We start from the raw sequence: 57,671 nt of genomic DNA, 5'->3' as shown, positions 1-57,671 counted from the left end.
TAAGGAGAAACAGGATAAGCAATACGTTTTAGCAATCCGCGAGTCTCTAATTGAGCAAGAAAATCGCGAAGATCAGCATATTTCATAATTGGTAGTTAAGATAAAAATTTTGTTGATTATCGCATAGGCTTCAAGAGACAGAAACAATCTTGCAAAACCTAGAGTTAGATAATTAAAATTTTTATAGGGAAAGACAGGCTACAAACCAATTGAGACAGCCTGGATATTCCAACCTTCGATTATAGATTTTTTAGTAAATTAACCAATAAATTCACCGAATCACCAAGAGTGGCTTGTTCATGTTCTGTTAAAGCCTGGAGACTTTGATGCAGTCTATTGTGCAGGAGAAAAGGACTTGCATTAACAAACTCTCTTCCTTTTCCTGTGATATCAATAAAAATAATACGGCGATCTTTTATATCTCTGGTACGGCTTACAAAACATTTTTCTTCAAGCCTGTCGATAACACCAACAAGAGTGCTCATCGATAAATAAACTTTTTTCGACAAAGCAGACAGGGTCATGACTCCATTTTCATAAATTTCATATAAACAAATGATTTGTGGCACCGTAAGGCCATAACATTTATTCAATCGTCTTGAATGATAATCCATATGTTGCATGATGTTACGTAAGGCAAGAATAATCTTTTTGGAGCGCTGCTCTGATTGCAAATCTACCCTCGTGCTTTCTGCCAGAAGGTTTCCTTCTATAGTCGTCATAATGGTCTTTCTAATTCTTTAAGGTTGAAATGGTGTACATTAACCGTTAGTATGAAAATAGTTCGTGTACGAATTATATCTATCGATACGATTTTTATTATTAGGTTCTTATTATATCAATTCCGCGATACAACTGTAGGAGTCATTCAAAATATATACTTCTTTGCCCTTCCAAAATAAAAATCAACAAACAGAAGGATAATGATGCGAAGTCAATTTAATAAATCATTTACTTTATCTAAATCTACTGCGCAGACAGTACCACTCATCGAAGATGAAATCTACTTCCGTAGCAATGGTATACTCACCTTAGGTGTAGAAATTGAACTGCAATTAATTGATGAGTCAAGTTACAATTTATGTTCAAAAGCCAAAGAAATATTGAGTGCTGCGAGCCATCTTCATCGAGTTAAACCCGAGTTTTATTTAAGCACCATAGAAATCAACACCGATAAATGTAGTAGTACACACGATGTTGAAGAAGATCTTTACCAAACGATCGCTGCCTTGCAAACAATGGCTAAAGAACTCGGTATTTTATTTGCCACAACAGGCTCTCATCCTTTTTCGAAATACTCCGATTGGGTAATTTCACCGACTGCACGCTATCAAGACTTAATTGATCGTAACCAGTGGCTTACTCGCCGCATGAGTGTATTTGGCTTACATGTTCATTTGGGCATGTCGAGTGGTGACGAATGCATTCGCTTTAATAATTTTTTTATGTATTTTTTGCCGCACCTACTTGCCCTATCCGCTAGCTCTCCTTTTTGGCAAGGAATTGACACAGGGCTTTCTTCTTGCCGCCCTACCACCTATGAATCACTTCCTACTGCAGGCCATCCCTATCATGTTCGCAAATGGCAGGACTTTGAGCATCTTTATAAGACGCTTAAGTTATGTGGCTCTATCAAGTCTCTTAAAGATTTATGGTGGGATTTAAGACCTAGTCCGGCCTATGGGACTTTAGAAATTCGAGTTTGCGATGGTACTGCGACCCTGTCTGAAACGCTTGCTCTTGTTGCGTTTATTCATGCCCTTGCGCATTGGTTTAGTGATAATGGTAGTTGGCTTGAATCGGTTTCTTGCCCTCCTTCCTGGCTCTCTCGTGAAAACAAATGGCGGGCCATTCGCTATGGATTAGATACCGATTTAGTGGTAAATACCGATGGCAAAACGAAGCCCATGCGTGAGGATATCAAAGAATGGATTGATAAATTAGCCCCTTATATTGATAGGTTAAATTACCAAACTTATTTCGCTACACTTGAAGCCATTATGAAAGCAGGAACAAGTTCTGAACGCCAAAGAAAAGTTTTTGAACATACAAATAATTTTACCGATGTAGTCAAACATAATGTCAGCGAATTCTTATTGCAAGTACCACTTTATAGACGAGAGTTGGTTGTGAAATAACGCTTCCAAAGCCCTCTCGACTTGGCGACTTACTAAAAATTTATGGTTGTTAGGGCTTTGAAGCTGAAGGGCAAATACATCCTATTTTCTGACGGTCATGATACTTTTTGATAGAAATTGAGTATCCATTTTGCTTATCGAGACATCCAATCCTCAGGAAATGCGCATTGTATCTTATGGTTAAATACAATACAATGTGACTTTTAATTTATCCTCATTAATATGCCTTCTCTACAAATTCCATTAACCTTGTTGCCAGAGCTTAGCTTACTAAAAATTTATGCTCAAAATGCTTCTGATAAAAAAGATTTATTAAAAAACTTTATATTTCTCCTTGAAAATTTGAATAATCTCTATGAACTTATGCAGTTTATTGACTTATGTTTCCAGCAAATTTCAGAAACGAACAATGTAGAGGTCATTAAAAATACCTCCTTGATTATTAATTTTATTAACAATAATGCTCATTTGTTTTCAACGCTGGGTATTGAATTAAATAAAAATAGATTAGCCCCTCTAAAGACAAGATTACAATCTAGAAATTATTTACTGAGTAAAGTACTAGCCAATTGTATGAGTTCTTCTTTTTCTCAAGAAACAGATAAAGTTTTTTCGGAGAATGCCCCGACAACTATTTTTATCATAAAGCCAGACTCTATATCTCCTTGCGTTTTAAATTACTCTGTTGGAGGAAACGAAAATACAAAATTGATTGAAATAAAGGAAATAAAAATTTATTTAAATGTAGAGTTAATTAATGGGTTTTCTTTACCTATGCAACGTAATGAACACGCTATTGGATGGATTCAAATTACTACCCTTGATAATGAAAAATTATTAATTGCCAATCCCCAAAGAACATTTTTTCAATCACTTTTAGTGGCATCTTGGGGCCTATACAAGAAAATAAATACTTTTGATTATTCAATACAAAATAAAGAACATAATTGGCAAGACTTATCCACGATGGATATGACCTTAGAGCAATATGAGTCTCTTTATAAACCAATTAGAAATGATCTATTAAAATATTTTGATCATTATTTACAGGAAATGCTCATAGAAGGTAAAGGGAAGAAATTATGTTTATTGGAAATTGGTTGTGGTTCTGCCCAAATGCTTCATTTAGCAGTTGAAAAAGCGAAAGAGTATGAGTTTGAGGTGCTTGCTATTGGATTTGATACCAATACAGTAGCTATTGCTGCATGTCAAAAACAATATAGTGAGCCTTATTATCATTTTTCTATCTCAGATATGATAAATGTCAAAACTGATCTTACTAATTTGTGCCAACAGAAGGGAATCAACCTAAATGATTACATCGTTATAGGCCTTGCTTGTGGCGCAGTAACTCATTTTGTTATGGAGGGATCTAAGCAGGCATTACCTACATTGCAACAAATGTGGGAATTCAATCTCTTTCTTGGTGGTGGCTTAAGAACACTCTCTATAAACGCAAGGATTGCTAAATCCATTGGTTATAATGCTATCATTTTTTCGCCCGCAGAAAATATTATTCTGATGCAAGGCAAAGACAGCTCACAACTCTTAGGTATTAAGAAAAAAGAGTTAGCAAAAAACCCTAATTTTTTAGATTTGAGCTATGCTGCTAGCCCTGTTGAAATCTTAAAATTGAACCCCGAGCTATTAAGCCAAGTAGAAGTAATGGACTTAAGTTATTGTACTTTTAGTCTAACTTTAAATGATATTTTTAATCCTCAAGTAACCAGAAGGATTAAACATGATCTAGCAAACCTTTTTGCAGCTATGCCTAAATTAGAACTGATAGAATTTTATTGCCCGGTCTACCTGCATAAGTCTAATAAAGATAGTCGTAATCAAGTTTTTGATTATTTATCAATCTATGAAGAAATAGATAAGCTCTTAAAAGCAATGTGTTTGGGATCACAAAAAAGATATCGTAATTTTGCCGGGGATACAGGTTATTTTAAAATATATACTGGGCCAGAAAAAGAAGTTCCTCCTCTGTCGACCTCTGCCCGTAGCCGACTCAACAAAGCCACCTTTTTTATGCAGCAAAATCAAAATGACGAAGTAGATTCAGAATACACAGACAGTGAAGAAGAGTCTAACATGTTAGAAGTGTAAATATTGCCACTAAAAGGCTTCATCTAGTTTTTCACGATAAGAACAAGGAGGTTGGGCTAAACCCAACCTGCAAGGAACTTTAACTTTTAATTATTCTTGACGTTTCATTGCCTCAAAAAACTCAGCGTTGGTTTTATGATTTTTCATGCGCTCAAGCAAGAACTCGATAGCATCGCATTCGTCCATAGACTGCAAAATTTTACGCAGAATCCATGTGCGATGTAACTCTTCAGGTGTTAATAAAAGATCTTCACGGCGAGTACCAGAGCGATTGATATTAATAGCAGGGAATACCCGACGCTCAGCAATATTACGGCTTAAGTGGATTTCCATGTTACCGGTTCCCTTAAACTCTTCGTAAATTACCTCATCCATTTTAGAACCAGTATCAACCAATGCAGTAGCAATAATGGTTAAACTACCACCCTCTTCAATATTACGCGCAGCACCATATAAACGCTTTGGTCTTTGCAGGGCGTTGGCATCCACACCACCGGTAAGTACCTTTCCTGAAGATGGAACAACCGTATTATAGGCACGAGCTAAGCGAGTAATAGAATCAAGCAGGACGACAACGTCACGTTTATGTTCAACGAGTCGTTTTGCCTTTTCAATAACCATTTCGGCTACTTGGACGTGGCGATTAGCTGGTTCATCAAAGGTACTAGCAACCACTTCCCCTTTCACTGAGCGCTGCATTTCCGTGACTTCCTCAGGACGCTCATCAATCAATAAAACGATGAGGTAACACTCTGGGTAGTTTTTCTCAATTGAATGCGCAATGTTCTGCAACATCAATGTTTTACCTGCTTTGGGCGGAGAAACAATAAGACCACGCTGACCTCGACCAAAGGGCGCGCACAAATCAACAACTCGAGCCGTTAAATCTTCCGTACTACCATTACCTTGCTCCATTACCAAGCGCTCTGTAGCAAATAACGGTGTTAGGTTTTCAAATAAAATTTTGCGTTTAGCACTTTCAGGCGAGTCATAATTAATTTGGTCGACCTTCAATAAAGCGAAATAGCGCTCATTGTCTTTAGGAGGCCTTATTTTACCAGTTATGGTATCCCCTGTACGTAACCCAAATCGTCTTATCTGACTTGGCGAAACATAGATATCATCAGGGCCAGCTTGGTAGGAGCCGTCTTCTGAGCGTAAAAAACCAAAACCGTCAGTCAATACTTCTAAGACTCCGCCGCCAAGGATGTCTTCACCTTTATGGGAGTGCGCTTTAAGAATAGCAAACAGAATATCTTGCTTGCGCATACGGGAGGTGTTTTCAGCCCCCATTTCCTGTGCGATGTTAACGAGATCGGCAATGGGTAATTGCTTAAGTTCACTAAGATTCATACTTCTCACTTGATGTGTTGGTTAAACGAAATGGATTTTTCCGAGATAATTTATTGGAAGGACAGTCAGGAAAGCTGCTGCCTAGGGGCAATCTCTAAGTTTGCCAGTATCAATATCCAATTTTAGCACAACTGCGCAACAGTTATTAATAGAAAATACAGTTGTAAACAAAATTGAGCTAGTTGAAGTGGCAGCCTGAGAATGGCCACACTTGAGAGACCAGATTAACATAGTCTCTCAAAGAGATCCACTATTTTTCTCCCCTCATCAAAAAATGAATGGGGGAGAATTGCATAAAATTAGGCATTACTTTCAACAAAAGCACTTAATTGTGACTTCGTCAGTAAACCCATTTTAACTGCCTCGACTTGGCCGTTCTTAAATAGAATAAGGGTTGGTATGCTCATTACTCCATATTTAGAAGGCGTTTCAGGGTTCTCATCAATGTTAATTTTTGCAAAAGTAATATTATCACTATGACCAGCAGCCACTTCTTCAAAAATGGGTGTCAACGCGCGACAAGGACCGCACCATTCGGCCCAAAAATCTACCAATACTGGTTTACCAGAATTCAAAACATCTTGTTCAAAACTGGCATCCGTTATCGTTTTAATATTAGCGCTCATGAGTCACCTTTGATGGTTAATAAAATTAATCTGACAATCATTATAGATCACCGCTTACAGCTTGCAACACGCTTAATGCAGCAATTGCTGCTGTTTCGGTTCGCAAAATTCTGGGGCCTAGACTTAAGGGGTTGAAATTATTGAATAAAATCTGCTTGATTTCTTGCTCACTAAAGCCCCCCTCTGGGCCAATTAGCAACGCAACCTCTGTTTTATCAAAATGATAATCTCGCCAATTTTTAGACATTTCTGGATGTAGCACCAACTTTAGTGCCTTCAAATCATGCTTTAAATAATCGTTTAAAGTTTGCATGGCTTTTATTTCCGGAACTTGATTGCGGCCTGACTGCTCACAAGCAGCTACCGCAATGGCTTGCCACTGTGCGCGCTTTTTTTCCATGCGTTCCTCATCCACTCTGACCACAGAGCGCTCGGTCATAATCGGGGTGATGCTGGCGACCCCTAGTTCAACTGCTTTTTGAATGACAATTTCCATACGCTCACCTTTAGAAACAGCCTGAGCCAAATGAATGATACAGGGCGACTCTCGATTAACCAATTGCTCTGATAAAATGGCCACCACTACTTTTTTCTTATGCGCAGAAACGATAGCCGCTTCAAACTCACGATTATCACCACAAAACAGAGTAATTTTCCCACCAGCTTGCATACGCAAGACCACACCCACATGTTGTCCAGCAGCAACAGAGAGCTCAAGCTCTTGACCTACGGCATAATTACCTGGCTGATAAATACGAACCTCTCTCACATCAAACTCGCAAACAGATCGTTAATAACCATTTGTTACCTAAAATAACGCCAGGACTTAGTATACGACATCTGTTTTTAAAGTTAATTAAACTCAAGCGCTATGATAGAATTTTATTTTATTTTTTTATGAAGAGGACAACATGGGCACTACGCGTATAGAAACAGATAGCATGGGGGAAATTGCTGTTGCAGCAGATAAATACTGGGGCGCACAAACCGAACGTTCGCTTCATCATTTTAATATTGGCCCTGATATCATGCCCCGTGAAGTCACTCATGCCTTTGGAATCTTAAAAAAAGCGGCCGCATTAACCAATTTAGAGTTAGGAAAACTCCCTAAAGATAAAGCCGATTTGATAATAAAGGCTGCTGAAGAAGTTCATAATGGCATATTAGATGAACATTTTCCTTTGCATGTGTGGCAAACAGGCAGTGGTACACAATCCAATATGAATGCGAATGAAGTTATTTCTAACCGCGCTATTGAAATGGCTGGTGGTACCCAGGGAAGTAAAACGCCAATCCACCCCAATGATCACGTGAATATGTCGCAATCATCCAATGATACATTCCCAACTGCAATGCACATTGCTGCAGCGATTGCCTTCAATAAAAAACTATTACCTGCTGTACGTAACTTGCGTAATGTTTTGGCTGCAAAGGCTGAAGAATTTAAAGATATTGTAAAAATCGGTCGCACCCATCTGCAAGACGCCGTACCTTTAACTTTAGGTCAAGAATTTTCAGGGTATGTTGCTCAACTGGATGCCTGTATTCATCGTTTTGAAGCGGTTTTACCTGAGTTATATGAGTTGGCATTAGGAGGCACGGCTGTCGGAACAGGGTTAAATACGCATCCTAAATTTGCTGTTGCTGCTGCAAAACACATTGCCACTATCACCAAACTTCCATTTGTTTCTGCTCCTAATAAATTTGCAGCATTAGCTTCCCATGAACCCCTAGTCATGGCACATAGTACCTTAAAAGCATTGGCTTGTGCGCTGATGAAAATAGCCAATGATGTGCGCTGGTTAGGCTCAGGTCCACGATGTGGCATTGGTGAGTTGATTTTACCTGAGAATGAGCCTGGTTCTTCGATTATGCCAGGCAAGGTTAACCCCACTCAGTGTGAAGCGATGACCATGGTCTGTGCTCAAGTCATTGGGAATGACACTACTGTCGCCATTGCCGCAAGCCAAGGTAATTTTGAATTGAACGTGTTTAAGCCAGTGATTATTTTTAACGTGTTGCACTCACTGAACTTACTTGCCGACACCTGCCATTCTTTCCAGATCTTTTGCGCTGAAGGCTTGGAAGCAAACCGTACTCAAATTGATTACTACTTACAACATTCACTCATGTTAGTTACAGCCCTTAATCAACATATTGGTTACGATAAAGCAGCAAAAATTGCTAAGACAGCTCATCATGAAAACACTTCACTGCAAGAGGCTGCCGTTAAACTTGGCTTTTTAACTGCTGAACAATTTAAGCAATATGTGAAACCCGAAGAAATGGTTAATCCAGGCTAAATTAATATCCCACCTTTGATTAGCTATTAGGGAGTCTATTTATATTTCGCCAATTTGGCCAAGAAAATAGGAATGTAAATAGTCCCTAATCGAAGGTGGAGTTTATTTCGTTGTATCCTTTCTCTTGTAAACAACTCTCTAATAAAGGGATATTGTTGCTAAACAGCCACTGAATACCACGATTCAATTCGCGATATAAGGCATATTTTGAATCAATCATGCCTACACCAAACACTTGGTCTTTGTCTGTTTGCAACTGCTTTAACCTGCGGTTGTTCAAGAGTAAATAATGACCCAAAACACCCCCATATTTCTTCTCCAGACTTAACTGACAAAACTCTTTCACATTATTGTGACCTGCGACAAGCAGCAGCGCTTTGTTGGGGAATTGCGAGAATGAAGCAAAGATTTCCTTATCCAGGCTTAGTAAATGATAATCCTCACAAGGATTAAGCTGACTAAGAGACTCTATCAATTGAGCCTCTGCAGTAAACGGTGCTTTAAGTTCAATAAATAGGTGGAGGTGTTTGCTGTAATTTCTAACGACTTCAGTAAGACTTGGTACTTGCGGTACTAATTGACGTAACTCCCGAAACGTTAATTCTCCAATGGCAACATCCTTCCCCCAAAGACGCTTTAACGTTGAGTCATGATTGATTACTAATACCCGATCCAATGTTTGCTGAACATCAAACTCAATCCCCCAACAACCTAAATTTAAAGCTCGTGCAAAAGCGGCATCGGTATTCTCAATGACTATTTTATTTTTATCATGAGCACCCCGGTGAGCTATTAGACTAACCTCCGCCAACATTGACCTACATGGTTTTTTACGCGGCAAAAGAGAAAAATAATAGTCAACAGTTTTTTCTAACAAACGGAGAAATGTCATTTTTAAATAGCTCCATTTTTTTTGTTAGATTTTGTCTGTTTTTATCTTCGTTGCCTAGTTCTTTCGGTGAAAAACACACATCCTTGAATAATGCTTTTTACAAGAAACAAATGGAGCGTCTGCACATGATATTTCCAGCCAAGGATTGACAGCCCGTCTATTCTTGAGTATTTTACCGACCAATGCCGAGGTGGTGGAATTGGTAGACACGCTAGCTTCAGGTGCTAGTGGGGGTGACCCCGTGGAGGTTCGAGTCCTCTTCTCGGTACCAAATATTTTTAAATAACGCTCGATTTACGCGGTTATTTTGCCAAAAGCCTGGCCATAGCAAATACTTTGTCCTGCAGTTAGATTATCAAGCCACTGAACTTTATCACCGTCAGCAAATAATAACACCACTGTCGAGCCTAATTTAAAATACCCCATTTCTTCACCCTGCAGTATTTTAGTATTTTTTTGCTCAAGCTCAGCATAGCTAAAATATTGTTTTTTCCGAGAGCGCCTTAAGTCACCATGCCATTTTGTTCCAATAGCGCCAACAATGGTTGCGCCTACCAATACCATGGCCATGCTTCCCACTGACGTATCAAAAAAGATAACCAACCTTTCATTACGTGCGAACAAATACGGAATAACCCGTGCAGTAGTCGGTTGTACAGAAAATAATTTACCCGGCACATAAATCATTTCCCTTAGTGAAGCATCAATCGGCATATGAATACGATGATAATCTTTGGGTGATAAATAAAGAGTTGCAAAGCGACCATGGGTAAATTGTTGGCTCAATGCCTGTTCACAAGCGAGCAGCTGATGAACCGTATAATAGCGCCCTTTCGCTTGTAAAATTTGTCCCTGCTCTATCGTTCCTAACTCACTTATCACGCCATCTACTGGAGATACGATATCAGCCCCCTCTAAAGGCCGGCATTCAGGCTTTAAATGGCGAATGAAGAATTCATTAAACGAGGGGTAATTTTCAAAATTCTCTTCTCGAGCTTCTTGCATATTAACGCAATATTGTTGAATAAAACGGCGAATCAATAAATTCTTAACAGCGGGAGAACGAACATTGGCAAGGATGCCCGCAAAATGAGTAAGCAGATGCTTTGGTAAAAAAAATTGGGGTAGTGTTTTTATATAATCATTTAGCATAAAGGCAAAATCAATATAAGAATTGTACTAAAAACAGATAGCTTACCATATTTGCAATCTATTTCTTAGTAATCAATTGCTGTTAATTTTCTCATTTGAAAGCTCAAAAATAATTAATTTATAGCATGCATTGTAAGTTCTTGCGATTTTATGGCAAATTAAAAAATAGCTTTGCAGTATAGTTTATTTGGGAATCCATATATTAATTATATTCCTTGACCGCCAGGATGGTAGTCAATTTAGATAAAACGTAACCATTCACCACAACTTTAAAATCTTGGTGAAAAGCCAGCTTTAAGTGTAGGTTGAACTGTGCTGAATAGTTACGACAAAGCGAATACAAGGAGAGTGCACCATGCGCAGTGTATATCATCGCGTACATTACCGTGCCATGCCGTCGCAATCGCGTTTTGGCGTTATCTTTGGCGTGCTGCATAACGAGGCTTGTTATACTGACGAAGAATTGCAATTCCGCACCAGAGTCATCACCGCAAGAAGGAACTCAGGCTTAGATGCGGACCTTCTACAAACAAGCAATACCTGGTTTGCTGACAATCAAGATACAGCCCTTCGGAATGTTAACGAGAACTCCTGGTTTTTTAATCCTGAGTACTTGCCACGACAAGAGATCAGCACAGAAGACTTTCATATTGGCCTTATTGATAATCAGCGTTTACAGTGGTCAGGTTTAGCAACAATGACCCGTATCATTGGGGACTACTTGCTACTGCGTAATAATAATTTGGCCCCAAACCATCTCAATCAACCTATGAATTATGTCTTACTCGATGCCGTGCAAATGCTTAGGCGATTGGCCATGAGTAACAATCCTGAGTATGTAACAACTCAATTAGAATTACTCCATAATTATCTGCGCACTATAGAAATCCATACCTCACCGACGATTGGCAGCGATCGTCTGTTTCTTAGTGATTGCCGACGCTTTATCGAAGACGAGCAAGCGAAGATTACAAATCAAATTCACTCCAGACAACTAAGAACCCATGTCGAGAGAGTGCAACAACAGTTAAATCAAGTTGCAGAGCTAAGACATACCATCTTACATTTTGCACTTAGTGCGGAACCGGTTAATCCTCATCCTTATTTAGACCGTTTTGCTGCAAACCAAGGACCTTTTGAGTCAAACAAAGAGTTTCCCACCCTGGCTGCAAGGGCTTGTGCCACTGTGCGTTCTGATGAACTGACTAAAATTGAAGAAAACTCCTCCAGTCAAAGACTTGCCTCCCTCGAATTATCTGCTACCACCTTGGCAAATTGCCAAGGTTTCAGGTTTGTTCCTAATTTACCAGAACAGGCACAGATTGCTTATAGTAGTAGCTTGGTCGAGCTTCAGGAAATATTGCGTTTCCAAGGGATTGTTGAGCAACTATTACAAGTTTTTGAGCAAGCTGGTGAAGTTTTTACAGTAATTCAATTTCGCGAACAAATGACCGACCTTTTAAAAAACATTGAGCAATTCATCCAGCATTCGCAACAAAATATTCTTATGGTCCTTGAAACCAATGCCGATATTTATCATGAAGCAATCCAGGCGAAACAAGATCTGCATTGGTGGGAAAAATTACTGACAAATCGACAGGAGCAAATTGATGGCTTCATAAAAAACCAAGATAATTTAGCGCGCTTTGACACTACACCCAATAATTTACAGTTAGCAAGCAAGGAATTATTAGCACAAGTTAATCAAATTACTACTCAGCTAAACCAACATACCAGCGAAGACCAACAGTTGGAATTGGTTAGTTCCACACGCGGACTGATAAAACAACTCATGAGCTCCATGCATGCCTGGATTGGACGACAATATGAACTAAAAGGATTGCCTATACCTGAAAAGCAACCTGAAAAATTAACCCTTGTTGCATCAAATAAACCGCACAATGCCATAACAGCAAAAGCTATCCCAGAAAAACTCTGTTTAAATAAAGTCGAATGTGAGGAACCTCAAGAAAGAGTACAAACATCTTCCGCAAGTCAAAATGCACCTTTTTTCCGATTTTGGTCACCTGCACCTGCTATTAATCAACCTCCTTCAATATGTGCCTCCGATACCAATTGCCCTCCTCAGAGGATAAGTTGCGAAGAAACATCTTCCTCATCGCAATCTACCATTTCACCTCATTTAGCACTTGGTTTATTGATACTACTACCCATAGGCATTCTAGCGCTTAAACTACTATATGATAGGTGGCAAACATCCAAAGTTGTTGAGAATAATGATCCAGCTGCCTTTGACCAGTTAAAAACTGCTACTGAAGACTTGCTCTGCATTCTCAATAATCTAATAGCCGAGCTCGATGATCCCTATTTAAAAGACCAGCTGATATTTCTCGATGAGGATTATAAAGCTCTTTTAGAGAAAGCAGGGAGGAATCAATATGATACTGTAGCGATGCAAGAACTCTATGAAGAGCTTGACGCTCTTCATGAGGAATTGACTACTGTAACGAAGATGAAGCTTAATTGACTATTGCAATTGCTGTGATGGTGATTGAACCGGTATCGGTTTCTGGAAGGTTTTGGGCTTTGCATATTCCTTAAGTTGTGATCCATAGTAAGGAAGATGCTCTTCTGTAATATCGCCCACTACACTCAAGTCTGGAGTATCTGATTTTTTTTGTGCAAGATCTTGCTTCATTGCCGCCAGTATTTTTTTTAGCAAGATAGTATTTAAAGAGCTTTCTTCATTACCCCCATCTGTCAAAATTAGAGCCAGTAATTTTTCATTAGCGTACGTTTTTTTAAGGAAACCCTCAACCACAGGTGTTCTGGCTTTAGCGCTAAAAACATTCCAATAATAGGGCTGATAATCATCGAGTGCACGGCGGATTATTGCCTTGATTCTTTTGGGAGTCTGCTTTTCTGCCCAAGCAAACATCACATTACTAAACTGCGCAATTTTAAGTTTAGAAACAGCAATGGTGAATCGTTCATCGTTCTTAACAAACTCTTTGGCTTTTTTTGCATAAAACTCAGCTTTAAAATCATTATGCTCTATAGCATTGCCGACACTTAATAGATTAACGTTTACTTGAGCTTGAGTAGCCTTAAGCATGATGGGTACTAAATTCTTCAGCAAATGGGTATTTAAAGAAGAACTTTCCGTACCGCCTTCACTTAAAATCGTTGCTAACCGATTTGCACAATCATCCGTCGTTGTTTTCAGGTAAGTTTCTACCTCCGGAGCACGATACCGTCTTGCCGTAATATTATAAAAACTAGGCTGGTACCCCTCAATTGTATTAAGAATTATTTCATTGAAGGTTTCTTTTTCAAGTGTATTTACCCAAGTAAATAGCGTATTTAGACAAGAAGTTACAACTTCTTCATCGGTATGCTTGCGTGTTAACAGCGCTGAGTAATCATGAGTCGCACTTTCGTGAAGGGCTACATCCTTAGAAATAAGATGGCGTTGGAAATGCAGGCCGTTATAAAATTGCTGTAGATTTTTAAGGCACTCACCAAAACTACCCTCCCATTTGCTGCCAAGTAGATGAGGCAACACTTCATTCTCAGATTTGTGAATTAATTTTGAAACTGCCTCACAAAAAGCTTGATTATGTTCGACACTTAAATTTTTTCGCTCTACTTCATAATACTCCTTGGTACAGTTATGCAGCTGCCAAACAAAGTTTTCGAGAGCTTGCAATCCTAACTTTAGGTTACTAGCATTATCACAATCGACACTTTTTGACTCTGTAAGGAGCTTTGGAACGCCAATTAACTGGAAAGACTCAGTGAGATTGGTGAACTCCAACTCTTCTTTTGTCGCCAGTGGTAGCGGCTTCACGCGCAAATCATTTGCTAACTGTCTGATTAGTGTATAACCATCGTCAATAATCGCTTTTATGGTGGGGCTATGAGCATCGCGCCAGATTTGGTGATAACGCTGCCTCATTCTTGCCAAATCATAGCGGCCTTCTGGTGGCGTTGTATACGCATCCAATGCGCCATTATTAGACTCTTTAATGTAGCGCTCCCAATATTCTTGCATCTTTTCATTCTGCAAGTCTGCCCATTGAAGTGTTTTGTGGACTGCACTAGGTTTATTTCGTAAAAATCGATTAAAGCCCACAACAGGAGCACCGCTGTCATTTTTAGTGCAACCTGCATAAAGAACGACCGCATTGTAGAGCTCATCATATTCGCGCTGAAACACCCTCATAATATGATCAATAAACGGCTCTTTATTTGTTTTTTCATTAAATAAATCAGGATAAGTTTTTGCTAATTGCTCATGCTTCTCTTTAGGGAGAGAAAGATAATCAAGAGGCATTTCTTCGCCAAAATATTCTTTCAATCGGGCACGTAACATGTCGGGGTCAAAGGTGAGGAGTTCCTTTAGCAAAGCACTAAAAAATTGCTCTTGCCAAGAAATATCCCCTGCCTCGGTTTTCAGCGCCTGATTCGTTGCCAATTTTTGAAACTCGGCATAGGATTGAAAACGCTTCAAAATATTGCCATTACCAGGCAAAGCATTGGTAGGGAAATGTGTTCGCCCTTCCACATTGGGGAAATTATCCAAATGCTTGGAAAGTAATTGCATGCCCTTTTCGGGAAGTTCTTTGGTGATCCCGTCAACGAGGCGCTTGCCCTTCATGATATAGGTATACGGATAAAGAGCCATATCCCAATCAATCAGACCAAAAAGGCTAAAATTTCCAGGATGACGGTCATCACATTTAATACGTAATGCGCTGACTAAAAGTTCAGCCACATTGTATTTCAGCAAAGTTTCCGTTGATGGACAAACCCATTCTTTCTCTTGTGGATCAAGCGGCAGGGTTTGGCCAGAAGTATACAAAGGCTTATAATCAGGAAGATTAACAGAAACAGTTCCTTTAATCCGCCCCTCTTCATCCAGAACCAGCCTGTCTTCAGCACCACGCGCACCTAAAGCAAGACGAACCAATATGCTTGCCGCGACTGAATACTTTGCTAGTATATCAGGATAACTTCCATCCCCAATCCCATCAGGGATTAATTCTTTATAAAATCCAGTTTTAGTTTGACCATCAGTATCTACAAACTCCACTTTGTAGACTTCATGTCCTGATGTCGGCACCGCGGATCCTGCGGTTTTTCTCTTTAACTGGCCATAACGTAACGCCTTCGCTGGCAGTGGCATGGCTCATTCCTTATTTTTCTTTCCCTCGCAGAATATTCATATTAAGCAGAAAATGTTATTGAGTTCAATAGTATTTTTAAAAGCAATAATGCATTTACATAAAATACATTGTAGATTCAATAACCAAAGTGGATGATATTTTTAAAAATTAAGTGCGCTAAAGCAAAAATTTAATTAAAGACTAGCATTGGAGAGGACTCCAAATTGTTTAGCGCACGATTACTTAAATGTAGTTAGCTCCATTTACACTCTCATTGCGTAACACCTCGCCAGATTTGGGAAGAGCATATTGAACACACTGTTCTTTATCTGGGAATTGATAATCATTGGGTAAATTAACACCCTTTTGGAAGATTAGCACTTGTTTACGATGGCCACCTGCTTCGCTAATGGGGCTTTGATTACGTTTATAAAACCGCACCACAGGTAAGGGAGTTCCCTCATCAAGTTTTTCCACCTGATAACGAAAATCTTGATTTAAATTCACAAGTTTATTCAAGAGCGAATGAGAATATTCTTCTAACTGCTGCTCATTAGGTAACTCCTCTCCATCATTCAGCTCAAGCCATATCTCTAATTTCTCTGAGCCATCAGTATCCTGATAAGTATAAAATGCTTTCTTTAAAACTTTCTTTTCCAACGTTTCATCAGTAGTTATTGCACGTTCTAACTCAGTAAATGCCAAGTTTGCCCCATTAAACACCACTGTTGAGTCTCTTCCCCATACAAACATCAATGGTAGATTTGTTTTAGGCTTTTGAAAAATGCCGTATTTAGCTAATAATCCTTGTACATCACTAGAGGCATATACACGGCCTTTGTCACCTAAATCATAGCGAATACGCGATGATGAGCGATCATTCCTTGTACAAGTAAATAATAAATTGTCCTCATCATCACATTCAACATGGTAATTCATCGGATCATAATGAAAAACCATAGGCAACCCCTTATTCTCACCAAACAACTCTCTAGCAAGCCCAGGATTATTTTCAATTGCTTTGCGTACAGTAATCTCATATTCCGTTTCAACACCCAAGTTAATATCAAGATCAGAAGCACCATAAGAAGAGTAAATTTGGTTAAATCCATGAGACATTAATTGATCACGCATTGCCTCCGATATGGCTTGTCCTCCAACAACACCAATGGCTGAAAAATCAGCAAAATTATAACCTTTTTCTTTGGCATAAGCCGTGAGATCTTTAAGGAAAGGAGGATATCCAGCGATAATAACCTGACATTTTTCTTCATTTTGCTTTTGTGCAATAGCTTTAATTTGAGACTTGTAACGTCGAACGATAGGCTTTATCTTCTCATCGAGTTTAGAGACTGCCAAAGTAAATTCATTGTCAATATTTGTACTGCGATTCTTTAACGCTGCTTTCAAAGTTGTATCAATTAAAGAAATAATTGCCTTTTTGTCTTCAGCTGTTAACCTAGGATGTTTTTGCATCAATGAATCAACAGCTAATTCCAGTTGATGCTGTTCATACTTTGCGTTACTTATTAAATTATCAAGAATTTTTTCTTTATCAGGACCTGTCGCAAATACATTTCCAGTATTACGCATGAGCTCATAGGTTGTTAAACCTGTAGCCCAGGGACCAAGAGCAAATGCATTAATATAACTTAAACGTCTATTTCCAAATTGTATTTTAGCGGCTAACTGCAGGGATTTCTTCACAGTTTCCAATTCATTTTCCCCGCGAACCCACACTGTCGGCTTTCCTGTGGTTCCAGTTGAAGTATCTATTTTATAGATAGAAGGGTATTTACCCCCAAAATGAGTATCTGAATCAAATTGTTGGAATTTAATGTAATTTTCTTTTGAAGTAATCGGAATATCTCGAAATTCTGTTTTTGAGGTCGGTACTCCATTAAAGCGGGTAATATGGGTTTTATAAGCGGGAACTTCTTTATAAGCTTCATGAAAGCGTTTTTTTGCAAGAATTTCTCCTGCTTCAAAGAGCTCAGATTCTTTACCTACAAAAAGGAATCGTGCTTTGATTCGGTTCACGCTAACGATTGTTTTTTGGTAAAGCCAACTTAAAAAAGAACCTTTTATATAATCACTAAAACGATTCGACCAATTATCGACTAGACGACGATTATGTCGTCCAGCATGTCGTAAACCCTCTTTTCCTGTTTTAGCCTGTTCTCTTCTTTGCTCATCCCCTTTATTGTCTCTAGATAACTGCTCATTGAGTCTAGTTACTAACTCAGCATCATTAAGCTTTTTATGCTCATCCTCGCCTAAATATTTAATTAAGCTATTGCGGTTAACATTAAATTTTTGAATCTTGGCTTTGCCTGATTCGTCAATTAGCTGTGCTTCAATTGTGATAGTTCTATAAAACAAGGCGCCAATAGGTTGATGAATAGTAACTCCAATCTTGCCGAGAATATCACGAGGATTTGTAGCCCCATTTTTGAACAATAATCTTTGTCCATATTCAGGATGATTAAATAAAACCACTGGCGTATTAAGTTTATAAACTGGCATATAAGTCACCGCTTAAACAAAGTTGGCCGATTATAGAGCGTTAGGATTAACAAATTATTAAGTAGGATTTGTTCCGCACAGATCCGGAGTTGACTACCTAACCCAAGCAAAAGAGATTAGGGTCGTGAAAAGAAACTTCAAAAAATACCTGCCTCGGAGGAAGGAAGCGGCATTACTATGAAAAAATCTCATAGAGACTTTAAAGCCCGCTTATGGCTTGCTAGTAATCCAATGTATAGTAAAAAACTAACATTAGTATTGGTAAAATTTCGCTGGACAGTCGAGTAAAGACTACGCATTGTTGCCGAAAATTAGCGTAGGAGATGAATAAAATGGCAGATTTTGATGGATTATCGTCGATATTACGTCCATCATGCTCAAAATTAGGTGATTTTTTTGAACAACCCATTAGCGAGTTTGCCACTCCGGATATCCCTTATGGAATGACTCAACCCAGGATACTGCTCATCTAGGCTTTTTGGGGGATGGAAGGAAACTATCATCCAAGGAGGCATCCTCATCTTTGAGCACCTCTTTCCAATTCTCGGCATTTTTCTTCGTCATTCCCACTAAAGTGTCATCACCAAATAGTGTATATCTGCTAGTAGAAGATTCTAACTCTTTTTTACGTGCAGGAAGAATAACCTCTTCTACTATCTCTCGTCTTAATTCAGGTTGTTTAAGACCCTGATTTGGATATCCTTCAACCCTTCCTAAAGAGTTACCATAGACATCTTTATTAAGGGCCAGCAATATTAACCCTTTTCTATCTAATCCAAGCTCCTTGGGATCTATTCTAAATGCATCCATTACCGCTAAAGCCGCATCGGCTATTAACTCCGGTGTTCGTTCTTCGGGAGGAGGCAAATCAGACGCAGAGAAAAATTTATTGTCATAAAATGAGTGGGTTAGTTTATTGTATAGACTTGTAATAAAATTAGGACCTACAGTATCATGGAAATATTTCACCTTTGTAGTTCTAGAGTCTATATTTTTCCCAGCCCCAAATACACCGCTTTGCAGATTATTATTTTTCATCCGAAGAGCTTCCATATTCTTAGGTTTGTTCTTTATCATTATTTCAAAAGGGGCAGGATCACCTGCTTTAAAACGAAACGCATCTTTTAAAGAATCCACATCAGGAGTAAATGCATACTCATGTAAAAATTCAAAATAAATGGCTTTCATAATATTTTTTTGATATATTTCCTCCTTTGACATACCATGCTCTATCCTTATGGAAGGAAGAATAACTTCGTTTATGGTTTTTGCAAATCGCGTATAGGCTTCTTCTCTGCTGCACTTATGTTTTTCACAATATCTATCATCATAGGACATAAAGCGTCTATTATGATTCGCATCATGAACCCAAAAATCTTTAGGGGTATTATAGTATGCATCGGTAAATAAAGTCTTTTGACTTATACCTGTAAATGCTAAGGCGGCATATCCTCTTAAAAAAATTAAATCTTCAAGGGTAAGTGGCATGGAAGAAGGAATGACAATCATTCCTTCTTTGTGCTTGAAAGATAACTCATAATGAGTGTACCTATCTGCATGATAGAGAGGACTATTATTATTGTGAGCAATTCTTTCTACAGTATCAAAAAAGTCCATGGTTTTTGAAATAGCTTCTAAAGTAGGCTGATAAGGATACCTCCCTTTGGTATGGGGTCTATGAGGATATCCTGCATTAATTTCTTCTTGGTCTAGTTCAATCTCTAATGCAACATGTCGTAAACCAAGCAATACTTGTGCATATTGGTTGGCCAAAGCGCCTCTCAAAGGAGAATCAGAAGCTTTATCGTGTTCAATTAAATCCAGAATAAAAGGGTGGTTTAACCTCTCAATAAGCTCTTGAACTACTCCATCGAATTCAGGCATAGAAGCTAAAGAACCTTCTTTATTCAATCGTCCTTTCAATCTCGCATAAACTTCAGCAGGGTTATTAAATATTTCTTTCTCAAAAGCATACTTAGTTTCATCTTTACTTTTCATTTAATTCTCAAAATTTACAGCAAGTGATCATTTATTGTAATTTATGCATTTATATTGATCAACAATGATAGTTTCCATGTAGAGAGTTTCCAAAATGAAATGCGCCTGGGTAAGCCTACAGGAGAGCTCATGATCACAAGAAGAATACGCTCATAAGTTAGAGTGTATGCCATGTTCCTGCAGCCACGATATAATCTCTTTGTTGGGAAACTCTCTTTCTGCAAGAACAGCGTATATTTGATGCCTGCCAAATTGTTTAACAATCTCTGTAACAGGACAATTTGTTCTTCACTATTTATCACTCCTTTTGCCAATATAAATTATTTAAATTAAATCAATGAGTTATATCATCCCGTCGTTCTCAGTCCATGAGTCATCCCCATTTTTTGTCCCGTACAAAGAAAATTTTTATATCAGGTCAATCTGTTAACCCATCCTTAAGCTTTGGTGTTTTACACTGATAAAAAGCCCAAAGGAGACGAAAATGTCTAATAAAAAATTATCTGAGCGTTTAAACCATGAGTTAGATGCACTAGGAATTCCTAGTTTAATGACACAACGTGTTGAAGCATGCTCAAAGCTGTTTAATTTATCCAAATATAAAACGGAAGCCATCCTAAACGGGATGGTGTTTGATTCCGCATCACTTCAAATCATTGCTGATGAGCTTGAAGTGAATGCGGATTGGTTGTTAGGTGAAAAAACACACTAAGAAAGCTTTGTGAAATAAAGAATTAAATTGGATTTTCTCTTAAAAATATCGAGAGAGGCTTTTTAGCTTGGTTTGAGAGAGCAAGGAGCGTTAGGCACAAAATTGCAGCTATGCTGACGAATAATCCCGGGGCCCAAATTGCTCCTGCCATTTTAGCTTGCTCAGCAACTGGCAAACTAATAGCGCCGATGCTCGCAGCCAATGCCCAGACGGTGGATACACCGCGACAGCGATACCTGGAGGGTAATTGTAGATAAAGAAAATAATAGAGGGCAGCGCAAAGTAGGCCATTGGCTAATACATAGCCCAAAAGGGAAAGCATCACACCAATTTTGTCGTGATATGCCGTCCAATAAAAAAGAAGAGGGGCCGCAATTATAAGAACAACCATACTCGCCTGTACTAAGCGATAAGCATGTTTGGGCTGACTAAAATAAGCAATTGGCAATGCCAACATGGCAGAAGAGAATTGCGCCAATGAACCAATCCATGCGCATTGCACCTTCGTCATTAATTGGTTATCGATGGCAAAGGACACCCAAAAAATATTGCAAATATAAACCATCACGCTCACAAAGGTACCCATAGCAGCAATATTTAAAAGTCCACGCCAATGTTTTTGCCATGGGGTAGCTTCCTTAGGCTGGGATTTTTGAAACTCTGGAGACTCTGCTAATTGCTTACGCAGCCGGCACACCCATAAAGATACACTCCCAACAATAGCAAAAACCACTCGCCAGGCATTATGAAAATTCATTGTTTGTAAAATACTTGCAAAAGCGCCTCCTACAAACATTCCCAAAGCACCACTTGCGGCAACCATACCTCCCGCCATTAATGGTTTATGCGGATGATGCTCTACTAGAAACATCGCAGATGTATTGATTTCCCCCCCGATAGCCAGCGCTTGCGCAATACGCAGTAATAACAATCCCCACGTAGCCCAAATACCTATCTGTGAATAACTTGGCAAAATACAAATACCCAATGTCGCTATACCCATTAATGCAGCAGAAAAAACCATAGGTACACGCCGCCCATTTAAATCGGCTTCACGGCCAAATAACCACCCGCCTACAGGACGCGCAAAATAAGCACCGGCAAAAAGAGCAAACGATAATAGCAGGCTATAATTAGATGCAGGAAAAAATTCCTTGGCAAAAACAGATTTAGCCAAATAAAGATAAAGAGTAAAGTCTAACCACTCTAAAAAAACCAAGGCTAAAACAAGAACTAACGCGCTTCGCTTCATGGATTATTACACTCAAAATAAAATTTATTTCCAATTACACTCACGAAATCAAAATTATACCACTTCATGCAACTCTTTAGTAAAATATGAAGTCCATTCTGGCTGTATAGATCCTTTCGTTTTCTATCAAACGCCTGTTTAGAATATTTTATTGGAATAATCATGCGATTTAACATGATTGGTGCAGGTCGATTAGGTAAAAATATAGCCAGAGCAATCATTGAAGAGCAGCTGGGTCAATTAACAGCCGTTTGTAACCGAAGTCATGAGAGTGGTCTTTTTGCGGTGCAACAAATTGGTTCTGGTATTGCTGTTAGTGCTACTAAAGAATTACCCCCAGCAGAATTAACCTTTATCACGACTCCCGATGATGCCATTTCTACTATTGTGAATGAATTAGCCCAGGGGGAAACACTCACCCCAGGCAGTGTCATTATTCATTGCAGTGGCGCCTTAAGCACTAAGGAATTGACCCCTCTTAAAGAACAGGGGTGTTTTATCGGCAATTTTCATCCTGCCAAAGCATTTAGACATGACTCTTTAAATCCTAATGTGTTTAGAAACTGTCTTTGTATTGTCGAAGGCGATAAGCAAGCTATTGATTTACTGATTGCAATTTTTAAACCATTGGGGACAACTCTTATTCCCATTAACGCAGAAAAAAAAGCAAGTTATCATGCGGCCGGAGTATTCTCTGCTAACTATCTGGTTACATTGTCTGCCGCTACCGTTGAATTATTGATTGAAGCAGGAATTCCACAAGATTTAGCCCATCAGCTAAATTTGCAATTAATGCAAAGCAGTCTTACAAACATCGAACAAACGGCTGTACTTTCTCAAGCGCTTACGGGTCCCTTAGCTCGAGGTGACATGCATACCATTGAAAAACATTTGGCTGCATTGCATCAACCTGCTCTCAATGCATTATATCGCGCAGCAGCAATAGCTACCTTGTCATTAACTAATTTAGATGTCGATAAAAAATCCGTACTGCAAAATTTGTTAACGCCTGGCTAACAAGGTATACAGAGAACTCCTCAATTAAAAATGACAGAGTTATGTAAACTCTGTAAATCAAGAAACCAATTGTTTCACGGGAAACTATCTGGCGATATTATCGTGGAGACGCTTGACGTAAAGCGTTTTTTTGACGATAGCAATAATTTGCTTTGAATTATCATATATTTGCGTGTGAAAGACTGGGAGATGTTTTTTGTATTCCTTTGTGGCTTCTTTTATGCCCACTAAGTCTTCATCAGTAATTGCAAAATCAGCATATACACGTCCTTTGCCGGGTTTAATATAGTCAATTTCCCCTTGCTTATCCCAAACCACATACTTTGGACCTAAACGGTGAATTAACATTAACGCAAAAAAGGGATCTGTCATGGAATAGAGGCTACCGCCAAACTGGGTTCTCATATAATTTTTGTTGTACCAGCGAAAAGCCATAGAAACTCGAGCAAAAGAAAAGTTCTTACTGATAGTCTCTACTTTGATACCAGCCCCCCAAAAAGGGGGATAGCAATTTAAAATAAAACGTAAAGCATTAGCCGATAGCGTCATCTTATTTTTCAGTGGCCGAGGAAGTTACCTGCAATGCCGTGACATTTTGTAATCCTCGAGGAAGCCGATTACCTCGACGACCTCTTTCACCTTGATAGTGGGCAAGATCTTGAGCCTTTAAAGTGAAATGTCGCTTGCCTGCATGCACGGTTAAAGCATCGTCGATTGCCAGCACTTGGACATCAACAATAAACTCTTCACGCTGCACAGCCTTCATGGCAGGAATACTTATCAACTTATTGCCTTTACCTCGGCTAAGCTCAGGAAGCTCAGTGACAGGGAAAACTAACAGACGACCCGCATTGGTAACACATGCAATGTGTTGTATCTCTTTATTAGCAATAAGACGAGGCGGCAATACGCGACTATTTTCTGGTAATTTGATGCATGCTTTACCATTGCGGTTTTTAACATATAAATCTTTTAATTGTGCAACGAAACCATAACCCGCATCACTCGCAAGAAGCACCCACTCTTCAGCATCACCCCCAACAAGAGCTTCAAATAACATACCATCTGAAGGATTTAATTTCCCTGTGAGTGGTTCACCCTGACCACGAGCAGAAGGCAAGGTATATCCTGGCAGGTTATAGACCTTACCCTCGGTGTCAAAAAACAATACTTGCTGATTACTTCGGGCATTGGTTTGTGCTTTAAAGTCATCACCGGCTTTATAGCTCAGCTCTCGACCATCAATATCATAACCTTTTGCAGCACGAACCCAGCCTTTTTGTGATAGCACGACCGTGATAGGCTCATTAGGCAGAATGTCCTCTTCTTTTAAGGCTTGTGAGTCTTGACGCTCTATCAATGGCGATCGTCTAACATCTCCAAATTGCTTCTTATCCGCAGCAATTTCATTCTTTACTAAAGTTCTTAAGCGCTTTTCACTGGCTAAAATCGCTTGCAAAGAGTCACGCTCAGCACACAACTCATCTAATTCGGCTCTTAATCTGATTTCCTCAAGCTTAGCCAAATGACGCAATTTAATTTCAAGAATAGCTTCGGCTTGTCTTTCACTCAACTTAAAGCGAGCCATCAATCCTTCTTTAGGATTGTCATGCTCACGAATGATAGCAATCACTTCATCAATATTTAAAAATGCTGTAATCAATCCTTCCAAAACATGAATGCGATCGAGTACTTTCTCCAATCGATGCTCTAAACGCTTTTTAACGGTTAACAAACGGTAGCTTAACCATTCCTGTAAAATGGTGACTAAACCTTTTACGCGCGGCTTGCCATCTAAACCTATCATGTTGAAATTTACACGATAACTGCGCTCCAAATCCGTCGTTGCAAACAAGTGCGACATTACCCCCTCAACATCCACACGATTTGATTTCGGCACTATCACTAGCCGTGTCGGATGTTCATGATCCGATTCATCACGCAAATCTTCAATCATGGGTAATTTTTTTTGTTGCATTTGTAAGGCTATTTGCTCAATAACTTTTGCCCCGGAAACCTGGTAAGGAAGAGCAGTAATAACGATGTCATGCTTTTCTTGCCGGTATACTGCACGCATTTTTACCGAACCCGTACCAGTTTCGTAAATATTGCGGATCACGTGATGAGGCGTAATAATCTCTGCTTCTGTTGGAAAATCAGGCCCTTTCACATAAGCACATAAGTCATCCAAACCAGCATTGGGATTTTCTAGCAAATGAATACAAGCATCGGCAACTTCTGTCAGATTATGCGGGAGAACATCCGAAGCCATTCCTACCGCAATCCCTGTCGCACCATTGAGTAAAACATTAGGTAGGCGAGCAGGAAGTAAAGCAGGCTCCTGCAAAGTTCCATCAAAGTTATCAACCCAATCTACAGTTCCTTGCTGTAATTCAGACAAAAGAACCTCGGCATAGGCAGATAGTCTCGCCTCAGTATAACGCATTGCTGCAAATGATTTAGGATCGTCTGGTGAGCCCCAATTTCCCTGGCCATCGACAAAAGGATAGCGGTATGAAAAGGGTTGTGCCATAAGAACCATCGCTTCATAGCAAGCCGAATCACCATGAGGATGGAATTTACCCAATACATCCCCAACGGTTCGCGCCGATTTTTTATATTTAGCGGTGGCTTTTAATCCCAATTCAGACATGGCATAAACAATACGTCGTTGCACAGGTTTTAAGCCATCAGCAATATGCGGCAGTGCTCTATCAAGAATTACATACATGGAATAATCGAGATAGGCTTTTTCAGTAAACTCTGTCAGTGGTTTACGTTCGATAAGATCGTTCATAAGTCTTATGATTCATGCTGGATTTGCAAAAGTATAATTTAGTGCAAATCTGGTTAATAAGGCAAAATTATTTAACGACATTGCGAATGTTTATCATGAATGAGTAACGGTTGTAATAAAAATTGCTCATTACCTGATTACGGTTAATTTAGCATAAAGCATCTTAAGATGCTAATTAACCTATACCTGGTCATGAAGAACAGGGCATTGATAGAGCATTTAAGTAAGCCTATCATTTTTTAGCTGAGTGCTTGTACAAAATTACATTTAAATTCAAATGGTTACTCAAAAATAAAATCTTCACTCAGTGATTTATTGATAAAAAATATTATAAAATCAATAACCTGATATTATTTTTTTATTTTCCCCGCTTTGCTGAAATTATCCCTACTTTACATCGCAAAATGCAATAGACAAATTTCTAGCCAGGTCATGATTTTCTGATGAAATAAACTCCAATAAATGTCAAATATAAAGCCTTAATGCCCACTTAATATTCAAACGGTAGAATAATGCTCATTCCCTTTCATTAAGACATGAAGATGCCTTTTACTATTTTTACTGATTCTCGGGGCCAATCCCATTCTATTTATATGCAGGAAAAAAATAACTCTTGTGGCATTGCCTGTATTGCTACTGTTCTTAATTTGACTTATGGTAATAATAGCTTTGATGAATCACACTTAAGATTATTAAGTCAGCAGTTTCCTAACGGCTATAAACCTCATCCAATGGATGTAAACGCCAATCAAAGAACCTTCATTGCTGAATTAATAGAACAACGTCAAGCATCTGGTTTATTAGGCTCTTCTTTGAAACTCCACTCAAATCGACGGCCAGGCATGAGATCTGACGCTATTGCTAAAACATTAGCCTCATACAATATATATGCTGACAAATCGGTATTAAACGAGATTTATAGCGCAAATAAAAATGACTATGTTGAAAAATTAAAATCGAAAATCATAGTACTTGGCATTAAAAATACTAATCAATGTGATCATTGTATTATTATTCGTGATATATGGGAGGATGGTACTTTTATAATTTATGATCCAGCTATTGGATTAGTCGAAACTAAAGATATTGAGAAACATTACGACTTATTTCCTTATTCAAATTTATTAAATTGTTCTTATGCGGCGTTAAACAATATAACAAAAAATCTCGATCTCGAAAGTGGGTGTATGGAACCCAATAGTACCGAAGTTCTTGCTACAGAGTATCAAACAAGCAGTCGTTTCTGTACGCTAATTTAATGATTTTCAAATACTCAGACAAAGAATAATACTTTCTTCCTGCTCTTGAAAAAACAGGAACAGATTGACCAATTACGAAACTTCCGTGTGAGGAATTCCAAGCTTAATTCTTCATGCATTATTGAAGATAGAATTAACAAAATTCATTTTGGACAATTTACTTCCTTTTACCACGAATTGTAACACTAACCCTGTTGGCTCAATGAAAGATATTACCGAAGGGAAAAGGTAATTTGAGGCAATTCGTGCCTCTTCCACTTTAATGCCCTTAATGGGCTGCTAATAATCACCATGTATAATTTACTAACTTTGATTTTGGTAGAAAAAAATGTCTAGAGTAATTAAGAAAGAAATTAAGACCAGAAAACTCGAAAACTTTTATCTCAAAAAGAGTGAAAAAACAAAATATGGTGGAGCTGGGGAAGGTGGTGTATATCGCGATAAGAGTTCTGGAAAAGACTATCTTATCAAGCGAGTCGCTCTACCTGGCATTACCGATCCAACTTATAGGAAGAAAAGCAATTGGCGCACTTGGGATGAAATTTTAGCAGCACGACTTCTTAAGGCAGCTGGAGTTTTGGTTCCGAATATGTTTGCTGTTGAAGATGAACATGGGGTTGTTTACGTTGCTTCAGCAATGTTGTCAGGTGTTAACAATTGTAATAAAGATAAGTTTCAGACACTCCCCTTAGCAAGTAAGGAGTTGGTTTTTGCTAGTCAGCTTTTACATTGCTGGCTTGGAAATAGAGACCTCGTCAATGCCAAGGGAGAAAATTTCGTTGTTGATGCTGATAGTCGTGTATTTAATGTTGATTTAGGTGCAGCCTTATTTTCCGGGTTTCGCCGCATTATAGAAGGTCAGGATGATATCAATTTTAATGAGAGCAATATTGAACCTTTTCTCCTAGAGAGAGAAAATAAGGAATTTGGCGTACTAAAGAACAGAAAAAATGAAAAGGTAAGCGCCTTCAACATTAATAGTACAACCGCGTTTTTCGCTACGCTCACCGCTTCTAAAGAGAATGAACGTAAATATCAGCTACAAGGTGCGCTGATGATAGCGCAATTCAGTGATCAAGATATTGAGGATTTAGTCAATAGCACCGGCCATACTAAAGAAGATAAAGAAAGACGAATCGCTGTTTTAAAAGCTCGAAAGGCGACCATTTTAGACCATATACAAAAGAAGTATGGCGAGCATGCCCTTAAAGAGGAACAAATTGCTCTTGCGTTACAACATATTTTTCACAAATTTGGACTCTATAATAAAAATGTGGAAATTGGCATGGGTTCAGATGCAATTGTGAGTTATCAAGCTCAATATACTAATGCCGTCAAACCAAACGTCAAAATTAACTCAGATGGGACAGTTATTATTCAATTGCAAGATAAACAACATCATGCTAAAGCACTACTTATTATTCAGCGTCTTGCCGGCATGAAAACAATGGACAACAAACAATCCATCACAGTTACGCCTCCCATTGATAATTTCACCAAAGAAATACACAAGGAATTAGTAGAAAATTCATTACAAGTATTTTTTTCATCCTTTGGTTATTTGTCCGATGTAAACGATGAATTCCATCACTATGCTTACAAAGGGGATGGCAGTAAAGGCTTTAGACCGACGGTAACGACGCAAGATAATGCAATCGTGATCACACTTCCTCCCAACGCCCACGAAGATGGTCAACAAGCAATCCTAAAAGATTTTAGTGCACAATTTGATCTTGAACCATTCGCCATACATCTGGATAAGAATGCTTTGCACATTACTGGCATCACTTTAGAGCAATTGGCTCATTACTTCATGCAGAATAAAGGGGTCAGAAAAACCGCGGTAATTTCAGAGAATAAAGAAGGAAAAATTTTGGCTGGAAAACTGGACCCTCAGAAGAAAGGGGTTTCAGGCTTTGCTACCGCAGGAGGTGGTTCCGACCATCCTTATAATCCTATTCGAGCAGCTCGTGAAGAAGGTACAGATGAATTCGGACACTCCATTAATATCAATGCCCCATTAATTCCGATTGGCTCAACATTACCGAATAAAAAGAAAAACATCTTTTTAGTACAACCAGGCGGCACTGCATCTAAAGCAGATATCCATATTGGTTATAAAGAATTTCAGGATAACAGTATTCGATATTATAGTTTTAGTGAGTTTAGAGAAGCCTATAAAAATGACAAGGTAAAATTTGACCGCTCCAGTGTTGATTTATATCTTCGCTTTTATCAACGTGAAATTCAGAAAGCACTCAGTCAGTTAGGAGTAAACAATATCTTAGTGCAAATTTCTAAGAAACCAGAGACACTTGGCAAAATTTCTCTAAAACCAACCATTGAAAACTATGATTATAGTTCTGCTCAGCTCAGAGTAGTCGATGCGCAATGTATTAATTTAATAACGAAATTGGTAGGTGCAGAACAGTTCAAGCGTCTTAAGAAATACAGCCAACAAGGCGACTCTAAAAAAGGTATGACGGTCGTCAGAGAATATATCCTGCTTTCCGATAACATGAATCCAGCCATTTTTCACTCGTTACTACTTAATGAAATTCAAGGAACGATGGCAGATGTTAATGAAACTCATGGGATAGATGCCGAAGTTAATGCCACGGAAACTCATAAGATGGATACTGAAGTCAGCACCAAAGAAACTCATGAAATGGGTACTGAAGTTTGCACCAAAAGAACTCATGAGATGGGTATCGAAATTGATGCCAAGAAGACTCAAAAAGTAGGGACAGAAGCTAATAACTCCGTCGAATACTCCAAGCATAAGCAGCTCGACTCACTTCGCCAAACGCTAATTTCCAAGGTGGATAACTACCTCCACTGGCGAAATCACAAGGATATTGATGAAGGTCGCGGTTATAAGTTGGGGCTATTTACTAAATTGCGTCATTATTCCCAATTTGGCCAAAATCGCGCAGAAAATTTAAAAAAGGAACTTATAGCTACAGACCCTAACGGACTTTTCTCTATCCTGAAGAAGCATTTTAGCAATCATTCAACCCTTCACAATCATTCCTTAGATACTTATTTGCTTGAGGGTGTAATGAAGCATCACCAGTTACTTAATCTCAATAATGATATTGATCTCCACATAAGCGATGACCGAGTTAAGTTACGTGAAATAATAAAAGATTGCGATTTTACGGAAGTTAGCGAGATTAACCAAGTAGCGCTCATAAAGTAATTAAGTTAGCTACATAGGAAGGCAGGTAAACATAAGAGCTTCTCCATCTTAGAGAATGCTCTCATGGTTGCCTCGTCTAAAATGCTATTTTATGTGTTTTCTAATTTTTTGAATCGCACGGATTTGTGCAACGGCACGTGCTAATTCGATAGCTGCTTTGGAATAATCCAAATCAGCACCTTTGCTTGCTATTGCTTCTTCAGCGCGAGCTTTTGCAGCAAGAGCCGCTGCCTCATCAATTTCCTCGGCTCGCTCAACAGCATCAGCTAAAACCGTCACATAATAAGGCTGAACCTCAAGCATCCCACCAGAGACATAGTAAACTTCTTGAGCGCCACCAGGAAGAGTAACTCGAATTTCACCAGGCTTTAGCAGTGTCAATAAAGGAGCATGTCCAGGTGCAATTCCCACTTCACCAAGCTCGCCGGTGGCGACGACCATTTCGACGACACCGGAAAAAATTTCCTGTTCAGCACTGACGATGTCTAAGTGCGTTGTTATTGCCATGTCTGTTTGCCTCATAGAGTTTTAGCTTTAGCAACAGCTTCCTCGATGCTACCTACCATATAGAATGCTTGCTCAGGTAAATCGTCATATTCACCAGCAAGAATTCCTTGGAATCCTTTGATAGTATCCTTCAATGATACATATTTACCGGGTGAGCCTGTAAATACTTCTGCAACGAAGAACGGCTGAGAAAGGAAGCGCTGAATTTTACGAGCGCGAGATACAACACGCTTGTCTTCTTCAGACAACTCATCCATACCTAGAATTGCAATAATATCTTTCAATTCTTTATAGCGTTGTAACGTTTGCTGTACACGACGAGCAGTATCATAATGCTCCTGACCAACAATCAATGGGTCTAATTGTCGAGAAGTAGAATCTAGTGGATCTACTGCAGGGTAAATACCCAACTCAGCAATTTGACGAGACAATACAACTGTCGCATCCAAGTGCGCAAATGTCGTTGCAGGCGATGGGTCAGTTAAGTCATCCGCAGGAACATATACTGCTTGGATAGAAGTAATAGAACCTGTTTTAGTTGAAGTAATACGCTCTTGTAGCATACCCATTTCTTCAGCCAATGTCGGTTGATATCCTACCGCAGAAGGCATACGACCTAGTAATGCTGACACCTCAACCCCGGCTAGCGTATAACGATAAATATTATCGACGAACAATAATACATCACGACCTTCATCACGGAACTTCTCAGCCATTGTCAAGCCGGTCAGAGCCACACGTAAACGGTTTCCTGGGGGCTCATTCATTTGTCCATAAACAAGAGATACTTTGTCCAGTACGTTGGAGTCTTTCATCTCATGATAGAAGTCATTACCTTCACGAGTACGCTCACCCACACCCGCAAATACAGAATAGCCGCTATGCTCAATCGCAATATTACGGATTAATTCCATCATGTTAACGGTCTTACCTACACCGGCTCCACCGAAGAGACCAACTTTACCACCCTTCGCAAATGGACAAAGCAAGTCGATAACTTTAATACCAGTCTCTAAGAGCTCCTGGCTGCCTGCTTGTTCTTCGTAGCTTGGTGCTTGACGATGAATAGCCCAATGCTCATCAGCATCAATAGGACCAGCTTCATCAACCGGACGTCCTAAAACATCCATGATACGACCTAATGTTTTCTTACCAACAGGGACTTGGATGGGCTCACCAGTATTTTGAGCTTTGACGCCGCGTTTCAAACCGTCGGTGGTACCCATTGCAATTGTACGAACAACACCATCACCTAATTGTTGCTGTACTTCAAATACTAGCTCCCCCTCAACGAGCTTTAGTGCATCGTTTACTTTGGGAACGTTATCGCGGGGAAACTCAACGTCTACAACCGCACCAATAACTTCAACTACTGTTCCTAGACTCATCATATACCCTCTTATAAAGCGGCTGCGCCACCGACAATTTCTGCCAACTCTTGCGTAATAGCAGCTTGTCGGGCTTTGTTATAAGCCAATTGAAATTCTTTAATTAATTCTCCTGCATTATCAGTAGCACTTTTCATTGCAATCATTTTTGCAGCTTGCTCGCATGCAATGTTTTCTACTACGCCCTGATAAGTTTGCAGTTCGATATATCGTTCCAATAATCCATCCAGCAACTCCTTGGCATCGGGCTCGTAAATGTAATCCCAATGATGTCCAAGTGCCTTGCTATCATCCTCAGCCACTGGCAATGGCAACAATTGCTTAACTATTGGCTTTTGCGTCATTGTGTTAACGAACTCATTGTACACAATATGCAAGGCATCAATCGCACCACTGTAAAACGCATCCAGCATGACTTTGACAACACCAATTAAGTCTTTAATACCTGGTTTATCGCCGAGTTGATCGACAGAAGCAAGAACTCGACCGCCAACCCGCCTGAAGAAAGCTTGTCCCTTGCGACCGATCACACAAAGGTCAACTTCTTTTCCTTCATGCTGCCATTGTCGCATTACACGAACAGTCTCTCGCAGTAAGTTAGCGTTCAAACCACCGCACAATCCGCGATCTGAAGTTACAACAATAACACCAACCCTTTTAATGTCACGTTGGGTCATAAAAGGATGATGGTATTCGGAGGTAGCTCGAGCTATATGCTTAACAACATCATAAATTTTTGTTGCATAAGGTTTGGATGCGCGCATTCTATCTTGCGTTTTACGCATTTTACTTGCTGCAACCATTTCCATTGCTCGAGTTATTTTTTGCGTGTTTTTAATACTCGCAATTTTTGAACGGATCTCTTTCGCTCCAGCCATATCTTGCTTCGCCTTTTATTAACAGGTTGCAGATACTGCAATCTGTATATAAATCATTGGCCGCCCTAGTCTAAGCGGCTATCAATTTTACCAACTACCAGTACGTTTAAACTCTTCTACCGCACTCTTCAATTGTGCTTCGATATCATTATCATAAGCACCTGTTTCATTAATCTTCTTCAAAAGAGTGGCGTGAGAGGCTTTCATATAGCCATGAAGAGCTGCTTCAAAGGAACCAACTTCAGACACAGGAATATCATCCAAATAACCTTTCTCTACTACAAAAAGAGAAACAGCCATGTCTGCTACTGAAAGTGGTGAGTATTGTTTTTGTTTCATCAATTCAGTAATACGTTGTCCACGCTCTAATTGTTTGCGGGTTGCATCATCTAGATCAGAAGCAAACTGTGAAAAAGCTTCTAATTCGCGGAATTGCGCAAGAGCCAGACGAGTACCACCACCCAATTTTTTCATGATCTTCGTTTGCGCAGCTCCTCCCACACGAGATACTGACAAACCGGAGTTAATAGCTGGACGCACGCCAGAGTTGAATAAATCAACATCAAGGAAGATCTGACCATCGGTAATAGAAATAACGTTGGTAGGTACGAATGCAGAAACGTCACCAGCTTGAGTTTCAATGATCGGCAATGCCGTCAGTGATCCTGTTTTGCCAACCACTTCACCATTTGTTAGTTTTTCAACTTCTTTAGCATTAATTCTTGCCGCACGCTCCAATAGGCGAGAATGCAGATAGAAAATATCTCCAGGATATGCCTCACGCCCAGGTGGACGACGTAATAGCAAAGAAATTTGACGGTAAGCCCAAGCTTGCTTAGTTAAATCATCATAGACTATCAATGCATCTTCACCACGCTCCATGAAATACTCACCCATTGCGCAACCAGCATAAGGAGCAATGAATTGCAGCGCAGCTGAATCAGAAGCACCAGCAACTACAACAATCGTATGTTCCATAGCACCATGTTCTTCTAATTTACGAACAATTGCCGCAACAGAAGAAGCTTTCTGACCAACAGCCACATAAATACATTTAACACCAGTACCTTTTTGATTAATGATGGCATCAATAGCAATTGCTGTTTTACCTGTTTGACGGTCGCCAATGATCAATTCACGCTGGCCACGACCTACAGGAATCATCGCATCAACTGCTTTTAGACCGGTTTGAACTGGTTGGTCTACTGACTGACGAGAAATAACACCAGGAGCCACTTTTTCGATGGGAGACATTTTTTCTGCATTAAGAGGACCTTTGCCATCGATCGGGTTACCTAAAGCATCAACAACACGTCCGAGAAGGCTCTTACCAACAGGCACTTCAAGAATACGGCCTGTGCACTTACCTTTTTGGCCTTCAGAAAGGGAAGAATAATCGCCAAGGATTACCGCTCCGACAGAGTCACGCTCGAGGTTCAACGCCAAACCGTAAATACCGCCTGGAAATTCAATCATCTCACCTTGCATGACATCAGCTAAACCATGGAGACGAACGATACCATCTTTCAAGCTGACAATAGTTCCTTCATTTCTTGCTTCAGAAACGACACTAAATTGTTCAATTTTTTTTCTGATTAAATCACTGATCTCAGATGGGTTTAATGCTATTTGTTCTGACATGAAATCTATCCTCTCTATTATGCGGCTAACCCAGTGCCCAGTCTGTGTAATTGTTCGAGCACCGAACCATTAATTACTAAATCACCAGCTTGAATAACCGCACCGCCTAGCAGTGATGTATCAATACTTACTTCAAGTGTTACTTCACGTTTTAGACGTTGGCTTAATGAATTTTTAAGTTGCTCAGTTTGTGTTGGTGAAAGCTTCGAAAAACTACGAACGTTTACCACGAGTGTTTTTTCTTGCTCAGCACGTAATATCTCAAACAATACCTTAATATCAGGTAGGAGCATGAGTCGCTTATTAGTAGCCAACAAGGAAATTAAATTTTCAATTGCTTTTAATTCGCTATTTCCGGTTTTGGCAAATGGGGTCATCAATAATTCTTTTTGCTGTGACTCTGTCGTTGCTGGATTAGTAATAAACTGAACTGTCGCTTCATTCATTACCGACACAGCTAAAGCATGTAGTATTTCCGACCATTGGCTAAGCTTTTTAACAGCCAGAGCATATTCAAATATCGCTTTTGCATAAGGTCTGGCAATGGTTGTTGTATCCGGCATATCAAATCTCTTTAATTAGATTATCCAATAATGCACTGTTTGCTTTCTCATCGATTTCCCGCATAAGAATTTTTTGCGCGCCAGCAACAGCCAACTGTGCAACTTCTTTACGCAAATCATCTCGTGCACGGTTAAATTCTTGCTGTAATTGCTCATGTGCAACTTTAGCTTGCTTTTGTGCTTCCAGTTTCGCCTCTTCTTTTGCTTCCTCAACTAGCTGAGCCGCACGACGATTAGCTTTCTCGATGATGTCAGAGGCTTGTGCTTTTGCTTGCTTCAACTCATCCTTGACACGGTGCTGAGCTAATTCTAACTCTTTGCGCCCACGCTCAGCAGAAGCCAAACCATCGGCTATTTTGTCTTGGCGCTCTTCCATTGCTTTAGACAAAGGAGGCCAAACAAATTTCATGGTGAACCACACAAATGCTACAAAAACCAGCATTTGTACAACCAACGTTAAATTAATTTCCAAGGTAATTTCTCCTGTAACATTCGGGGGGCGTTAAGGCGCCCCATTAGGTGTTATCAAGAACCCAAGCCGCCTAGGAAGGGGTTTGCAAAAGTAAAGAACAATGCAATACCCACACCGATCATGGTTACAGCGTCAAGAAGACCAGCAACAATAAACATTTTTACTTGAAGCATAGGAACCATTTCTGGTTGACGTGCTGAACCTTCAAGGAATTTTCCACCTAATAAACCGAAGCCGATTGCAGTACCTAATGCGCCTAAGCCAATCAATAATGCGACTGCGATAACAGTCATACCTTGAACTTGTGCTATTAAATTTGCAGCTTGCATATAAATCCCCTTAATGGACAATGTTTAAATTAAAAGAAACTAGTGATCTTCATGGGCCAAACTGAGATAAACAATAGTCAATACCATGAAAATAAATGCTTGTAGCGTGATCACTAAAATATGGAAAATAGACCATGCCAAGGCCAATAAAAATTGCGCAACACCTAAAGTTGCAGTACCAACTATTGAGGATGTCGTTGCATTTAAGGTTAGCAAGGCTATCAGAATAAAAATCAATTCACCAGCATATAAATTTCCAAACAAACGAAGTGCCAGGGAAATTGGTTTAGCAATTAAGCCAACTAATTCTAGTAATAAATTGAATGGTATAAAGGCCCAATGATTAAAAGGTTGCAATGTTAATTCTTTAATAAAGCCTTTTGCGCCTTTAATTTTAATGCTATAGAAAATAATTAACATAAATACCGATAATGACAGGGCAAATGTTAAATTCAAGTCATTTGTGGGCACAACTTTCAAATAATGAACACCCATTGCCTTAGCCGCTAAAGGTAGAACATCAACAGGCAAAATATCCATGAAGTTCATCAAAAAGACCCAAACGAAAATAGTTAAGGCAAGCGGGCCTATTAGTTTATTTTTGCCGTGGAAACAATCTTTAACCTGATTATCCGCAAAATCCAGCATAATTTCGGCAAAATTTTGTAACTTCCCCGGAACTCCTGTTGTTACTCTGCGGGCACCAAGATATAAAAGCGCGAGAATAATAACTCCAGAAACTATTGAGAAAAACAAAGTATCCAGGTTTAAAGTCCAAAACCCACCAGAACCAAAACTCATCGTTTTGACGTCGTAGGTAAGATAAGTTAGGTGATGCTTGATATAGTCTGTGCTTGATACCATTTCAGTCACTTTTCGGGCCTATTCTGTTTGTTAACAAAAAACAAGGGTGCGAACCAATGGCTCATTAACACCACGATGTAGGTAAAAAAAAATGCAAGAGGGGCTATTTTGAATGACATAAATACGAATGTAAATAAGGCAATGGTCGATACAAGCTTTAAAGCCTCTCCCAAGTAGAAGCCTTTGACAATTTGCCTCGCCGCTCTGGCCCCTTGATAGCGAAAAAGCTTTTGTGCAAAAAGCGCCGAGGGTGCTATAGCTACCAATCCCCCCAAAAGCGCGGATAATGCCTCTTTTTCACTCAAAATTAGTAGCAGCCCTAGCGCTATCAATAAACTGATAACTAGCTGCGCTAGCAGCAAACGCCTAACACCGCTGATGCCACGCTTATCTTTCACTATTTCACCCATCTTTCAACGCGCGGATTATAAAGTAATCAATCCAGATAAGCAACGACAATGGAAGCAAATATTCTTACAAATGCTATATTAGAAGGTTAATAAAGAGCCGAAAACAGGTTATCACATTTTTGTTTCTTATGGATTTATCAGGCTGCTTAACCTCTTTATTGCTATAATAATGGTAAATTATCTTCCAATTGAAGGTCTTTATGCAGGCTCGTCCAACACTGTTTGAATCAATAAGGTTTCCCAACATCCAATTTATTTGGATAGGACCACCAAAAACCATAGATCTTCTACATCCAGAAATGGACCTTGATGGTCCGCTACAGTTTTATAACTTATTTAAACAAAATGAAATCAATCATAAAATTTTTTTTTATTGCCTTGATGAATATTGCCAAGCATTTCAAGAATTACTATTCCCCAAATACAAGATTGAAATTAGAGGTTTGGAAGCCTGTTTTATGGAAAATTATGAAAAATTAAAGAAGGCTAATCTCTCTGATGCAATCACTATATTTAACGATAATAAAGTGGGTGATTTACGCGAAAAAGTAGCAGCCAAGGATTTAGCAAGCTTACTAATACTATATTTGTATGGCGATTATTTTCTGGATACCACCATTGTACCCACTCAAATGCTTCCTAAGTTTGAAACGTATGCCTATTTTCAAGCGCCTTTATTAAGTGAGGATAAATTGAATGTACTATCCTCTGAGGATTTAGGGATTTCAAAAATGTTATTCAATCAAGAAGGACCACTATCTAGCCCATTTTTTTATGTCAATTTACTAAAGGTAGGTGACGTAGATACGTTGGATCATTTCGAAAAAAAATGCCTAAAAAAGCTAACGGGGCGCGATACATCTATACCAATCAAAAAAAGAAAAACAATGGACATTGATTGCTTTATCATGTTTAGTCCACAATACTCTCCACAAGTTAAGCAAGCCATTGCCTACTTTATCTTTTTTTATCCTCTACTTAATGAAGAAAAAATAGCAGCAAAATCTTCCAACAACTATGATACAGAGATAATCGAACGTTATTATGATAGCCATAGTACTTTAATGCTTTTAGCGGTTACCAATGGATATTACTTAGTTCCTGTTAAAGCAAAAGAACAATGGTATGCTGACTTACCTAGCTCTCCTAATGAAATTTCATCACGCATTATAGAGCCACTCCATATAAAGAAAATTTTTAAAGACTCTCATACAATTAAAATTGAATCTACTACATCAAGCAATACAGAGGACGATTATGTCATTTTTTCAAATGACCCTTACAGTATTTAACGGAGTATTAAAAAGAAGACTCAGACTTAGCAACCATTCTCTCTGGTAATTGTTTCATTTCCGAAGAATACGATGATCGTACATTCTTTTTTGCTGTTATTTTTTGTTTTGCAGGAACTTTTACTTTTTTCTTCTCACTCGCTGAAGCAATATCCTTCTCCAGAGTATCCACTAATTTTTTTATAATTTTGATTAATCGTTTTTTTTGAGCTATCTCTGAAATATTCCATTCTTCTTTATTGGTTTGTTGATGAGCCACTTTATATTTTATGCCTGTCATCTCTGTAGAATAATCGTTAGCATTTAATTTCTCGACCACTTGATGAGCCAAAATATACCAATGATATTTAGCTCCTACACACCAGAACCTTCAGGCGCTATGCCCTTTCTTCGTTTAGCAACTGCATAATTAGTTTCCCTCTCATCGGGGGTCATCTTAGTTTCCTTCCTTTGACCTTTATCGTAAATCCATGAATGACTACGCCCCACTTTCATGCCCGTGTAGCGTTTGCCTTCAAATTCTTTAAATTTATTGTAAGAAGCAGCAATGTCCTCATTCTGTGAATTCGCTGATTTTTCCTTTTTTCTCATTAGACTCACCTCTCATTTTTATTCTCTTATTTTATGTTTAGTCAATAAAAAGATTTTAAAGTTCTATTATCCTTAAATCGGGGCCGACACCGACACAATAACACTTGTTCATTTGAAATATCACAGATATATTAGACCAGGACCGGATTTGCAGATCGAAAACCTTGTCCTTCTGTTTGCATCTCTTTTTCATGGCCGAATTAGTACTACTATAGGGAAATATGAGCCCCATATGCTAAAGCGTCTTACAATTGCATCTTGCCTGCTTCTTAGTGCCTGCATGGTCGGTCCTGATTATAAAGAGCCGGCAAAAATTGTTGCTGCACATTGGATGCAGTTAAATTCTACAGTTAAAGAAATACCGCTTCGCAATGCCAATTGGTGGAAAGCTTTTAATGACCCAACATTGACCGCTTTAATTTACCAAGGGTACTACAATAACTTATCATTGCAAATTACTGGTGTCCGCGTCCTGCAAACTAGGGCGCAGCTTGCTCAATCAGTCGGTGAACTTTACCCGCAGAAGCAGGCTATGGTGGGTGATTACACTTACAATCGTATTGGCGGCAGCTCATTACAGACTATTTTACCCTCAAGTTTTAAGACAGCAGCGCTCGGTTTTTCTGCCAGTTGGGAGCTTGATTTTTGGGGTAAATACCGCCGGGCTATCCGAGCCGATGATGCAACCTTTTTAGCCTCAGTTGCAGCCTACGACAATGCCTTGGTTACTCTTACATCTGATGTTGCCAGTGCTTACGTTAGTATTCGGACTGATGAAAAACTAATACGAGTCACTAAAGCAAATATTCAACTGCAGGCAATGAGTTTAAAAATCGCTAAATCTCGCTATAAAGGAGGACAAACCAGTTTGCTGGATGTGGAGCAAGCGCAAACTGAATTAGCCGAAACAGAAGCTACCTTGCCTACGTTGATTAGTGATTTGCAGCGCCAGAAAGATAAATTAGGTGTCTTGCTTGGCATTATTCCCAACCAAGTAGATGCTTTGCTGAAGAAAAGCTATGGTATTCCCAGAACGCCTCCCACCGTCGCGGTAAGTATTCCTCTTGAAACATTAATACAACGACCCGATATCCACCAAGCCAGGCTAGAAGCTGTAGCAGAATCGGAGAAGATTGGAGCCGTTAAAGCTAATCTTTACCCAGCACTCTCATTAGTGGGTAATTTTTCCTTTGCAGCGAATACCATCGGCAAGAATTCCATCAGTGATATTTTTAACTGGTCAAATCGCACCATTACTGCTGGCCCTCAACTTGCCTGGTCATTATTGAACTATGGACAGATTACCAATGCTGTGCGTGCACAAGACGCAGTATTTCAACAAGTCTTATTAAAATATCTCAATGTCGTTCTAAATGCACAGCAAGAAGTGCAAGACAATATTACGCGATACGTTGAAGCAAAAAAATCATTAGCCTTCCTTGTACAAGCCAATAATTCAGCAACAGTATCCACCAAATTGGCTTTAGTTCGTTATAGAGAAGGAGAAGCAAATTATACTACGGTAATCGATGTAGAACGGCAGCAACTACGAGTACAAACCTCATTAGCCAATGCGCAAGGGGAGGTAGCGCAGGCCTTGGTAGCACTCTATCGTTCGCTAGGCGGTGGTTGGCAAATTCGTGGTTGCAATGATATTGTCCCAAAGCACATTAAACAAGAAATGGCTGCGCGTACCAATTGGGGCAGTTTACTAAAAGAAACAAACCATATGCCTCCTGCCACTAATAAGCAGCGAATAAAGCAACTTTATTTACCCACTTGGTGATGAGAATGACTTCTGATAAACAAGCAAAGTTAATGAAAATTGGAGCCCTCATATTAGTATTTTTTCTTCTCATCTACCTTATTACTCATTTCAAAACAAAAAGTACTACCTCAGAGTTGCCTCCTCCTGTTGTGATCGTTAAAAAACCTCAACTGCTCGAGATGGCTGACTACATTACCCAAACAGGGAATACTGTTGCCTATAATTCAGTAGACTTAGTTGCACGTGTTGAAGGTTATCTCAATGCCGTAGAATTTACCGACGGAACTTTTGTCAAAAAAGGTCAATCATTGTTTGTCATAGAGCCTGAACCTTACCTGGAAAAACTACTGGAAGCCGAGGCGCAAGTAGCAGTTGCAAAAGCTGCCAGCACTTATGCTCAAGCTGAATATGCACGCCAAAAGCAAATGTATAAGGAAAACGCAACCTCTTTAAAAAATGTTGAAAAATGGTTAGCTAAAACTGAAGAATCAAAAGCAGAAGTGGCTAAAGAAATAGCCAATGCCAAGGTAGCTGCAATTAATTACAGCTATACTCATGTTGTTGCCCCCTTTGATGGGCGAATTGGCCGCCACTTGGTTGACCCAGGAAACTTAGTTGGTAATGGTAAGGCTACCGAACTTGCTACCATTGAGCAAATTGATCCTATCTATGTTTATTTCAATCTAAATGAACTTGATTTAATAAAAATTCGTGAAGCAGCAAAGGCTCGAGGATTTAAACCAACTGATATTAACAAGATTCCTGTTTTTGTCGGTATGCAAAATGAATCTGGGTTTCCCCACGAAGGTAAACTTGATTTCGTCAATACAGGCCTTAATGCATCAACAGGAACCATGGAGTTTCGCGCACTATTATCCAATAAAGGCCATCCTTTATTGCCAGGTTTATTCGTACAAGTCCGAATTCCTATAACCAAAGCCTCGCCAAAACTCACGGTACCAGATACGGCGGTACAATATGATCAAATTGGCCCCTACTTACTGACGGTGAACAAAGATAATTACGTTGAAGTAAAACGAGTGACCTTAGGAAGCCTAGAGCAAAATAAACGAGCGATCCTTAAGGGGATTGATGCGCAAGATAACATTATTGTTGATGGCCTGCAGAATGCAACTCCCGGTAATCAAGTTGCCCCCAAAATGCAAGTAGAGACCCCTCCTCAAAAAGTCTCTTTAAAGAGTAATGAGAAAAAGAAATGATTTCTAAATTTTTTATTGAACGACCGGTCTTAGCCAATGTCATTGCCTTGTTACTTGTATTTCTTGGCATGATTGCCATAGGTACTTTACCGGTTTCACAATATCCAGCCATTGTACCACCAACAATTCAAGTAACTACCAATTACCCTGGTGCTGATGCAAAAACCTTAATCAATACTGTGGCACTTCCTATTGAACAACAAGTCAATGGCGTGGAAAACATGCTTTACATGCAATCCACCTCTACCAATAGTGGCAATTATACTTTGATTGTGACTTTTGCCATTGGTACAGATCTTAATTTCGCCCAAGTGTTGGTTCAAAATCGTGTGCAAGCAGCCATGGCACAATTGCCAGAGGCAGTACAGCAGCAAGGTGTAGTTGTACAGCAAAAATCCACCGCTATTTTACAATTTATTACACTAACTTCTGAACATGGCGAATATGATGGTTTATTTCTTGACAGCTATGCCGCCATTAACATGCAAAATGAATTGGCTCGTTTGCCAGGCGTTGGCAATGTGATTATCTTTGGCTCTGGAACTTATGCTATGCGGGTATGGCTTGACCCAAGAAAAATGAGGGCCTTTTCTTTAACTCCACGAGATGTACTGAATGCTATTAGTAGTCAGAACAAAGACGTCTCCGCAGGACAAATTTCCTCCCCCCCAACCATAGGCAAACAAGCTTATCAATTTACAGTCAATGTACCAGGCCAAATAGCCGATCCCAATGAATTTGCCAATATCATTGTTAAAAGCTCAGGCACACAGCCTGATGAAAATGCCGACGCCAGCAGCAGTGCCCAGATTGTGCGAATTGGTGATGTAGGCCGAGTGGAGCTGGGGTCTTCAAGCTATAGCCAGCTCGCAAAGCTTAACGGCAAACCAACCGCCGCCATTGGCATATTTCAACTTCCCGGAGCCAATGCCCTAGAAGTAGCCCAAGAAGTGCGTAAAACCGTGGCCAAGATGGCAAAAAAATTTCCACCGGGACTAAAGTACTCTATTCCCTTTGACACGACTATCTTCGTAAAGGCTTCTGTTAATGAGGTTTATAAAACACTTTTTGAAGCAGGCATTTTAGTATTGTTGGTTATTATCGTTTTTCTCCAGAATTTTCGTGCTACATTAGTACCAGCGACTACGGTGCCAGTAACAATCATTGGCACCTTCTTTGCGATGTTCCTGCTAAATTATTCTATCAACTTGCTAACCTTATTTGCCCTGGTATTAGCCATTGGGATTGTGGTTGATGATGCTATTGTTATTGTGGAGGGCGTGACGCAGCATATTGAACGTGGCAAACCACCTAAAGAAGCCGCAATTCAAACCATGCAGGAGTTATTTGGCCCTATTCTTGGCATCACCTTAGTGCTCATGGCAGTATTCGTGCCGGCAGGATTTATGCCGGGCCTAACAGGAGCGATGTATGCCCAATTTGCGTTAGTTATTGCAGCAACTGCCTTTATTAGTGCAATTAATGCCATGACACTAAAGCCCACACAATGTGCTTTATGGCTAAAACCTATTGATCCGAACAAGCCCAAAAACATTTTTTTTCGCACCTTTGATCAGCTCTACAATCCTTTGGAGGCCAAATATGTAGGCTTCATTGACCGTCTCGTACATCACAGCGGTCGTACCTGTATCATTGGCGCTATCTTGGTGGCTATTGCTATTTTTGGCCTAACGCGTATTCCAACGGGCTTTATTCCCCTTGAAGACCAAGGCTACTTGATTTTAAACGTCCTCCTTCCAGATGGTGCAACTTTAGACCGAACAGAAGCGGTCTTAGACGAGCTAAGTACAAAAGTTGCCAAGATAGGGGGCATTGAGAATGTGATTGCCATTGATGGAATTTCACTGCTGGACAATAACGCCAGCCTGGCCAACGCGGGCGTCTTGTATGTGATGTTCAAAGACTGGAGTGTCCGTGGAAAAGATGAAGACTTAAGAGCGCTTTATACCAAGCTTAATGACATTGCCTCTAAAACACTTAACGCTAAAGTCCTGGTGGTAGTACCTCCGCCAATCCAAGGATTAGGTTTATCGGGCGGTTTTCAAATGCAAGTTGAATTGCAAGACGGGACTTTTGACTATACTAAGTTGCAAAAAGTTACTGATCAGTTGATTGCTCATGGAACTCAACAACCAGCATTGCAAAAACTGATGACCTCATTTCGTGCCTCTGTGCCACAAGTTTTAGCACCTTTCGATCGTACCAAAGTCGAGTCATTAGGTGTTGGTATAGGTGATGCTTTTGATACTCTGCAAACCTATCTTGGCTCCTCCTACGTTAACCTATTCACTAAATTTGGCCAAGTATTTCAAGTTTATGTTCAGGCTGACGCCTCATCGCGGATGAGCATCGAGGACGTGCGCAATTATTATGTGAAAAATAAACAAGGCGAGATGGTTCCGCTCGGAACGCTTACCGATATTACCCAAGACTTAGGCCCTGCTCTTATTTCTCTTTATAATTTATATCCCTCAAGTAGTATTAACGGGATAGCTGCAACAGGTTTTAGTTCAGGGCAGGCAATTCAATCACTTGAAGATTTAGCTCATAATCTTTTACCTGCAGGCTTATCTTTTGAATGGACAAGTACCGCTTATCAGGAAAAAGTAGCGGGTAATATGAGCTATTTCATTTTTCTTTTATCCCTTGTTTTAGTTTATATGATCTTAGCGGGTCAATATGAAAATTGGCTTACACCGGCAGCAGTTATTTTTAGTGTGCCATTAACATTAATGGGCACAGTAATAGCCTTATCTAGCTTAGGATTAGACAATAACATGTATACTCAGATAGGTTTGTTACTTTTAATTGCCTTGGCTGCCAAAAATGCTATTTTGATTGTTGAAGTAGCACGCGAGCAACGGTTAATTCATAATAAACCTATTCTGGAAGCCGCCGTACTCGGTGCAAAAACGCGTTTTCGCCCTATTTTGATGACCTCTTTTGCATTTATCATGGGTGTTATGCCATTGGTATTTGCCACTGGAGCTGGGGCAAATGCTCGACGCTCTATTGGTATTGCTGTATGTAGTGGGATGTTGGCCTCTACTTGTCTGGCAGTAGTATTCGTTCCCGTTTTTTATGTATTATTGCAAAGTTGGCAAGAAAAAAGGCACGCGAAAAAGCAAGAGGCACATACCGTAACAAACAATCCTCTAGAGCAATAAAGCATCCTTTAGAGGGATACCCTAAAGCAAAAAAGTCTAATGGAAGCCTGAATTTATGCCATCCAAAAGTATTGATATCCTAATTATCGGCGGCGGCATAGGAGGGTTGACAACAGCAATTGCCTGCCATCAAGTTGGTTTTTCAACTCTAATTCTTGAGCGCTCTCCTCACTTCTCAGAGATTGGCGCCGGTATTTGGATTCCTCCCAATGCCATGCAAATATTTAAAATGCTCAATATTTCTGAAGGATTCTCTGAGCTAGGTTACCCCATCAAGAAAATTAAATTAGCCACCACCCACTCAGGCAAGCTAAAAGAAATGAGCTTTAGACGCTATAAATTTAATATCCTTGCTATTCATCGTGCCAAACTCCAAGAGTTCTTAGCCCAGCATATTCAAGAAAACAGTATCCTTTTTGATACTAATATTTCTGGTATTCACCAAAACGATGCTGAAGTGACCGTACAGCTGACTACGGGAGAAATACTTAAGACAAAAATTTTAGTGGGGGCTGATGGCTTACATTCGCAAGTCCGACATGTAATGTCACACGAAAATGGGATTCGCTATTCCGGTTCAACCAGTTTTCGTGGTATTGCAAAACTAGACACTAATACGAATAACATGGGTAACACCAGTTATGAAATTTGGGCTCCTGGATGTCGACTTGGCTTTTCTCTAATAAGTGCCCAAGAAGTCTACTGGTATCTTACTTTTGCAACTAGGCCACAAAATTATTTCTCACAGGAAGAAATTTTTTCATTAGCTTTATCTCTTGTTAGAAAACACTTTCCCCAACATATTAATATTATCCATTGCACAAAGCCGCAGCATATTATTCAGACCGACATCTCTGATCTCAAACCCCTAAAACATTGGAGTAAAAATCGAATTGGCTTACTAGGCGATGCGGCTCATGCAACCAGACCCAACCTTGGGCAAGGAGCAGGACAAGCCATTGAAGATGCCATGGCACTTTCGCTTTCTTTAAAAAAACATGGCCTGGAAGCCAAAGCCTTGGAAGCATACCATGCCATCCGCTACAAAAAGACACGATTTATCGTAAATCAAGCAAGATTTTTAGGAAAAATGTGCCATTGGAGTTTGCCTGTACTACAATCAATTAGAGATTTTGCAATACGTAATACACCTAAATTTATAGAGCAGAAGATGATGGATAAAATTTATAGGCCCGTGATTGAGTAAAACTGATTCCAACTTAATAAAAGTAAGGCCCCTATAATTGCAATGACTGTTAATACAATTAAGGACAATTTCGAGGTGAATAACGCTGCGACAAAACCCAGTTAGCCAAACAACCTTCCGTGCTCTTTTTCTTCAGACACATCAGCAATAGCACTTTGAGCAACTACAGTATTACTCTCACTCAACTGTAAAAAACTGTAGACATTGGCCTCTAAAGCAACATTTGCCAAGCCTCTATTATAAACACATCCTACCAAGGGTCCTTACTATGGAAGAGGAGTGTGGCCATCCTGTGATACCTTCTCCTCGTTTATCCAATGTGATGTTCTAATGCTAAACTCCATTTCATCAAAATCAAGTGGTGCTTTCTTTTCATGTCGCATATAACAGGGGGCAGCGTTCTGTGTTAAGATCGAAAAAGTTCTCAGTGGAGTTGCATAAATTTGCGAATAGACATCATGAGGATAGATAAGCGCAGTATATTTAAGTGCCAAAGGTCCATAACTTCGAACAAGATAAGACTCAATGGATTTAATTCCATAAAGTTTGGTAGGCCCGAAAGAATAGAGCTCAGGGGATTCGTTCCATTCCTCTGCAGTGAAATAATCGTCTCTTGATAAATTGTACATCCTATCTTCACCATAACTAATGACATCTTTATTTCCCTTTTTTCTCCAGGTGCCAGGGAAAATATCAATGAATGGTTTACCAATACCCTCTAAAGGTGAGCCGGCCATACCTTTTGGACTATCTGCATAAAAAGTTTGCCAACCACCAGTCCATGACTGATTTTTAATAGAAATGCCCGTTTCTTCAGTAAAAGTGCCGTCATCGACTAATGCTTTAAACACCTCTATGCTATCAGGGTGAAGCATCAAATCAATGTCATCATCATTACGAATAATACCACCCTCTCTTTTAGCGCCAAGGGCTGTACCACAACAGATCCTATAATCAATGTTATGCTTGATAAAAAACTTATGAAGTAAATCTGCCATTGAATATAAATGTGCGGCTTCTCTCTTATCTAAAAAACTTATTGAAGAATCAACAGGGTTAGTCAAGAAAGATTTTGCTGCAAGCTCAGGTGAATACCACGCCACAAAAATACCTAGCACAACTCCTGTAAACTGCCGCAAGTATTCCACAGTATCGACAAGTAATGATTGTGTATTGCCTATCGCAAATTCACCTATTCGTATAGATTCTATAATTGTGTCGATTATACGACATATATCTGATAGTAATTTGGATACAAGACTCAAAGCGCAAGAAATAGGGATACCTGAAGCGACCAAACGTGATAGTAATGGATTATTGATACCATTAATAAGGTTGTAATATTTGTAACTGCTTTCCTTTCCAAAGATCTCAATCTCAGGATATCGTTTGAAGGTATTTAAAATTTTCCGAGATGTGCCTACGTCATCGTTTGTGAAACTTGGAATGCTTGATGATTCTTCCGATATTACATTGTTTGTTCGCATATATACATCCAACTCTACCAATTAACTATTAATTAGATTCTATCTACCCGCTGCGGCATAAGAATTGCAACGCAGAGTGGCCAATATTTACCCCATTAAAGTTTTTATTTTACAGGATGGGGTATATTCTAACAAAAATTCAGGTTAAACTTCAATCTAATCGTAGTTTTAATGAGCGATTTAAGGTCTCTATATCTGCCTCCTATATATCTATATCAAAATTCTGATTACGTCTCACGACGGCCTGACAGAATCAATCCCTACTTTTTTGAAGTAATGATTACAGGATAGACTCTTTGGAATCATTTAAATCAAAGACAGGATGCAATAAAACTAATACTTAATTAATAACTCAAGCTACTCTCTGGTATTGGATACAATTTAGCTTTTTTACTTTTCAATTTCCTAGAACCTCGCACCGATTTCATGAGTGCCACCTCTGTATCAAATACCATGTTAATGGACGTATGGAAGGTAGATTGCCGTATAGCTTGAATTTTTTGGCAATCTGCACTTTTTGGGCTATAAAATTTAATGCAACTATTAAAAATGTGGTCATTATGTTTTTAACACAGCAAAAAATATTTAAAAATTTTTGGTATCCTGTGATTCCGTTAAGCCATTTAAAAAATGGTCCTAAGTCGTTTACTTTACTTGGTGAGCCATTAGTTTTATGGTTAGATGAGAAAGGGGCTCCTTGTGCAGCTCAAGATCGTTGCGCTCATCGCTCAGCCCAATTATCAAGAGGATGGGTATGTGATGGTAATATTGTTTGTCCTTATCATGCATGGACTTACAATAAACTAGGAAAGTGCGTACAGACTTTTCAAGGCGGGCATGCCTCTAATACCTACCAAATTATTATTTATAAAGCACAAGAAAAATACGGTTATGTATGGGTCTGTTTAGGAGTCCCAATTCGCAACATTCCGCAATTTTCCGAAGCAGAAAGCCCTAAATACCGCTTAATAGAGTGTTTTTATGAAACATGGAATACCATGAGTCTAAGAGTTGTAGAAAATGAATTAGATATGGCTCATTTTGCTGTGGTACATCGCGGAACTTTCGGTAATCCCTATATGCCACTTCCTCTTACAATGGAAATAATTGATATTGATAACTACAGTATACGTGTACGTGCTGAAATAAGCGTGAGTGTACCTGAACAACAACAAAAAAACACCCACGTTCTACTTAAAACCCCAGAAGAAAAGTCCTCAAGAATGATGGATATCATTTGGCTTATGCCTTTCACTATCAAGCTTTCCATAACTTATCCTAGTGGATTAAACCATGTGATTATTAATCATCCTACCCCAATTGATGATAACCACATACAAGTCGTGCAATTTTGCTTTCGTAACGACAGTGAACAGGAAACTCCTAGCGCTGAATTAATTAAATTTGAGCGCAAAATTCTAGACGAGGATCGTTTTATTTTAGAAAGCACTGATTGTAATTATCCCCTATTTGGGGAATATAATGAAGCACATATGCCTAGTGATAAGGCAATCATGATTGTACGTAAAAAATTAAGATCTCTTATTGAAAACTATAATAATGAAAATTTATAACAACCAAGTCATTGAACGTCTCCTAAGCGTTATGGAAGACCACATAATTCCACTTACCCAACAAGGGATAAAGTTAGGTAATAAAATATTTGGTGCGGCTATTTTAAAAAAGGCAGATTTATCTTTGGTTATTGCAGAAACCAATAATGAAATTGAAAACCCTCTATGGCATGGTGAAATCCATACTTTAAAAAAATTTTATGAATTACCAAAAAATTTACGCCTACCACCAGAAGATTGTATTTTTTTTTCAACCCATGAACCTTGCTCACTTTGTCTTTCTGCTATTACTTGGGCAGGATATGATAATTTTTATTATTTTTTTCGCTATGAAGAGACTCAGGATGAATTTGGTATTCCCCATGACTTAAATATCCTTGCAGAAGTATTTCAATGTAAAAACGGTGAATATGTTGCCCGGAATAAATATTGGAATAGCTATTATTTACTAGACTTGATTAGCCAATGCGAATCACCACTAAAAGAACATTTTTTGGCTAAGGTAGCAACACTTAGGGAAATATATGCTGCACTTTCTGCAATTTATCAACATAATAAGAAAGACAATGATATTCCATTAAGTTAAAACTGCGATTTTTTAATTTCGTTTAGCATCGTCAACTTAATTATGAGAATCTGACTAGTCAGATTTTGAGGTCTCCTGATGTTAAGTTAATCGCCCCAAAAATATCACTAAATATAAAGGCAATACGGCGATTAACGGGCTTTGTTCTTTCAACGGCAATGTACTAGATTCCTTCCAAATAGCTTACGTCCATGTTTCTAATTAAACTACTTTTTAGAGTTTATCATTATCTTATTTTTTGATTTACATTTAATGATCAAAATGGTTAGAATTAGACCTCCAAATTCTCTTGTAAATAGAAATGCTATGTTTTTTGATGATACTTATTTAAGTTATAAAGCGCGAATTAGTTATTCCCTGCTTAGCTCTAAAGATTTTAATGAAACCGCAGCTTTCATGAAGAAAACCCGAATTTTGATGACCAGTACTGAATTAGCTGCTTATATTATAAAACCAGAAAATTATAAATACGCCTTTGTTGCTAGAATTATGAATAATATTGTGGGTATTCTTTTATTCACTGATCTTGATACTGAAGTTTTCATTAATCATCTCTACGTGAGTCCTACTCATCGTTTTAAAGGTATTGGCTCAAGTTTAATTAAAGAATTAAAAGCCTTTATGCCGCAAAAAACACTATCCTATATAGACACCAGTAATAATTACATGCCGTGGATGGATACACTAGATACTTCAAAGAAGGCGGAGGTAATGAATCGGTTGGGTTCATTTTATAAATAACACAGGGAACCCCAGAACCATCTTTTTTCCTTAACAGCCTCAATGACTTTGAGCAAAGCTCTCTATAACGGCTTGATTCCATTGTTGAGGCTGCTCCAAGTTAGATAAATGGCCAGCATTGGTAAGTATTACTAATTGACTATTTTTGGCCAATGCATGCATATTCAAACTTTGTTGAGAAGGAATAACTGTATCTTTATCGCTTGTTATTATCAGTATGGGTAGTGCTGTCGCGGTTAATGAATCGGATGTAGAATTTCGCATAGCCATGCCACGTAAAGCAGAAGCAATCGCTGTTGATTCGCCAAATCCCCATAAGTCTAAGGTAATCACACGACATACTGCTTAAGCGCTTCTTGCTGAGGTGTCCACAATCACTTATCGGTTGGGAAGGCGTCAATTAGCACAAGGGGCTTGCCTTTGCCCACATCCGTATAAGCAATAAATTTATTAGGGGAATAAAGTGAAGCCGCTAAGGCAAAAGGCATTCTCTCTCAACAAATAAAATGAAACAACCAATACCATTAAAAATGGTGTTCGGCAAAATTTTCTATCCACTCGCTTCTCCTTCAATTACTGATAAAAATCCCTTGCTGATAAAGTCTCCTTTAAACCCTTGTTAATTCTTCATTTCAGTATTAAATGAAAATCTTTTATTATATCCGTTGGAGAATAACCTTCTCGATAAGAAAAAGTTTCACAGACATGCGATACAATGATCAAAGAAGCATCGGCTCGCTTTTGAAGCACCCATGTATGGGTTAAATCTGCGATCAATTGCTGACTATAGGCCGCAGGAGATTGCCAGGTTCTAGCATACCAAACACCTTTGGTTTCAACGATAATTTGATCACCCTGTTGTTGACTACGCTGTAACTCACAATCAAATGTTTGATCAAAATAGATAAGCTTACCTATTTGATGATCAGCAAACCCCGCAATGCCTTTGAAAAATATGTCACTTCCTTGCAGGCGAATCTCAAAACTCTCAATATCAATGAGCTCCGTAAAAGCAGATATGGGTGCACGCGAAGCGTTGAGATAATTAAATTTTTCAATAATTTTAAACGCTTCTTTTTCATTAATTGTTGCTTTAGTCATTGCCCCCCCCTTATTTTATCAAATGGCCCCTGCGTATAACATTGCCTTAAGATTGATTTGTTATAGTACATCTATTGTTAGACAGCTTGCATAAGTTTTGCAAAATAAAATATTGGAAATAGTATGCCAAACTACCCCAAAGAAAATGAAAAACTAGATTTAAAGGATTATAAACAGATTAAGGTTCTGACTAATGGAAAAACAAATCAAGTTTGTCTATGGCAACACAAAAAGCATCCTGAACTAAAAATTGTAGTGAAAACTCCTTACGGTGACACTGCAAATATCATTAAGCATAATCTTAAATCCATTAATGCGTTTTTCGGTGGCGGCAGTGCTTGGGAAGTTAAAGGGCAAGAATCTTTTGCTATGAAATATTTTGAAGGGCAACCACTTACGGATCAAGAAGTCGAAACGATGCCCCGTACCATCTTAAAAAAGGGTGTCCTTTTTACGCTATTAGACCCCAATAAAGATAATTATTTGAAATTACCCTCAGGACAAATCATTCCTATTGACCATGATTACATGATACTTCATGACGGAAGCGAGCTACTAGGGTATCAAGAACTATACTTAGATCACAGACAAGGCTTTGCAGAAAGGGTTGGCGACTGCACACCAGAAGAAGGGGCGCAATATGTATTAGACTCCTATCCTTACGCCTATGATTATTTATTTGGTAAATGGGGTCATAAAAATATTTCTATTCCTAAACCTCCTGAAAACCTGGTTCCCCTCAAAGATAACGAACCCGCTCCAAGTATTGATCCAGCTGCTGCTATGAGATTTAATCAACAATTGGATAATTTACTTGAAATGGGCGCTAAACTTGCTGGTAGGGGTCATGTAAAAGCAGCCAAAGAAGCGTTCAAGCTGTATGAGCGTCTAAATACCGGTTTCAAAGAATACTCTCTCAATCCCATGGCAACCAAAGCTTTTAGAGATGTCTGTGATGAAGCCATGAGAGTGGCTCGTATAGAATTAGAGCGACATCGTGGATGGAAAGAAATTCTAGGGAACCTTGGTCTAGCCATTGCAGGGCTTGGGATTGGATATGTTGTTGCTGGTGTGGCTAATCTAGTAAAGACGAGTGGGAAACATTTCTTTTTCTCATTCAACACTGACTCTGCTAATAAGCTTAATGATTTGCACGATACTATCAAGCAAATGGCACCAGCTGCTTAATGGAAGAACTTTATGGGGTGCTCTTTAGCGACATAAAAGACATTTTATGCCCTTTATGTCGAATTACTTATTTATTATTTTCGGATTGCGACTGATTGCTTTTTCTATTTTTATTCTTCCATTCCAAATCAATCGACCCAACTTCTAAGGCATCTAACTTCTCATCAACAGCAACTCGATTATCGAATACAAAACAGGTCCCCTCCCATAAAGACTCGTCAGAAGGCATGGTTTCTAAATAATTCAAAATCCCTCCATTGAGTTGATAGACCTGCTCAAAGCCCATTTTCTTTAGGTACGCCGTTGATTTTTCGCAACGAATACCGCCTGTGCAAAACATCGCAATTTTCTTATCTTTATGTTCGCTTAGATTTTTTTCTACATATTCAGGAAAATCGCGAAAATTTTCAGTTTTGGGATTAATAGCTCGCTTGAAAGTACCGAGTTTAACTTCGTAATCGTTTCTCGTATCGATAACCAATACATTGGGATCGGCAATAAGGGCATTCCACTCCTGTGGATTAACATGAGTCCCATGAATTGCATTAGGGTCAATCCCCTCAATACCGAGAGTTACGATCTCTTTACGTAATTTAACCTTAGACTTATCAAAAGGATTATGCCCGCTATAGCTAATTTTAAAGGTTAAATCGCTTAAACCTGCATATTCCTGCAGATGGTTCATAAAAAAGGATAAGTTCTCCGACTCACCACAAACTGTGCCATTGATACCTTCAGAAGCAAGTATAATTGTTCCCTTGATTTCTTTTTGTTTCATCAGGGCTAACAAGGGCTCTTTCATTAACTCAAAATCGGGAAAGGGGGTAAATTTGTAAAAAGCAGCGACTACATATCTCATTTTCTTACCTAAACAAACTTATAGTTTTAATAAATAAAGATTTTTAGTTCGGAGCTTGCCATGTTGGCCGGATATTCGATGCTAAAGATATCTTTATTAGGACATTCAGCATCAATTTTATCATATTTTCTCCCAAGCCTGCTAATTTATTGGTTTTGTTACTAATTTGAAACACCACACTACCCTATTTAGTAAGGCTTGAGTGATGCTACTGGCATTTTTACCTTAGGATTTCCATATTTTTGCTCAAGCATTTCCACATTATTTCTCAGTGCTCGCTTATTATCCGATAGAAATTTTTGCGTGACCTTGTTGTCTAATGAGGCGGTGAATAAAGCATTAGTATTTTTTGACTCAGTCGGCTCAATTGCACATAACTCGTTAATTTTAGTCAATAAAACATGATAGACTGAGCATTGATTTCGCTTGCCGTAATTAATAGTATCCGCCAACTCAGCATACTTGAATGCTAAATATTGCTGCATTTGTGCATGAAAATAGATAATGCCAATTAAGTTATTATTGTTTTTTTTGAGAAATTGTTTATAAAGGCCACTTGCCTGCGCGAGCAATTTATTAATTTCTGACTGCAATTCTTTTGCTCCAGGTTCAATATGAGGAGTTAGAAAAAAGGATTGGAAATTTTTTACATGTTGGTCATAGCCAAATTTAACCTGATTTTGAATTCGGGCGAGTGTTGCAATGGAAAACTCTTTCATCCTCTCATCTTTAATACTTGCTTGATTTAACCAATACCTCGATAAAATCGCTTCCACACGCAGTAACGCTCGCTGCTCAGGGATTTCAGCTGCAAGCATTTGTCGATAAATAGAGGTTAATTTTGCTAAATCTTTAGGCGGTTTTTTGCCAAAGATATTCTTCATGAGTGAAACAATATCGATTACCATCTTGGCAGCAGGCGTATATTCAACAAATTTATCTATTTTTGGATTGAGTGGCATTAAGTAGTCAAAATCTTTTATGCTGCGTAATGTGCCTGCCGGCTTTATATAATCTTTAGGGAAAGAGGAGGAGATGCTTTGGTTTCTCAAATCCAACCGTACTTCCCATTGTATTTTTTGGCGCCCCCAGAGCGTCATAAATAATTCGGTAAACTCATCTTCTCTTAAAGCATAAGCAGTGCCCTGCAAATCTTTTTGTACCTCTTTTAAAATACCAATAATTACTGACGAAGGTGCCGTCATTATTATTTTATACCCTGTTTCCAAACCTCTTAAGTAATAGGGATCGCCCTTGAGTTGCTCATGCAACATGCCATTAAAGCGTGCTGAACCCACAATTCGTATAAATGATGGGTGTGAAACTACTGGTATTGAGCGATTTGCTTTTACTAATTCCGCATAATCATCAATATTGATGTTATTTGTTAAGAGATTTGCTTCTGCCGGATCTATTTTATAAATGGTATCATCTTCTGCAATTAAGATATTTGCAAAGCTTGGGCCTGAAGCATCCAAATCCATAATAAAATCGGCAACAGCAAATAATTTTCCAAGCTGTTCTTTGATTTGGGGAGAAAGGGAAACCGCACTGGCTCCTTGCAACCGCTCTTCAAGTGTCGTGTATTTAAGAGCAGGCATTTGGGTAAAAAGGCTTACCTTTTTTTTACCCTTAATTTGCTCTTCAACTATACAGGCTCTTGGCGTAGCAACCTGAAATCCATAAAATTTATAGGCAATAATCTCATTAAGGATTTTTTTCCTTCTTTCCTCATCATTGGTTGCAATATTGGCCGGCTCAATCCTCCGATGATTCTTCTTGGTTCGAATTGTTTTACGGGCCCAAAATGCTATTACGTTTGGGGTTTTCATAGGTTATCTTCGAATATTTTGGATAAGCTACTCCATGCAATGGAGATTTCTTTGTTAAGAGTCGCAGCAAATTTACTCATTTCGATTATTTTTCAAATAATTAAAAATGCTCGACTTTAGCATAAAGTGTTTGTTTTTAAAATAAATTAATCGATAATCTAGCATATCCAGTCCTTGTAAATCGCACGACCTGGCCTAGTTTCTGGAATATTAATTAGACTTTGTGTATATTTTGATCAATAGGGTTTGTTTTTTAGTTTCTTTCCCTTGTTTTAACCTTGCACTTAAGGAAGGTCATTATGTCAGAAAAGCAACAACGCACCGCTGCCAGTATGCGGGAAAAAATGCTCAATCGCTACGGCGATGGTCTCCACCACAAACACGATAAAAATCATCACCTCTACCGAAAACACTGCAGATCTCATCCAGCTCACATAAATGGACACACTCCCGAAGAGGACGAAAACACGTCTACAGGACTTATTCGTGCTTTTAAATTAAGAAAAATGCGTAAACGACTGGATAAAGGGCGAATCCATTGATAAAGTAATGGAATCCTCCAGGTTAGCCACTTCCTGGTTTGGAGCAGCACGCAGTGGTCTGAGTGCTTTTTCTCGGACCACGACTTAAGTTTTCCATACAATATGCACTTTAATTGAGACGTGTGGCTAAAGCTTTGCAACCCTTTAGCGTCTCCTCGCCTACAAAATCAATAAAATGACGAACTGCAGGAATTAATCCACGTCTTGAAGGGTAAATCAAATATAAACTGGCGGTTGACAAGGACCAATCGGGCAAAATGCGCGATAATTTAGACTCCTTGATTTCTTGCTGACAGAATTCTTGGGGTAATAATGCTACCCCTAAATCAGCAAGTGCCGCTTGTTTTAATATCGTCCAATCGTTACTCTCCAGAAGTGGTGTCACAGGGACACTAATTTCCTGGCCATTGACATGAGTAAGCAGTAGCTGACTAATACCTTCCAAACGGCTTTTACCTAACCAAGAAAAATTGGCTAATTCAGTAGGGAAGTTAATTGCAGGATATCGTTGCAAATAAGCGGGGCTTGCGACTAAGAAATGGACACTTTCTCCCAACTTGCGAACAATTAAATTGGAATCACTCAAACTGGTGGTTTGAAAGCGCAATGCAACATCAAAGCCCTCCTCAATTAGATCAACCTTGCGATCAGTAGCCTCAAGATAAACTCGCACCTCCGGATATCTCAGCATAAAATTAATAATTATTTTATTGAAATCAGATTGTGTAAATAAAGCTGGGCAAGTAACGCGAATACGCCCCTTAGGCTTTGCTTGTGCCTGCACAGCTGCTTCATGAGCAAAACTTGCCTCACTTATCATCGCTTTACTATGTTCATAAACCAATTGTCCCACATCCGTAAGACTCAATTTACGTGTAGAACGGTTAAGCAGACGAACACCTAAATGATTCTCCAGTTCGCTAATACGGCGACTTAATTTTGATTTTGTGATTTCTAACCCTTGACTTGCCTTAGTAA

At 39.1% G+C, this 57,671-nt stretch carries 49 protein-coding genes and 1 tRNA gene (2 of these 50 running past the window's edge); 20 read left to right on the top strand and 30 right to left on the bottom strand.

Annotated features, from left to right (window positions below):
• Together ubiD and Lbru_RS06280 are read right to left on the bottom strand one after the other, a co-directional pair.
• Positions 1-86 carry the 5' portion of a 4-hydroxy-3-polyprenylbenzoate decarboxylase gene (ubiD, locus tag Lbru_RS06285; RefSeq protein WP_058441325.1) on the bottom strand. The gene continues 1,384 nt to the left of window position 1, outside the view, so only the first 86 of its 1,470 coding nucleotides appear in the window; it begins with the start codon at positions 84-86; its stop codon lies off the left edge, out of view.
• Between the two features lie 153 nt (positions 87-239).
• Positions 240-722, bottom strand: a complete 483-nt coding sequence (locus Lbru_RS06280) for a MarR family winged helix-turn-helix transcriptional regulator (protein WP_058441324.1) — start codon at positions 720-722, stop codon at positions 240-242.
• Positions 723-926: 204 nt separating this feature from the next.
• Between Lbru_RS06280 and Lbru_RS06275 the strand changes: the two genes are divergently transcribed.
• Both Lbru_RS06275 and Lbru_RS06270 read left to right on the top strand, forming a co-directional pair.
• Positions 927-2,138 (top strand): carboxylate-amine ligase, encoded by a 1,212-nt coding sequence (locus tag Lbru_RS06275; protein ID WP_058441323.1) that lies wholly within the window; start codon positions 927-929, stop codon positions 2,136-2,138.
• A gap of 222 nt (positions 2,139-2,360) precedes the next feature.
• Complete coding sequence (locus Lbru_RS06270; protein WP_058441322.1) at positions 2,361-4,247, top strand: hypothetical protein; 1,887 nt, start codon at positions 2,361-2,363, stop codon at positions 4,245-4,247.
• 90 nt (positions 4,248-4,337) lie between these two features.
• On the opposite strand, the gene rho is transcribed toward Lbru_RS06270, so the two are convergent.
• The 3 genes from rho to Lbru_RS06255 all read right to left on the bottom strand — a co-directional run bounded on the left by rho (position 4,338) and on the right by Lbru_RS06255 (position 6,995).
• Positions 4,338-5,600 (bottom strand): transcription termination factor Rho, encoded by a 1,263-nt coding sequence (gene rho / locus Lbru_RS06265; protein ID WP_058441321.1) that lies wholly within the window; start codon positions 5,598-5,600, stop codon positions 4,338-4,340.
• A 299-nt stretch (positions 5,601-5,899) separates the two neighbouring features.
• Positions 5,900-6,226, bottom strand: a complete 327-nt coding sequence (trxA, locus tag Lbru_RS06260; protein WP_058441320.1) for a thioredoxin — start codon at positions 6,224-6,226, stop codon at positions 5,900-5,902.
• 40 nt (positions 6,227-6,266) lie between these two features.
• The gene (locus tag Lbru_RS06255; RefSeq protein ID WP_058441319.1) at positions 6,267-6,995 is read right to left on the bottom strand and encodes a 16S rRNA (uracil(1498)-N(3))-methyltransferase; all 729 of its coding nucleotides are present in this window, start codon (positions 6,993-6,995) and stop codon (positions 6,267-6,269) included.
• 142 nt (positions 6,996-7,137) lie between these two features.
• On the opposite strand from Lbru_RS06255, the gene fumC reads away from it, so the two are divergent.
• Complete coding sequence (gene fumC, locus Lbru_RS06250; protein WP_058441318.1) at positions 7,138-8,529, top strand: class II fumarate hydratase; 1,392 nt, start codon at positions 7,138-7,140, stop codon at positions 8,527-8,529.
• An 85-nt stretch (positions 8,530-8,614) separates the two neighbouring features.
• Here fumC and Lbru_RS06245 read toward each other — a convergent pair whose 3' ends face one another.
• Complete coding sequence (locus tag Lbru_RS06245; RefSeq protein WP_058441317.1) at positions 8,615-9,421, bottom strand: glycerophosphodiester phosphodiesterase; 807 nt, start codon at positions 9,419-9,421, stop codon at positions 8,615-8,617.
• Between the two features lie 184 nt (positions 9,422-9,605).
• Between Lbru_RS06245 and Lbru_RS06240 the strand changes: the two genes are divergently transcribed.
• Positions 9,606-9,692, top strand: a tRNA-Leu gene (locus Lbru_RS06240).
• Between the two features lie 23 nt (positions 9,693-9,715).
• On the opposite strand, the gene asd is transcribed toward Lbru_RS06240, so the two are convergent.
• Positions 9,716-10,573, bottom strand: coding sequence for an archaetidylserine decarboxylase (gene asd / locus Lbru_RS06235; RefSeq protein ID WP_058441316.1), 858 nt, complete (start codon positions 10,571-10,573; stop codon positions 9,716-9,718).
• A 355-nt stretch (positions 10,574-10,928) separates the two neighbouring features.
• Between asd and Lbru_RS06230 the strand changes: the two genes are divergently transcribed.
• Positions 10,929-13,061 (top strand): hypothetical protein, encoded by a 2,133-nt coding sequence (locus Lbru_RS06230; protein WP_058441315.1) that lies wholly within the window; start codon positions 10,929-10,931, stop codon positions 13,059-13,061.
• Here the strand turns inward: Lbru_RS06230 and Lbru_RS06225 are convergent, their stop codons facing one another.
• Positions 13,062-15,722: a hypothetical protein gene (locus Lbru_RS06225; RefSeq protein ID WP_058441314.1), complete on the bottom strand. Its 2,661-nt coding sequence runs from the start codon at positions 15,720-15,722 to the stop codon at positions 13,062-13,064.
• Positions 15,723-15,945: 223 nt separating this feature from the next.
• Positions 15,946-18,228 carry a phenylacetate--CoA ligase family protein gene (locus Lbru_RS06220; RefSeq protein WP_058441313.1) on the bottom strand — a complete coding sequence of 761 codons (2,283 nt, stop codon included), beginning with the start codon at positions 18,226-18,228 and terminating at the stop codon, positions 15,946-15,948.
• A gap of 332 nt (positions 18,229-18,560) precedes the next feature.
• On the opposite strand from Lbru_RS06220, the gene Lbru_RS17130 reads away from it, so the two are divergent.
• Positions 18,561-18,701 carry a hypothetical protein gene (locus Lbru_RS17130; RefSeq protein WP_157061493.1) on the top strand — a complete coding sequence of 47 codons (141 nt, stop codon included), beginning with the start codon at positions 18,561-18,563 and terminating at the stop codon, positions 18,699-18,701.
• Here Lbru_RS17130 and Lbru_RS06215 read toward each other — a convergent pair.
• Entirely contained in the window at positions 18,694-20,226 is a 1,533-nt protein-coding gene (locus tag Lbru_RS06215) for a hypothetical protein (protein ID WP_058441312.1), read from the bottom strand. The genes Lbru_RS17130 and Lbru_RS06215 overlap by 8 nt on opposite strands.
• A 484-nt stretch (positions 20,227-20,710) precedes the next feature.
• Here Lbru_RS06215 and Lbru_RS06210 point away from each other — a divergent pair, with 484 nt between their 5' ends.
• Positions 20,711-20,938, top strand: a complete 228-nt coding sequence (locus Lbru_RS06210) for a hypothetical protein (RefSeq protein ID WP_058441311.1) — start codon at positions 20,711-20,713, stop codon at positions 20,936-20,938.
• A 22-nt stretch (positions 20,939-20,960) separates the two neighbouring features.
• Here the strand turns inward: Lbru_RS06210 and Lbru_RS06205 are convergent, their stop codons facing one another.
• Positions 20,961-22,190: an MFS transporter gene (locus tag Lbru_RS06205; protein WP_058441310.1), complete on the bottom strand. Its 1,230-nt coding sequence runs from the start codon at positions 22,188-22,190 to the stop codon at positions 20,961-20,963.
• 162 nt (positions 22,191-22,352) lie between these two features.
• Here Lbru_RS06205 and Lbru_RS06200 point away from each other — a divergent pair, with 162 nt between their 5' ends.
• Positions 22,353-23,207: a Rossmann-like and DUF2520 domain-containing protein gene (locus Lbru_RS06200; protein WP_058441309.1), complete on the top strand. Its 855-nt coding sequence runs from the start codon at positions 22,353-22,355 to the stop codon at positions 23,205-23,207.
• A gap of 84 nt (positions 23,208-23,291) precedes the next feature.
• Here the strand turns inward: Lbru_RS06200 and Lbru_RS06195 are convergent, their stop codons facing one another.
• Entirely contained in the window at positions 23,292-23,756 is a 465-nt protein-coding gene (locus Lbru_RS06195) for a DUF4442 domain-containing protein (protein ID WP_058441308.1), read from the bottom strand.
• Between the two features lies 1 nt (position 23,757).
• Entirely contained in the window at positions 23,758-26,004 is a 2,247-nt protein-coding gene (gene parC / locus Lbru_RS06190; RefSeq protein WP_058441307.1) for a DNA topoisomerase IV subunit A, read from the bottom strand.
• 542 nt (positions 26,005-26,546) lie between these two features.
• Between parC and Lbru_RS06185 the strand changes: the two genes are divergently transcribed.
• The gene (locus tag Lbru_RS06185) at positions 26,547-27,263 is read left to right on the top strand and encodes a cysteine peptidase family C39 domain-containing protein (protein ID WP_058441306.1); all 717 of its coding nucleotides are present in this window, start codon (positions 26,547-26,549) and stop codon (positions 27,261-27,263) included.
• Positions 27,264-27,591: 328 nt separating this feature from the next.
• Positions 27,592-30,465, top strand: coding sequence for a hypothetical protein (locus Lbru_RS06180; RefSeq protein WP_058441305.1), 2,874 nt, complete (start codon positions 27,592-27,594; stop codon positions 30,463-30,465).
• An 84-nt stretch (positions 30,466-30,549) separates the two neighbouring features.
• Here the strand turns inward: Lbru_RS06180 and Lbru_RS06175 are convergent, their stop codons facing one another.
• The 9 genes from Lbru_RS06175 to Lbru_RS06135 form a co-directional block, all read right to left on the bottom strand.
• Positions 30,550-30,972: a F0F1 ATP synthase subunit epsilon gene (locus Lbru_RS06175; protein ID WP_058441390.1), complete on the bottom strand. Its 423-nt coding sequence runs from the start codon at positions 30,970-30,972 to the stop codon at positions 30,550-30,552.
• Positions 30,973-30,983: 11 nt separating this feature from the next.
• Entirely contained in the window at positions 30,984-32,360 is a 1,377-nt protein-coding gene (gene atpD, locus Lbru_RS06170) for a F0F1 ATP synthase subunit beta (protein ID WP_058441304.1), read from the bottom strand.
• Between the two features lie 11 nt (positions 32,361-32,371).
• Positions 32,372-33,238, bottom strand: a complete 867-nt coding sequence (gene atpG / locus Lbru_RS06165) for a F0F1 ATP synthase subunit gamma (RefSeq protein WP_058441303.1) — start codon at positions 33,236-33,238, stop codon at positions 32,372-32,374.
• A gap of 87 nt (positions 33,239-33,325) precedes the next feature.
• The gene (gene atpA / locus Lbru_RS06160; RefSeq protein WP_058441302.1) at positions 33,326-34,879 is read right to left on the bottom strand and encodes a F0F1 ATP synthase subunit alpha; all 1,554 of its coding nucleotides are present in this window, start codon (positions 34,877-34,879) and stop codon (positions 33,326-33,328) included.
• Between the two features lie 17 nt (positions 34,880-34,896).
• Positions 34,897-35,442, bottom strand: a complete 546-nt coding sequence (locus tag Lbru_RS06155) for a F0F1 ATP synthase subunit delta (RefSeq protein WP_058441301.1) — start codon at positions 35,440-35,442, stop codon at positions 34,897-34,899.
• Between the two features lies 1 nt (position 35,443).
• Positions 35,444-35,914 (bottom strand): F0F1 ATP synthase subunit B, encoded by a 471-nt coding sequence (locus Lbru_RS06150; RefSeq protein ID WP_058441300.1) that lies wholly within the window; start codon positions 35,912-35,914, stop codon positions 35,444-35,446.
• 53 nt (positions 35,915-35,967) lie between these two features.
• Positions 35,968-36,243 (bottom strand): F0F1 ATP synthase subunit C, encoded by a 276-nt coding sequence (gene atpE, locus Lbru_RS06145; RefSeq protein ID WP_058441299.1) that lies wholly within the window; start codon positions 36,241-36,243, stop codon positions 35,968-35,970.
• Between the two features lie 39 nt (positions 36,244-36,282).
• On the bottom strand, positions 36,283-37,107 hold the full coding sequence (gene atpB, locus Lbru_RS06140) for a F0F1 ATP synthase subunit A (RefSeq protein ID WP_083500840.1): 825 nt from the start codon (positions 37,105-37,107) through the stop codon (positions 36,283-36,285).
• A gap of 5 nt (positions 37,108-37,112) precedes the next feature.
• Positions 37,113-37,505, bottom strand: a complete 393-nt coding sequence (locus tag Lbru_RS06135) for an ATP synthase subunit I (protein WP_238583832.1) — start codon at positions 37,503-37,505, stop codon at positions 37,113-37,115.
• A gap of 212 nt (positions 37,506-37,717) precedes the next feature.
• Between Lbru_RS06135 and Lbru_RS06130 the strand changes: the two genes are divergently transcribed.
• Positions 37,718-38,809: a hypothetical protein gene (locus Lbru_RS06130; protein ID WP_058441297.1), complete on the top strand. Its 1,092-nt coding sequence runs from the start codon at positions 37,718-37,720 to the stop codon at positions 38,807-38,809.
• Positions 38,810-38,816: 7 nt separating this feature from the next.
• On the opposite strand, the gene Lbru_RS06125 is transcribed toward Lbru_RS06130, so the two are convergent.
• Positions 38,817-39,128 carry a hypothetical protein gene (locus tag Lbru_RS06125; RefSeq protein WP_131793492.1) on the bottom strand — a complete coding sequence of 104 codons (312 nt, stop codon included), beginning with the start codon at positions 39,126-39,128 and terminating at the stop codon, positions 38,817-38,819.
• A 35-nt stretch (positions 39,129-39,163) separates the two neighbouring features.
• A complete protein-coding gene (locus tag Lbru_RS06120) occupies positions 39,164-39,400 on the bottom strand; it encodes a hypothetical protein (protein ID WP_058441295.1) in 237 nt (78 codons plus the stop codon).
• A 232-nt stretch (positions 39,401-39,632) separates the two neighbouring features.
• Here Lbru_RS06120 and Lbru_RS06115 point away from each other — a divergent pair, with 232 nt between their 5' ends.
• Genes Lbru_RS06115 through Lbru_RS06100 form a run of 4 tightly spaced genes read left to right on the top strand, consistent with a single transcriptional unit; the run spans position 39,633 to position 46,783 of the window.
• The gene (locus Lbru_RS06115) at positions 39,633-41,186 is read left to right on the top strand and encodes an efflux transporter outer membrane subunit (protein WP_058441294.1); all 1,554 of its coding nucleotides are present in this window, start codon (positions 39,633-39,635) and stop codon (positions 41,184-41,186) included.
• A 5-nt stretch (positions 41,187-41,191) separates the two neighbouring features.
• Positions 41,192-42,388 (top strand): efflux RND transporter periplasmic adaptor subunit, encoded by a 1,197-nt coding sequence (locus Lbru_RS06110; protein WP_065235428.1) that lies wholly within the window; start codon positions 41,192-41,194, stop codon positions 42,386-42,388.
• Complete coding sequence (locus Lbru_RS06105; RefSeq protein WP_058441292.1) at positions 42,385-45,576, top strand: efflux RND transporter permease subunit; 3,192 nt, start codon at positions 42,385-42,387, stop codon at positions 45,574-45,576. The genes Lbru_RS06110 and Lbru_RS06105 overlap by 4 nt, the downstream gene beginning before the upstream one ends.
• 55 nt (positions 45,577-45,631) lie before the next feature.
• A complete protein-coding gene (locus tag Lbru_RS06100; RefSeq protein ID WP_058441291.1) occupies positions 45,632-46,783 on the top strand; it encodes an FAD-dependent monooxygenase in 1,152 nt (383 codons plus the stop codon).
• Positions 46,784-47,049: 266 nt separating this feature from the next.
• Here the strand turns inward: Lbru_RS06100 and Lbru_RS06095 are convergent, their stop codons facing one another.
• Positions 47,050-48,270, bottom strand: a complete 1,221-nt coding sequence (locus Lbru_RS06095) for a LicD family protein (protein ID WP_058441290.1) — start codon at positions 48,268-48,270, stop codon at positions 47,050-47,052.
• 560 nt (positions 48,271-48,830) lie between these two features.
• On the opposite strand from Lbru_RS06095, the gene Lbru_RS06090 reads away from it, so the two are divergent.
• The 3 genes from Lbru_RS06090 (at position 48,831) to Lbru_RS06080 (ending at position 51,171) form a co-directional block, all read left to right on the top strand.
• Positions 48,831-49,844, top strand: a complete 1,014-nt coding sequence (locus Lbru_RS06090; RefSeq protein ID WP_065235435.1) for an aromatic ring-hydroxylating dioxygenase subunit alpha — start codon at positions 48,831-48,833, stop codon at positions 49,842-49,844.
• Positions 49,831-50,430 (top strand): deaminase, encoded by a 600-nt coding sequence (locus Lbru_RS06085; protein ID WP_058441288.1) that lies wholly within the window; start codon positions 49,831-49,833, stop codon positions 50,428-50,430. Before Lbru_RS06090 ends, Lbru_RS06085 begins: the two co-directional genes overlap by 14 nt.
• Positions 50,431-50,736: 306 nt before the next feature.
• The gene (locus tag Lbru_RS06080; protein ID WP_058441287.1) at positions 50,737-51,171 is read left to right on the top strand and encodes a GNAT family N-acetyltransferase; all 435 of its coding nucleotides are present in this window, start codon (positions 50,737-50,739) and stop codon (positions 51,169-51,171) included.
• A gap of 39 nt (positions 51,172-51,210) precedes the next feature.
• Here the strand turns inward: Lbru_RS06080 and Lbru_RS06075 are convergent, their stop codons facing one another.
• Positions 51,211-51,504, bottom strand: a complete 294-nt coding sequence (locus tag Lbru_RS06075; protein ID WP_058441286.1) for an alpha/beta fold hydrolase — start codon at positions 51,502-51,504, stop codon at positions 51,211-51,213.
• Positions 51,505-51,798: 294 nt separating this feature from the next.
• Complete coding sequence (locus Lbru_RS06070) at positions 51,799-52,272, bottom strand: hypothetical protein (protein ID WP_058441285.1); 474 nt, start codon at positions 52,270-52,272, stop codon at positions 51,799-51,801.
• Positions 52,273-52,395: 123 nt separating this feature from the next.
• Between Lbru_RS06070 and Lbru_RS06065 the strand changes: the two genes are divergently transcribed.
• Positions 52,396-53,460 carry a hypothetical protein gene (locus Lbru_RS06065; RefSeq protein ID WP_058441284.1) on the top strand — a complete coding sequence of 355 codons (1,065 nt, stop codon included), beginning with the start codon at positions 52,396-52,398 and terminating at the stop codon, positions 53,458-53,460.
• A 67-nt stretch (positions 53,461-53,527) separates the two neighbouring features.
• On the opposite strand, the gene trhO is transcribed toward Lbru_RS06065, so the two are convergent.
• Entirely contained in the window at positions 53,528-54,319 is a 792-nt protein-coding gene (trhO, locus tag Lbru_RS06060) for an oxygen-dependent tRNA uridine(34) hydroxylase TrhO (protein ID WP_058441283.1), read from the bottom strand.
• 188 nt (positions 54,320-54,507) lie between these two features.
• Positions 54,508-56,151: a hypothetical protein gene (locus Lbru_RS06055; RefSeq protein ID WP_058441282.1), complete on the bottom strand. Its 1,644-nt coding sequence runs from the start codon at positions 56,149-56,151 to the stop codon at positions 54,508-54,510.
• Positions 56,152-56,450: 299 nt separating this feature from the next.
• On the opposite strand from Lbru_RS06055, the gene Lbru_RS06050 reads away from it, so the two are divergent.
• Positions 56,451-56,693, top strand: coding sequence for a hypothetical protein (locus tag Lbru_RS06050; protein WP_058441281.1), 243 nt, complete (start codon positions 56,451-56,453; stop codon positions 56,691-56,693).
• 109 nt (positions 56,694-56,802) lie between these two features.
• Here the strand turns inward: Lbru_RS06050 and Lbru_RS06045 are convergent, their stop codons facing one another.
• Positions 56,803-57,671 carry the 3' portion of a LysR substrate-binding domain-containing protein gene (locus tag Lbru_RS06045; RefSeq protein ID WP_131793493.1) on the bottom strand. It continues 73 nt past the right edge of the window, so the window shows 869 of its 942 coding nt (coding positions 74-942); the start codon falls outside the window, past its right edge — the gene reads right to left on this strand; the stop codon is at positions 56,803-56,805.

It is taken from the genome of Legionella brunensis (assembly GCF_001467025.1).
Taxonomy (GTDB): Bacteria; Pseudomonadota; Gammaproteobacteria; order Legionellales; family Legionellaceae; genus Tatlockia; species Tatlockia brunensis.
This window is presented reverse-complemented; position numbering and strand designations above follow the sequence as displayed.

What these genes read in the sequence shown, in the direction of transcription:
- Lbru_RS06280 (WP_058441324.1), bottom strand. Translation starts at nt 722, where the DNA reads ATGACGACTATAGAAGGAAACCTTCTGGCAGAAAGCACGAGGGTAGAT.
- Lbru_RS06275 (WP_058441323.1), top strand. Translation starts at nt 927, where the DNA reads ATGCGAAGTCAATTTAATAAATCATTTACTTTATCTAAATCTACTGCG.
- Lbru_RS06270 (WP_058441322.1), top strand. Translation starts at nt 2,361, where the DNA reads ATGCCTTCTCTACAAATTCCATTAACCTTGTTGCCAGAGCTTAGCTTA.
- rho (WP_058441321.1), bottom strand. Translation starts at nt 5,600, where the DNA reads ATGAATCTTAGTGAACTTAAGCAATTACCCATTGCCGATCTCGTTAAC.
- trxA (WP_058441320.1), bottom strand. Translation starts at nt 6,226, where the DNA reads ATGAGCGCTAATATTAAAACGATAACGGATGCCAGTTTTGAACAAGAT.
- fumC (WP_058441318.1), top strand. Translation starts at nt 7,138, where the DNA reads ATGGGCACTACGCGTATAGAAACAGATAGCATGGGGGAAATTGCTGTT.
- Lbru_RS06245 (WP_058441317.1), bottom strand. Translation starts at nt 9,421, where the DNA reads ATGACATTTCTCCGTTTGTTAGAAAAAACTGTTGACTATTATTTTTCT.
- asd (WP_058441316.1), bottom strand. Translation starts at nt 10,573, where the DNA reads ATGCTAAATGATTATATAAAAACACTACCCCAATTTTTTTTACCAAAG.
- Lbru_RS06230 (WP_058441315.1), top strand. Translation starts at nt 10,929, where the DNA reads ATGCGCAGTGTATATCATCGCGTACATTACCGTGCCATGCCGTCGCAA.
- Lbru_RS06225 (WP_058441314.1), bottom strand. Translation starts at nt 15,722, where the DNA reads ATGCCACTGCCAGCGAAGGCGTTACGTTATGGCCAGTTAAAGAGAAAA.
- Lbru_RS06220 (WP_058441313.1), bottom strand. Translation starts at nt 18,228, where the DNA reads ATGCCAGTTTATAAACTTAATACGCCAGTGGTTTTATTTAATCATCCT.
- Lbru_RS17130 (WP_157061493.1), top strand. Translation starts at nt 18,561, where the DNA reads ATGGCAGATTTTGATGGATTATCGTCGATATTACGTCCATCATGCTCA.
- Lbru_RS06215 (WP_058441312.1), bottom strand. Translation starts at nt 20,226, where the DNA reads ATGAAAAGTAAAGATGAAACTAAGTATGCTTTTGAGAAAGAAATATTT.
- Lbru_RS06210 (WP_058441311.1), top strand. Translation starts at nt 20,711, where the DNA reads ATGTCTAATAAAAAATTATCTGAGCGTTTAAACCATGAGTTAGATGCA.
- Lbru_RS06205 (WP_058441310.1), bottom strand. Translation starts at nt 22,190, where the DNA reads ATGAAGCGAAGCGCGTTAGTTCTTGTTTTAGCCTTGGTTTTTTTAGAG.
- Lbru_RS06200 (WP_058441309.1), top strand. Translation starts at nt 22,353, where the DNA reads ATGCGATTTAACATGATTGGTGCAGGTCGATTAGGTAAAAATATAGCC.
- Lbru_RS06195 (WP_058441308.1), bottom strand. Translation starts at nt 23,756, where the DNA reads ATGACGCTATCGGCTAATGCTTTACGTTTTATTTTAAATTGCTATCCC.
- parC (WP_058441307.1), bottom strand. Translation starts at nt 26,004, where the DNA reads ATGAACGATCTTATCGAACGTAAACCACTGACAGAGTTTACTGAAAAA.
- Lbru_RS06185 (WP_058441306.1), top strand. Translation starts at nt 26,547, where the DNA reads ATGCCTTTTACTATTTTTACTGATTCTCGGGGCCAATCCCATTCTATT.
- Lbru_RS06180 (WP_058441305.1), top strand. Translation starts at nt 27,592, where the DNA reads ATGTCTAGAGTAATTAAGAAAGAAATTAAGACCAGAAAACTCGAAAAC.
- Lbru_RS06175 (WP_058441390.1), bottom strand. Translation starts at nt 30,972, where the DNA reads ATGGCAATAACAACGCACTTAGACATCGTCAGTGCTGAACAGGAAATT.
- atpD (WP_058441304.1), bottom strand. Translation starts at nt 32,360, where the DNA reads ATGAGTCTAGGAACAGTAGTTGAAGTTATTGGTGCGGTTGTAGACGTT.
- atpG (WP_058441303.1), bottom strand. Translation starts at nt 33,238, where the DNA reads ATGGCTGGAGCGAAAGAGATCCGTTCAAAAATTGCGAGTATTAAAAAC.
- atpA (WP_058441302.1), bottom strand. Translation starts at nt 34,879, where the DNA reads ATGTCAGAACAAATAGCATTAAACCCATCTGAGATCAGTGATTTAATC.
- Lbru_RS06155 (WP_058441301.1), bottom strand. Translation starts at nt 35,442, where the DNA reads ATGCCGGATACAACAACCATTGCCAGACCTTATGCAAAAGCGATATTT.
- atpE (WP_058441299.1), bottom strand. Translation starts at nt 36,243, where the DNA reads ATGCAAGCTGCAAATTTAATAGCACAAGTTCAAGGTATGACTGTTATC.
- atpB (WP_083500840.1), bottom strand. Translation starts at nt 37,107, where the DNA reads ATGGTATCAAGCACAGACTATATCAAGCATCACCTAACTTATCTTACC.
- Lbru_RS06130 (WP_058441297.1), top strand. Translation starts at nt 37,718, where the DNA reads ATGCAGGCTCGTCCAACACTGTTTGAATCAATAAGGTTTCCCAACATC.
- Lbru_RS06120 (WP_058441295.1), bottom strand. Translation starts at nt 39,400, where the DNA reads ATGAGAAAAAAGGAAAAATCAGCGAATTCACAGAATGAGGACATTGCT.
- Lbru_RS06115 (WP_058441294.1), top strand. Translation starts at nt 39,633, where the DNA reads ATGCTAAAGCGTCTTACAATTGCATCTTGCCTGCTTCTTAGTGCCTGC.
- Lbru_RS06110 (WP_065235428.1), top strand. Translation starts at nt 41,192, where the DNA reads ATGACTTCTGATAAACAAGCAAAGTTAATGAAAATTGGAGCCCTCATA.
- Lbru_RS06105 (WP_058441292.1), top strand. Translation starts at nt 42,385, where the DNA reads ATGATTTCTAAATTTTTTATTGAACGACCGGTCTTAGCCAATGTCATT.
- Lbru_RS06100 (WP_058441291.1), top strand. Translation starts at nt 45,632, where the DNA reads ATGCCATCCAAAAGTATTGATATCCTAATTATCGGCGGCGGCATAGGA.
- Lbru_RS06095 (WP_058441290.1), bottom strand. Translation starts at nt 48,270, where the DNA reads ATGCGAACAAACAATGTAATATCGGAAGAATCATCAAGCATTCCAAGT.
- Lbru_RS06090 (WP_065235435.1), top strand. Translation starts at nt 48,831, where the DNA reads ATGTTTTTAACACAGCAAAAAATATTTAAAAATTTTTGGTATCCTGTG.
- Lbru_RS06085 (WP_058441288.1), top strand. Translation starts at nt 49,831, where the DNA reads ATGAAAATTTATAACAACCAAGTCATTGAACGTCTCCTAAGCGTTATG.
- Lbru_RS06080 (WP_058441287.1), top strand. Translation starts at nt 50,737, where the DNA reads ATGTTTTTTGATGATACTTATTTAAGTTATAAAGCGCGAATTAGTTAT.
- Lbru_RS06070 (WP_058441285.1), bottom strand. Translation starts at nt 52,272, where the DNA reads ATGACTAAAGCAACAATTAATGAAAAAGAAGCGTTTAAAATTATTGAA.
- Lbru_RS06065 (WP_058441284.1), top strand. Translation starts at nt 52,396, where the DNA reads ATGCCAAACTACCCCAAAGAAAATGAAAAACTAGATTTAAAGGATTAT.
- trhO (WP_058441283.1), bottom strand. Translation starts at nt 54,319, where the DNA reads ATGAGATATGTAGTCGCTGCTTTTTACAAATTTACCCCCTTTCCCGAT.
- Lbru_RS06055 (WP_058441282.1), bottom strand. Translation starts at nt 56,151, where the DNA reads ATGAAAACCCCAAACGTAATAGCATTTTGGGCCCGTAAAACAATTCGA.
- Lbru_RS06050 (WP_058441281.1), top strand. Translation starts at nt 56,451, where the DNA reads ATGTCAGAAAAGCAACAACGCACCGCTGCCAGTATGCGGGAAAAAATG.